Below are 57,671 nucleotides of genomic sequence, written 5' to 3' on the forward strand. Positions count from 1 at the left end.
ACATTGCAACCATTAGTATTTCTCATGTAAACACCGGTTGCATAGTCCTCAAAGCTTAGGCCATCTACATTCCAGTGATCATAGCCCCTTAGATTAATGGCGATACCACCGGTTGAAGAATAATCGTTCCCATCCAGCTTCGGCATCCCATTATAGGCTTTAATAGTGATGGGACTTGTTACCGTACCGCTACGTGCAGGAACAATGTGTTCATTGTACCATGTACCATCCATCAGGTATATCGTATCTCCTGGTAAAACCTGCTTTGCAGCATAGGAAGGAGTTGCCCAGGAATTAGAAACAGATAATCCATTATTGGCATTATTCCCGTTTGGAGATACGTAATAATCTGTAGCTGACGCAATACTCACCGAAAATATAATTAGAATCGTAGTCAGAACTATTTTTGAAACTATTCTCTGAGTATCTGATCTCAAATTGATCGATGTTCTTTTACCATTAAATGTTCCCAATTTTTTTGCACACATCGTTTGACCCTTTGAGCTTTTTTACTACTCGTATACAGGCAGAAGAAAACCACCTGAATATTTTCATGTAATAAACCGAGTCTTTGGACATGTATATCAACAGTGTGTACTCAAAATCAAAAATATGCATACATATTATATATTTGCAAATATAAATTAGAAAATGTCCGTGTTTACATGATAATAACTAATATTTCCAATATAAAAAATGGAGAATAACCACATCAGCCCAATTAACAAAGCTTCAATAACACTCAAAAACTGAATAGATCGTAAGAACAAAACGTACACATCTATAACAAGAATCGAAAATTAGAATCAAGCCAAACCACAAAAAACAAAATTATATCAAAAATAAAAATGATATCTAAAGATATCAAAAGATATCTTCAGAAAGTGCATTATCGTTCATAAATTTATGAATTATTAATCCTGATTAGAGATCACCAATACCAGATCAAGGATATTGATAACACCATCCATATTAATATCGGAATCCGAAGATGGTCCAGCATTTATATCAAAATATCTTTGAACTACATTGTAGTCAGCAAAGTTAATTACTCCATCAGAGTTGACATCACAACGTTGATATATAATTTCTTCGAGCGTAGTATCCTCAGGTCCTGATGGAATGGGGTCTTCATCTGGATTAGGAGATGTAACGATAAACTCTCGTTGAGCAAGGACTATGTTCACACCTGAAACATCCGACTCAGCAACGTTTACAGTTCTCGAATTGGAATAATATTCATCTTTCTGTGCAGTCACCTTTACAACAGTATTTGCAGGAACCGTTAAAACATAGGATCCACTGGAACCTGTAATAGCTGTATCACCGCTTGCATCACTTGACACCAACACACCGGATAAAGGTGAACTTTCAGTAGATGTTATGTAGCCATAAATTTCGAAGTTTGAAACTGGTTCAGATGGTGACTCCTGTCCCCCGGGAACAAAAGTGAACTTGTGGTCGTTCTGCCACCCTCCGGTATACTGCCAGCGCAGAATGCCATCTGACCCTGATGTTTTTTGTGCATAAAGCTCACCATCAAGGTATACATCATAGACAGTGTTTGTTTCACTTACATCAATATTTATCCAGGCCGGATTTGTTGTGATGGATGAACCTATTGAAAAATCATAAACATCATTTGAAGCATCATATTCATTGATCTTAACGTTTTCCAGATAACCTGATGAAGGGGTCAAGGTCATGTCATATAATTGTATCGTTTTCCTACCTGACGAATATGTAGACACACTTTTGTCAGGGTAGTATCTTACTGCAGCATCCTCAGCAGTAAAAACTCTACCATCAGTATATTCAATATCAAGTTTGCCATCAGTTTTTGCACGGAAGGTTGTTTTACCGTTCATCATGGCATCCTGTAAGACATTGTTGTCGTTCAGGAACCTGTATTCAGTATCAGAGCCAGTTGCTGTAACAACATTATTGCTTATCAAGGAATCTTTTATATTTGCCTGCAACATGTAATCATATGCATCCCCCTGCAACTGATTATTGGAGATAACAACATTTGAAGTTGAATCAGAAACTTTTATATGACGATTTGAAGCACCCGGGTTATAGATATCATAGATAAGGTTGCCGTCGATGACGGAGTTATCGACCGGATCATCAAAGTTTATGCCAAAGGCGACATTGTAAAACGTATTGTCACGGGCATAAACATATCCGGAATCATGGAAGCCATCCACAGCAGTCTGGTGGGAGTATATGGCAGACCAGACAGAATCGTGATAAACATTATTCTCAATATATATGTACTTGAAATCACCCATCAGATCGGTCATCCCATGGTCCAGTCCATGGCTAATCTCATTATTTGTGATATGGATGTTCTCTGTTGTCTCAGCACCGGTACCCTGTACCTGTATGGAATTCCATCGGATATAGGAGATGTCATTGTTGTCCATTCCGGAATTCTGTGTATCGACAAATGCGACTGAGGATGTGTATAGGCGATAGAATTTGGAATTGTCAACATTGCAGCCATTAGTATTTCTCATGTAAACACCGGTTGCATAGTCCTCAAAGCTTAGGCCATCTACATTCCAGTAATCATAGCCCCTCAGATTGATGGCGATACCACCGGTTGAAGAATAATCGTTCCCATCCAGCTTCGGCATCCCATTATAGGCTTTAATAGTGATGGGACTGGCTGCTGTTCCGCTACGTGCAGGAACAATGTGTTCATTGTACCATGTACCATCCATCAGGTATATCGTATCTCCTGGTAAAATCTGCTTTGCAGCATAGGAAGGGGTTGCCCAGGCATTAGAAACAGATAATCCATTATTGGCATTATTGCCATTTGGAGATACGTAATAATCTGTAGCTGATGCAAGACCTATACCTGCTGTGAAAAGCAAAAGTAAAAGGGAACAAGATATAACTTTGTTGCAACTAATAGCAACACGTTTGTGAAAGAATGTAGAAAGATTCATATCAATACCTTTTAAAATAGGGAGAAGTTATCGTAATCTACGCATATATTTTACGCAAATTGAAAAATCAAATATATCTTTTGAGCAATCTTTACACCCTACAAGTGGGATAACAGTATCCGATTTCTTATATTGAGAATCATAAAACATGTGCTACACCTTTATGCAAACTATTTATCGAATGTAATTATATAATATTTTTATATAAATCAACATGACCAAAAGTGGCACGACCATATATAAGTGTTTCTTTTCGATTTTGCTGATATTTTTCACATTGCCCAAGAATTAGAAACAGATAATCCATCATTGGCATCATTCCCATTTGGAGACACGTAATAATCTGTTGCTGATGCAACTGCAGGTAGTATACACAAAATTAAAATAAAACAGAGAAGACTTGACAATAAATTCTTTTTTCTCGTTTTGTCATAGGTATTCAGACAGAATGCGCAGAATATAATACTTATGATTGAAAAAAATAAAATATATAATCTATACTGCTAAATGAATCGAACTATTTGTATAATATAGCCAATATTACAACCCTTTCACCTTGAATTTATCAAACAAACTATTTAAGCATCACTCAAGGTTCCATATCCTCCACATGCCACTATCAAATACACAGATGTTAGAATCATAGACATCGTGGACAAAGTCTGAACGATCAGTACCCTTACTATGATGGGAATTCCACTGTCCATCAAGTGGAACATATTCAACCAGATAACTGATATTAAAAGTATCAATATATCGATAACCTGCACTAGTATAATATTGTTCAAGTATTGCTTGCCAGTACCCATCTGAAACCGAACCTTCGACCCTCACATAAGGAGAGTCCAGCCAATATTTCTCGGAAGTGATAGGTCTTTTATCAAGTGTAAAATCTCGAGAATCTACTAAGCCATAGGCCTGATCCGATGAACTGCTACCTGTCAAAAATATAGTACCTGATGTAGCTGCAATTTTCCATGTTTCCCAACGTGCATTGCCAATACTTATCCCATCTACATAATCCCCAGTCCACTTTCCAGTAACATGAGTATTATCGTTAATAGTCCTATACTCATATTCTTCTATATTCAAAAAATTGATATATCCGACAAGTGCAACTGAGGTAACAAGGAAAAATACAATTGCTACGACACCAATTTTTTTGCCATTATACATCAGACTTCTTAGGTTCATAAATCCAATACCAGCAAGAAGAGATGCAAAAATAATGACAAACCATTTTGCATACATAGTCTGGAAAATGAATATGCTCATGCAGAACATTATTGTCAATAAGATCCATTCTTCATAGCCCTTAACCTTCTTGAAGACAAGGTAAAAATATCCCCCAATAGAAAGGAAAATAGGAAATCCAATATATCGAGGATACTCATTGAAAACATTTGCAAGATTTACCCATCTGGAACCAGCGGTCATGAACATATGTGTAAGGAATGGGAATGCTACCATCATAGAAAATGCAAAAAGAATCAATAATGGGAACAATATGTCCGAGCGAGTAAAAAGACTTAATACCTTGCTTTTTTTACTAAATCGATCAAATAGATAATAGCGATTGTTCAGCCAAAAAACTGATGTTATAAACAGGAAAGAAAAAACAATTGGTATAAGGTAATACCACAAATGATGACTTGTGATCAGGAATACTGCTATTATTAGTGACATAAAGATATATTTCCAGTTAAAGTTCCTGGACTGCAACAGAAGATACAAAAATATCGGGAATAAAAGTAAGAAAATACTCCTGCCCTGAGCTGTCCATTTACTGTACTCTATAACTCCCAAAGAAATAGAAAACACGAAAGCTGTTGCAAATTTAAAGTAGTCATCATCATAAAACTTTCCTGCTACAATGAAACTTGCAAAAATACTCAGTATACCAACGATCAAACTGTATATAAAAATAGACAGCTCAATGTCAACCCCTGCAGATTGAGAGAGACCAGATGTAAAAAAGGATATAGAACTTGCATAGGAATTAGGATACATCCCAAGTATGGACAAGGGATGTACCCACCATCTTGCCTCACCGAACTCGGATAATGAATTTGCCAGAAGATGCATCTCAAAAGAATCAAGACCACTTTCATGATTGATCAACTGATAACGAAGTATGAGATTGAGTATTATAAGAAGTGAAAATAACTTTAGTTTTGTCCTATTTGAAAAGTACATATATGTCATACCCCACAACTTCAATATTTGTTGCCCCATTGAAGCATATGCAACAGCAAGTGGCAATCTATGAGGATATAAATGTTCCTTAACGTTGAAAATGTTAGCTGGACATAAATAAGTTCCCTTTGGAGAATAGCATCGTAAAAATAGGAACTTATCCAACCATAACTTAATAAAGAACTCCGGGGAATAATAATATGGGGATCTGTGTGGAACATATGTTCACAATATAATGATATCAAGCTTCATATTGAAACTAATTTAAAAGACTTCAGATACTGTTGAGATCCACAACTTTTGTTTGAAGCATAGAATTACGGGATAACTTGAAAGATAATTAATACATCGAATATATAAATAAATTATACCAAAAATAGAGGGATCAAAATAAAGAGGGAATACATCCTTATAACACCCTGTAAGAACGAAGGAGAACGTCTTCCAGCCCTTATAGAATCTATTATAGGCCAGAACATACAACCTGTTGTATGGGTCATAATCGATGATTCAAGTACTGATTATACACCAAAAATAATCGACCTGTATTCTGAAAAAAATAAATGGATACAAAATCTCAGGTTGAATGAAACAACTGACAGAGATATAGGATTACATCTTTCCAGAGTCATCAACTATGGATTTAATTTTGCAATTAAATATTGTGAAGAGAATGCAATAGAGTATGAGTATCTAGGAAATGTTGACGGGGATCTCGTTCTTGAGAAAACTTTTTTTGAAAATTTAATATTGCAATTTGAGATGGATGAAGATCTTGGAATCGCAAGCGGTGGAACTGAGTACCACATTGGGGACAAGAGACTTCACATAAAGACCCACGCTGACGAACCTTCTGGCGGACACATGCTAATACGGAAGGAATGCTTTGAGGCTTGTAACGGTATTCCAGTAACCTATGCTGCAGATGCTGTCTTAAAAGCTAAAGCGAGATTGCGTGGGTGGAGAACAAGACGCTTTGAAGAGAACCTTGCAGTTGAGATGAGGGATGTAAGTAGTGCTGATGGATACTGGAAAGGCTATATTACCAAGGGTATAACTTCTTATTACATCAATCAAAACCCCATGCATGTAATGGGAAATGCAGCTAAATATCTGATCCGGCGCCCACATTATATTTTCATACCATACCTTATTGGATACATTAATTGCGTTTTACATAATGCCGAACGTGTCGACGACCCAGAGGTGAAGAACTATTTCCATAACAAATGGAAAGAATGCATTCGAAGAAGGCTCTAAAACGATAATAGCTCATTGTTGCTTATCAAATAACAGGTAATACTTTCAACAAATAATCAGCGATAAGATAATGGGATGGGGGAACATGTACATCAAGCTAGATAAAAGCAAGATTAGCATACTAATTTTTATTTCGATCATTTTGACCTTGGGATGTCTTGATGATAAAACAGAAATTGATGATGAAAACTTAGACCTATCCTTAGATTCATCTGACAATAGTAACGTCACACATCAGCCCACAGCCACCGATATCTCTATAGAAACCTGCTTGAATAGCAGGGTATCCTATCATGAAGGATGGAGTGGAGATGCTCCGGAAAGTTGGATCAAAGATGTATTGTGGGCAACCGGTCAGGCGCCCGTTACAGGAACATATCGTGATATCTATGTAACCTTGCCGGAAGGAAAATACCTCTATGACCCGGAAACACAAGCACTTATTCCAGACACAAATAAAAATAGTGAGCCTGCTGCATTTGTACTTACCTTTGATCGTGAAAGTGACTTTGATGCTGGTGTCGCATATATGTTCGCAACACTTACATCAATTTCATTGTGGGATAGCACCGGGTCCCAACTTGCAAGCTGTCCCATACAGGAGAGCCTCTATTTCGGCATACGTGACGTTAGGGGGTTGACAACTGAATTGGTCGCCATTTCATCGGACGGTTCACTTCCAGACCCGACAACATCTGGAGAACGTCCTCTTTCTGATATCATGACAGACCTCCAATATACAGATGATTTTTCCCAAAAGAAGATTTCACAAACCGATCTTTCCCAGATACTTTGGGCCGGATATGGTTGTACACCACACACAACATACAACAGACGCGCAGGATTGACGACACCATCCTGGAAAGCAGAGTATTTCCTGACAGAAAATATCTATGTTGTTAATCAGGATGGAGTTTACAGGTATCACAACCGGGACACATCCGGTGACATGAGTACAAGAGACCATCGCCTTGAGCAGATACAGACCAGTGATATAAGAGATGAACTAAAATCTACAATTGCCTTGCCTGATGCACCTTGTTACATCGTACTGTGTCTGGATGAAGATGATGTCGACAAATGGTATGCACGCCTTGAGACTGGTTTTGTCGCAGGCAACATACTGCTGCAGGGATCCGCTATTGACATGGGTTGCTGGTATACTACCGACATATCCAATCCGGGAAAAACCGATATCAAAACTGTAACGGGGATCACAGATGAAGATTACCCACATGCAATAGTGTCTATCGGATATTTACAGGACGAGTGAAAGAAATCATTAATTGATCAGTATGAATAAAGAATACCTTTATGAAATGAATTATTTGAGAGGGCTTGCCATCATTGGAATTATTGCAATACACAGCCTGAATGAGAGAGATAGCAATAATGAACTGATAGCTTTATTGAATATAAATCTTGAACAGGTATCGACATATTCCATACCGGTTTTTTTATTTATTTCAGGATTGGTCCTGACATATAATTACAGCAATAAAGAGCTTCATTATATCGAGTTTATAAAAAAAAGATTGAACGTGATCTTTATTCCTTATGTTCTTTGGTCGTGCATCTACATGGCATATAGAATTATCCTGGATCAGGATAGTATCAGTTTGCTTATGGCTGTAAAAAAGATCATCGTTGGTAGTGCATTTTTCCACCTTTATTACATTATACTGATCATGCAATTCTATCTGCTATTTCCATTGATATTGGACCTTGTTCAAAAGACAAGAAAACACCATCATGAACTGTTAATAATAACTTTTCTTTTCAATCTGGTTGTTATTTCATTATATTATTATCAACTGGATTTCATAGATGAAAGAATAATAAGAAAAGTGTTTATTGTCTGGATTTTTTACTTTATAATGGGGTCGGTGATAGGATCAAAACTTGACCAACATAGGCATTTACTTTCGAACATATCCATGAAGCATCTGGGCGCACTATTATTTGTTGCTCTATCATACCTGCTTTATTCATATTATGCCGATGGTCTGTTCATGGAACAGACAAATATATTCTGGTTACGCCCACAGGTATTGCTCTACGCAAGCCTGTGTATCGTTGCATTATTCAAAATTGTGAACGAGATCGATAAAAAATATTTAAGCGGTTGGCCTGCCAGATTATTGAATGAAATGGGTAGAGATTCTTTTGGTATATACCTTAGCCATATGCTCATTATAGAATTATTGTTAAGAGCCCTTCCAGGATCGACACTCACAAGTTCATATTTTTTATATGAGTACATCATATTCTTTATGGGAGTGGCATTGTCCATACTTTTTATAAAGCTCATCAATAAATTGCCAATGGGACATATCTTAATTGGTTCCCCGAGATGAATGCAAATAAAAGGAGGAAGTATGAAGAACTTAAAGTATATGCTGATCAATCTGCCAAATCCACCCGGCAAAAATGTATATAGAGAATACGCTGGTGGATACGGAACTGTCGGAACATTAACAAGCGAGACAATACTTCCTACCTATTTGATGTATGGTGCTTCGGCTGCGAAAAGGGCAGGGTGTCTTTTTGAGATACTTGATGCACAAGGAATGAAGTATGAAAGCCATCAGGTAGTGGATTCTGTTGAAAGATACAAACCTGATATCCTGATCACATGGATATCATTACCAACTTTATATGATGATCTGGCCATAGTACAAAGTATAAAGAAGGCAGTTCCGGATATTTTGGTCATATCGCTTGGAGCAATGTCCAACATGCTTCCCGAGGAAGTTCTGGGAGACAGTGTGGACTTGGCTGTCAAAGGTAGATACCTACATTATAATCTTATTCTTAATATCATTCATAAATTTGAAGAAAGCAAAAACATCATTGAGACCTTTGAACATATCGGTGGTGCAGTATACCTGGAAGATGGGAAAGTCACTCACAGTTCAATTGATCCACCTGATGAAGAACTGGATGACCTATCTTTTGATATCTACAATATGCTTCCAGTACACGCTTATATTGGTGATTTCTTCGACATTGAAGGAAATAATATAAGGTGTATCCCATTGGTTACAGGAACAGGCTGCCCATTTGGATGTATGTATTGCCCATATCCCTTCACATACGGAAAGAAGGTGAACCATAAATCGATCGATAAGATCCTTGCTGAGATGGAATTCCTTAAAGCAAACTTTGACATTAATGGATTCGATCTCAGAGACCAGGTTTTCACACTTAATAAAGAACGAGTGATCAAACTTTGTGATGAGATCATAAAGAGGAAGCTCGATGTAAAATGGCTCATTGAAACCAGAGTTGACCAGGTCGATCATGAATTGCTATCTAAAATGAAAGATGCAGGCTGTTTCCGTATACATTATGGTGTTGAGACCGGTACGCCAGAAATGCTTATAGAAGTCGGGAAACCGGGTGTTGATATCAAGAAGATAAAAGATGCTTTCAAGATGACAAAAGATCTTGGAATTTATACCATGGCACATGTTATTCTTGGACTTCCGGGAGAAAATAAAGAAACATTGGATAACACAATAGCTTTACTTTATGATCTTGAGCCTAATCTGGTTAACCTGAATATAGCTACCCCTTATCCGGGAACAAAATTATTTAAGCTGGCTTCAGAGAAGAACTGGATCAAAACATACAATTGGCCAGAATATACAAGTTACAATGCAATAATGCGCACAGAGGATCTGGATGTTGATGATCTTATAAAAGCAAGAAAGAAAATAAGGAGCAAGTTCCGCACACATCAACTTCTGAATGATAGTTCTTTTCGGAAGCACTACCTTAAGAGACTTCCACAAAAATTATACTATCGATTTATTAAGAGATAAAAAAATATCATTTTTTAGATCACCTGTGAATAATGCCTAAATTATTAGTAATGGAAGAAACGAACGTGAGTAAAACACCAGATTCCACAATATGTGATCAAAATAAGATCATGCATTCCAATGAGAAAATATCTGTAGTTATAATTGGCCGAAACGAAGAAAGAAGCGTTGCGGGCTGCATTGAGTCAACATTAGATGCTATTAAAGGATATAATTATGAGATAATATTTGTGGATTCTGCATCAACTGACAATACCATCGAAATTGCAAAAAAATATCCGATAAACATACTACAACTAAAGCCAACCTGGTTTCTTTCAGCAGCAGCAGGTCGTTACATTGGTGCTTTATATGCGAAAGGAAAATACATACAATTTCTGGATTGTGACACAAAAACATATAAAGAGTGGTTCGATCACTCTATACCATACCTGGAAGAACATCCGGAAATTGCAGGTGTTACAGGCATTATTACACAAGAAGAATATGATAATGTCATTGCAAAAAGGTGGGCATTGGCTGCTAAAAATGTAAAATTTGGAGAAATAGACGCTTTTGAAGGACATATTTTATTAAGAAATGATGTTCTAAAAGAGGTCGGTTCATTTAATCCATACCTCAAAGCGATAGAAGAAGGAGAGCTTGGTTATCGAATACTGGCAAGTGGTTATAAAATGGTCCGTATCCCCTATGAAATGTCCCATCATATGGGTTTTCTTAGCGAAACTTTCTTTAAAATGATTCGAAGAAAGCAACATTTTGCAGTTCCCTGTGGCCAGATATTCAGGATATCATTATCAAAGCGAAAGGTTCTGGTAATGCATTGGAATGACAATAAATACATTGCGTTATTTTCAACTCTGATGATATATGGTGTTGCAAGCCTGTTAGTCCTTCTGGAGGGAATAAACATTATTTTCTATTCATGGTTAGCAGGTATGATGGTATTATTCCTATACATTGTATACGAAAAGAGTCCTGCTTATGCAGTAAACCATTTTCTAGGCATGCTAATACGCTGGCCATATTTTGCGAAAGGATTCTTAATGAAGACAAAAAATGTGAGTGATTATCCTACAGATGTGAATATAATCAAGTAAATGAGAAATAGGCACATCGGGCAGATTTAATTTATAAATATCACAAACATTGATAAATCGGCACAATATCAAAACTCTGAAGAAATATTAGCATAAGTACTACAACTTTACTTCAGAGGTTTGCAACAGGGGACCTTTCCCATATTGAAAAGTGCATCGATAGCAGACATATTAGGGATGAAATCCGAAAAACGCTGCTCATATACAGGGTGCTTGTAATATTGAAATCTAAGTTCAATATCTTTGAAAAGTGATTCGTCAAGATAATTATGGCCACCTATACCAGACAGGTAGGTATCTCCCCCAACTGCATGTACCGCATCCAATATCTTTTCCGTTGAACTGGATTGCAGCTGGAGTTCACTGGTGAACCTTACTTCGACTTCAATCTCAAATGCATCTATCAGAAATTCAATAATTCGCATATTCAGATCAACTAATCGATCATATTTTTTTTGATAAATTGCCTTCAGTTCATCCGCATATACATCATAATATGGAGTCTTCTTATAATTATTATGAATCTCCCGGAAATGCATTTCGTTCCAGCAATATCTTGCTTTGGTGCTAGCCTCATTGTTTATTCGAACCGAGTTTATGGGACACCTTTCTTTAAATGTAGGAACTGTAAGCCATTTCCATCCTGTGGGGATCCTGATCCTGTTACGATGGAAATACTCAGTATCAGTGAACTGTGCATCATCAAAAATAATGAAAACATCCGATTTAATCATTTTGTCAAAAAAACCCAGATATGGCAAAAAATTTGGTTGATGAGCAGAAACGATCATATATAAACTCCCAAATAAATAGTCCACTGAATGTTTATCTTTTTATATTGTAATTACGAAGACCTATATTTAGCTTTTTGGTAGGAAGCATAACCCTTTAAACATACATAATTAATGAATATTATGAATGTGATATAATTATATTTTTCAGAACCAGGCTTAAAAATGAGTCGGAAACAAAATAGTATCCCTAATATATGTCATAAAAGTCCTTTCTTGATGCTAATATCAAAATGGGATAGTTAATACAAATCGAGAGATAAACGAAACTTATAATATAAGTAATATCCATATGTAAACATATAGTAGCATTCTTTCGGTATATAAATCGAAAATAAATTGACAACGGACTTAAAATAGATAGTGGGGGTACATTAAATCTATTTAATTCCAGCACTACCCATATAGTAGACTTTAATCCCCAATACGGATCACAAACATGATCGTAACAATACATCAACCGAACTATCTACCCTATCTGGGATTCTTTGATAAAATGAAAAAAGCAGATGTATTTGTAATATACGATGATGCACAGTTCAATAAAGCCGATTTTCAGCATAGAAACAGGATAAGAATATACTCTGGTTGGAAATGGTTAACAGTCCCAATCGTAAAAAAGCGCATACCAATAAATGAAATACTCATCAAAAATAATCCTGACACAAAAGGAGTATATTGGTATGATGAACATTTTGCAATTATTGAAAAAATTTATGATCATAGCCCATATTTTATACAATATGAAGATAAGTTAAAAGATATCTATTCGAACCATTATGAAAAATTAGTGGATCTTAATGTAGCATTCATTGATCTCATCAAAGAAGGATTCGACTTAAAAACTGATATTGTTCTGTCAAGTGAAATGGGATTTGATTCAAGTTCAACACAAAAGATAATCGACATAGTTGAAACGTTGGGAGGAGACACATACATATCCGGATCTATGGGAAGATCCTACCTCGATACGACATTATTCGATAAACATGGGATAGATCTCCAATTCCAGGATTTCGAACACCCCGTTTATAATCAGAATTATGAAGATTTTGTACCAAATCTTTCTGCGATTGATGCTTTATTTAATGTTGGGAATGTGTTTGATCAAAAGTGATGGATGTGAAAGAATGAAACATGCCAGAAATATTCTTGCAGTTGGTGCTCATGCAGACGATGTGGAGATCAATTGTGGCGGTACGGTTGCAAAGCATGTCGAAGAGGGAGATAACGTTATCCTCCTTGTAATGGCAGAGTCATCCTATAGTTCTTACGATGGAAGTATATTAAGGTCCAGAGATGAAGCAATCTCTGAAGGAAAACGCGGTGCAGATATCCTGGGAGCAAAACTGATCAATCTTGGTTTCAAGAACAAGGATGTACCATATTCATCTGAATCCGTAGAAGCAATAAACAGGATCATAGACGATTATGACATAGACACAATATATACACACTGGTCCTATGATTCACATCAGGATCACATGCGTACAACCCAATCCGTTATATCTGCAGCAAGATATGTAAGCAATATACTGATGTACGAACCAGAATATCCTGCAGGACGCTCATATGTAGGATTCCGAAATCAGTATTATGTGAACATAACCTCTACTTTTGATAAGAAGATCAAGGCGATCAGACAACATGAAAGCCAGGTGAAGAAATATGGTGAAGATATATTCATAAATGCCCTGAAAGCAAAAGCGATACATAGAGGCTATGAAGTTCAGTGCAGCTATGCCGAATGTTTTGAAGTATTAAGATTGATGGGAGATTTTGAATGATAAGGCACGTAACAAAATTGGATTGTAGCCGAATCTCAAAAGATAGTTCAATAACTGAGCTTTGGGGGGTGAAATAATGAGGCATACAAGAAATGTCCTTGCAATAGGTGCTCATGCAGATGATGTGGAGATCGATTGTGGAGGTACAGTGGCAAAGCATGTGGAATCAGGCGATAATGTTATCCTCCTTGTAATGGCTGAATCGTCCTATACATCCTACAATGGAGAAGTATTGAGAACTAAGGAAGAGGCAGCCTTGGAAGAAGCACTAGGTGCAAAGATCCTGGGAGTGGAACTGATCAACCTTGGATTCAAAACAAAGGAAGTGCCATATTCATCTGAATCAGTAGAAGCAATAAACAGAGTAATAGATGAGTATGATATAGACACAATATACACTCACTGGTCATATGATACACACCAGGACCATAGACGTACAACGCAAGCAGTTATATCTGCAGCAAGGTATGTAAACAATATATTTATGTATGAACCGGAATACCCTGCCGGGCGTTCATATATGGGATTTCGGAATCAGTACTATGTGGACATAAGTTCTACATTCGACAAGAAAATGGAAGCACTCAAGCAACATAAGAGCCAGGTAGACAAATATGGAGAAGACTTCTTTTTGCGGGCAGTCGAAGCTAAAGCAAGGCATAGGGGATATGAGATCCGTTCTGATTATGCGGAATGTTTTGAGATATTAAGGATGTTTGAGGATAGGGAGTGAGAGTTTATATTAGCCCCATTCTGAAAATATATGAAAAAACAAATGAAACTACTCTGACGATCATTAATTGACATGAATAAGAATTGGTGAGATCTTGAGCACTATTCATAAGGTTGCTAGAAATGCAGCTTCTATAATGGTGGGAAATCTACTTTTCCGTTTGATCTCACTTGTAGTCGTAATATACCTAGCCAGGTATCTGGGTGTTGAAGAGTTTGGTAAATACAACTTTGTCTTTGCATACCTGGCCTTTTTTGGGATCATAACTGATCTTGGACTCGCTGATATCCTGGTTCGTGAGATGTCACGAGATGTAAAAAGCATACCAAAGATGATCGGAAATGCACATGTCATTAAATTAATATTATCAGTTGTTGCGGTTCTTCTTTCAATACTTGTTATAAACATAATGGATTATCCTGCAGACACGACCAAATACATATATGTAGCATCAATAATGCTTTTATTCCAATCTTTTAGCGACAACTACAGATCATTTTTTCAAACTACGTTAAAGATGGAATACGAAGTCACCGCAAAACTTATCGTAAAAGTCTTGTCTGCTGCAATTGTATTGTACCTAATCGTAACACAAGGCACTTTGTTCCAGATAATCGTCTTACTAACTATTGCAGAACTACTTCGGGCAATACTGAATTATATTTATGCCAGAAAATTTGTCCGGGCCAGATTTGAGATTAGCTTTAAACTTTGGAAACAGTTATTCAAAGAGTCGCTTCCTATTGCATTATCCAGCGTGTTCCTCATTATATACCACAGAATCGATGTTCTGATGCTTTCGATGATGATCAAAGGTGGTGCCGGGGACATTGCAATTGGATTATATTCTGCTGCATACAAGTTATCAGAACCGCTTGGAATGGTACCCTATGCAATTATAATCTCCCTGTTTCCCATAATGTCAAAATTGTTTAAAGACTCAAAAGAGGAACTGATCAGGAGCTATGAGATCGGTCTTAAATTCATAATTGTTATGATGCTGCCAATAGCTGTTGGAACCACACTCATCGCGGATAAGATAATTCAATTGATCTATGATCCATCATACATAGGATCGATACCCGCACTTCAAATTTTGATATGGGCCCTTCTTATTGGATCGGTCAATTATCTCCTTGTAGTACTATTGACATCAATAGACAAACAAAGATTATCTACTATTAGCATGGGATTTTGCGTTATAGCAAACATCCTGATGAATTACATATTAATTCCATTGTACAGTTACAAAGGAGCAAGTCTGGCAACAGTAGTTACAGAATGTATCTTATTTGTAATGACATTTTATTTTGTCTCTAACAGTCTGAGATCCGTCCCAATCCACCGAATATTTATAAAATGTCTTCCGGCATGCATAATAATGGGAATGCCAGTTTATTATCTGAACAATTTTACTGAATATAATATTTTTGTAATAATTATCACTGCAGCCCTTATCTACATAGTGGCATTATTTGGATTTAAGACCTTTTCCAATGAAGAAAAAGCAATTATGAGAAAGGTTTTTAAGATTTAAACTATATAAATAAATATAGCATTTAATTATATCTGTGGGAGGGCTTAACATGTATTTCCTCATGACAAATGATGTAGAACATCATTCGATCCCCTTGAACCGGGAAGATCAAAGTATTCCGGATCAGATATTCAACGAAGGGTTGCCACGTCTTTTAGATGTGCTATCAAAATACGATATTTCTTCTACATTCTATTTTACAGGAATGTTCGCAGAACAAAATCCGGAATCCATGGAACTTGTCAAAGATCACGGTCATGAGATCGGTTGCCATGGATATGACCATTCGCCTACCCGTGCTTTTGACATATTAAGCCTTGATGAACAGATCCTGGAACTTGAGAAAGCCAAATCAGCCATAGAACCAGTTGCAGGAAAGATCACATCATTCAGAGCACCTGCACTACGAATCAACAATGACACAGTACTTGCACTTGAAAAAACAGGTTTTACAACAGACAGTTCCGTTGCATCCCAACGATTTGATGGACCGATGACATTTGGTTCAAAAAAGAAGCTTAAATGGTTAACTGCACCAAGAAAGCCCTACTATATGTCATATGAATCACCCATGCATCCCGGTGATTCCAGATTGCTGGAAATCCCAATATCAGCAGCAATACTTCCTTTGATAGGCACTACAATGCGAATTAGTCCAACGATCACAAAGATTTTGCGCAAATTCCTGTTCTATGAATCCTCGAAAACAGATAAACCGGTTGTATTTCTATTTCATCCAAATGAATGCCTGGATGTTAATGGTGAAATCGAGGTCACAAGGCGAGCTTCCGGAACACTGGAATATATTTTTGCTGATGTATTGCGACATAAATTGAAACTCAGGAACCTTGGAGATCCATCTATTAAATTGCTGGATGAGGTACTCCGGAGTGCTAAAGAATACGGATTTGAATTTATAAATGCAAAAGAATACGAGAAGAACATCGATAAGATGCAGCAAATGACACACTGTCAATGAGAAATAAAATTATTGCTCCTATCAAAAGCATGAGAGAGTATGCAATTTAAATAATTAACAGGAGGTGACAAATATATTTCAAATTTATTTCAGACAACACTTTCATGACAGACTTGATTTTACGTATACTAAATATGAAGAACTTTGCAAAGCACTGGCATTGTCAGATCGGACCTCATTGACAGTAAGAGATTATGTCTCAACAGAAAAGAAACCTGATAACTTTGTGATCATACGCCATGATATTGATGATGAAAGTGACCTTTATTATGCAAGTAAAATGGCTATGACAGAGAATGAAATGGGAATTAAAGCCACTTATTACTTCAGAATATGTAAAAACGTATTTGATGTAAACCTAATAAAAAAGATATCAGAGCTGGGGCATGAGATCGGATACCACTATGAAGTATTGGGAGAAGCAGAAGGCGATTATGAAAGAGCGATACAATTATTCGAAAATCACCTCAAAAAGTTTAGAGCCATCTGCGAGGTAAATACGATCGCACAACATGGAGGACCTCTGCGGAACTGTTTGAATGTTGTCAAAATCTCAAATATGATCAAAGTCTTTGGAAGTACACTAAGAGGTGAACATGTTTTTGACAGGTGGGAAAGCAAAGACATCTGGAAAAGATATGATTACAAGAAATACGGAATTATCGGGGAGCCATACCTATCTATTGATTTCAATGAAGTAACATATTTGTCCGATACGAATAGAAGCTGGGTGGATACAAAATATCGAATAAAGGACAAAGTTGACTCGAAATTGAGAACAAACAATATTGAAACAACAGATGACATTATTGATAGTATCAAGAACGAAAAAAATCAAAAAGTACATTTTCTGATCCATCCCTCTAATTGGAAAATGAGCATACGAGAATGGGTCCTCTGGCTCCTTCTTCAGCAAATAAGGAACATAGGAAAGAGAACATTAGTCATCTTAAAGACAAAGAGATGATCATATGGACAAGAACGAGAATCATACAATTCCAGGCATTGTCCTGATAGGTGATCATGTACAGGCCCTCGGTGTTGCAAGAAGCATAGGCCAGCTTAACGTGCCTGTGTATTTGCTTAATGATAAGAGGCTGTCTGTTGTTAGGTTCTCAAAATATATCTCCAAATTCATCAGAGCTCCCAGTTTGAAAGATAAATCTGAATTTGTATCATTCCTATTGGAAATTGCAGAACTTCACGGGCTAAAAGATCATTTGCTAATACCTGCAAACGATGATGCGGTCAAAATTCTCTCAAAGAATAAAACCAAACTTGAAGAATGGTATATTGTACCTACCCCTGAATGGGAGATCACAAAATTTGCACTTGATAAGAAATTGACACATATTCTTGCCAGCAATAATGGGGTACCTGTTCCAGCTACAGTATCACCTTCCAGCATCTCCGAAAAGGAATCATTAAGCCAGCTGAATATACAGTACCCTGTTCTGGTAAAAGGTGTTGAAGGACTGGGATTCTATCAAAAGACCGGGGCTAAAGCATTCCATGCTTCTTCTGAGAAGGAACTTAAAAGTATATTGAAAAAGATATCCCATATTGAACCCTCTGAAATATTGATACAGGAAATGATACCGGGTGGGACTGATTCGGTGTACTCGTTCTGCTCTTTTTTCAAGAACGGAAAAGCGATAGGAATATGGACCGGCCACAAGATCCGGGAGCATCCGATGGGTTCTGGGACAGCTACACTTGCAGAAAGTAAAAATGTACCTGAGATTGTTGACCTAGGATCAAAGATCCTCAAAGCGATGAATTATTATGGCGTCTCTGAAATAGAATTTAAGAAGGATTCCAGAGACGGAAAGTTCAAGCTAATTGAAATAAATGCACGAAGCTGGCTTTGGGTGAGCCTGGCAAGGCGTTCAGGAATGGACTTCATAGCAATGCTATACAATGACATGAATGGCAAGGAACCTGAGATCACAATCTCCTTCGAAGAACACATCAAATGGATCAACATATATACGGATACATGGTCATCTTTCAAAGAGATTTTGAAAGGTAACTTATCAACAAGAAACTATCTATCCTCACTGGCAGGTAAAAAAGAATATGCAGTTCTTTCCAGAGATGATCCATTGCCTTTCCTTGTGGAAACTTTGATCCTTCCATATCTTCTAATGACCAGATGACAGGGGGCAATCATATTGAAAACAATTGAAAATGTACCTGAGTATTCAAAAGCTGGAAATTTTTATAGAGCGTTCTTAATGAGGATAGCAAAATCAATATTCTCATATAAGCTCAGAGTAAAAATATACAGGCATCTGGGAATGGAGATCGGTAAAGATACATATATAGGATCAGGGCTGGAAGTCATTGATAATACACTTGCCGGCCTGATTAAATTAGGTAACAGAGTGACAATTGCAACGGGATCTACAATTGTCGTATCATCCGGACCAAACAATTCCAATTTGAAAGAGATATACCCCCGAAGAATTGGGGAGGTCATTATTGAAGATGATGTATGGATCGGGACGGGAACCATTATCCTCCCGGGAATTACCATTGGAACAATGTCTATTATTGCTGCTGGAGCAATGGTAACGGAAGATGTACCACCATATACGATCGTTGGTGGAGTTCCTGCAAGGTTTATAAAAAATGTGGAGGTTAAAAATATATGAGAGTTCTTTTTGAGACGACCCATCCGGCACATGTACATTGCTTTAAGAATACAATGTGGAACTTACAGAAAGAAGGTCACGAGGTATTCGTAGCAGCAAAGGATAAGGAAGTAACACTGGACCTTCTTGATAAGTATGGATTCAATTATGAGGTCATAGGTCCAAATCACAAAAACCTTCTCAAAAAAGCGATCGGACTCTTAAAAGCTGATTATCGTTTGTTGCAGATTGCCAGGAAATTCCAGCCTGATATTCTGGTAGGCAGAGGTTCTCCATCTATGGCACACTTAAGTCTGCTGACACGCAAACCATATATTGCGCTTATCGACACAGAAAATGCCCATCTTGTAGGCTGGCTGAGCTCACCTTTTGCAACTGCTATCTGTGCTTCCACAAGTTATCAGGGAAAGATCGATCCAAAGAAAGAAGTGCGGTTTGATGGCTATAAAGAATTGGCATACCTGCATCCAAATTATTTCAAGCCTGACCCGGAAGTACTTGATCATCTTGGACTCGCAGAAGGGGAACGGTTTACAATCGTAAGATTTGTTGGATGGGGAGCAACACATGATATCAAAGATTATGGATTTTCCAATAAATCCGAAGTTGTGAAGGAACTTTCAAAATATTCCAGAGTTTTTATTTCATCAGAAATTGAATTGCCGGGCGAACTTGAAGAATATAGAGTCAATATTCCTCCTGAAAAGATGCATCACTTACTGTACTATGCAGACCTTTTCATCGGGGAAAGTGCTACCATGGCCACAGAAAGTGCTATACTTGGGACACCAGCGATATTTGTTTCAACTTCCAGAAGGGGCTATACTGATGAACTTGAGGAAAAATACGACCTCATGTATACATATTCAGATCCTGAAGATGCCCAGGCAAAAGCTGTTGAGAAGGCAATTGAACTGTTGATCAATAAAAATACAAACGAAGAATGGCAAAAGAAGAGAAAAGCATTACTTGAAGATAAAATCGATGTCACCAGGTTTCTGACAGATTTTATTGAAGCCAGGATATGAGATCTAGTTCCTTAAAGGCTGACTTTGTATTGATCAAAATAAAAATTTTCTTCCATTGGAGAACTATAATATCAGTCAGATAGACATATTTCTCCGATATATTTTGAATAATTACCATAATATTAGATAACATCGAAATGATAGGACGGAAAGAATATATCCTTGCCTGTAGTAAACTATTTGGGTACTTTTAATATATGGTCATAATATGCCTGCAGGATAACAAGGCAAATTGCCTGATAATGACTTAAAAGGTTTATTAGATGAACATAGAACCCTATATTGGATCATGAGAAGGATCAAACAATGATATGCAAGGACAGAGATCTCGTGATAATTCTTATGATACTTGCCCTATTCATCGGAGCAACCATAGAACTTAGCGAGGGAAGCACATTTGCAGGAATCGTTCTATTCGCCATTGCTGCGATCCTGATCACACAAATAAAGCTGCCTGTGACAAATTCTTTTGAAAGCTCAGCCAGATATTTAATACTAGGAATTTTCATCATAATTGCTGACATTGCCTACAATCTCAAGAAAGGAAGCACACTGGGAACATTGGATACTATGACGTTCTTCTTTGGCCTTTCTCTCATGGCATATGGAACAAATAGACCTCAGTTAAAGCACATCGGGATATTCGGCTCATATATATCAGGTATCTTTCTGCCCCTCTATTTTGTATTTTATATCCTGTTCGAAAAATACAGTATTGAATTCATACACCTGTTTGACCACTACCTCATCCTCCTTCCAACAGTTACAATAGTTAACTTGTTTGGAATACCACTTGAGATCATTGCAACCGAAACGGTTCGATTGAGCGGAGTAGAACCAATGACAATTGTAATAGGCGGACCCTGTTCCGGCCTCTATTCGATGTTTCTACTGATAGGGATCGTTGTTGGTTATAGCCGAATTGAAAAAATGGACTTAAACAAAACACTGTACCTCACGATTTTTGTTATATTGATCGCATATATCTCAAATCTGGTACGCGTAATAGTACTCTATACAACTGCATATTTATATGGAATAGACACCATGCTAATGGTTCACACCCACATAGGATGGATAATCTTTGCAGTTGTTGCAGGAGGAATTATGTATCTAATGGACATAAAAAGATAATTATAATGTATTTATACATCGAGTTTTCTGATCTTAATTCGTTGTACCACGAATTCGATCAGCAGGAATACAATTACAAGACCCATATACCCCCCAGATATCATGGCTACCTCTTTGAAGATGAAATCCCCCCTCCAGAGAACATCAAGAAAGATTATTACACAAAGAACAAGTGAGTATGACATTAAACTGAATATCACTGAAACCCTCAGGTTTTTCATTTGATCCATAACAGATAACCTCCATTAATCATATTCCATCCCTTCTAACAAACGATTCGTTCTGCTTTCTAAATGTGGATGAGAATCAAACAGAGAAAAATGTGTATCATACAGATCTCTAATACGTAGCGTATTTAGGGGAAACATGTGCACATGACCCGGATTGATCTGCCTTGGATGTAAATTCATATAATTATCAATACGTTCCAGCAGCTCAGGAAGCATACGTGACCGACCAGTTAATTTTTCTACCATACCATCAGCCGCGTACTCGCGGGAAGGCGAGATCAGAAGCTTTACCAGCAATGCTGCAGGAGGCGCTACAATACCCATTACAATTAAACGAATCACTCTGGGCAGAGGGTCATTTTCCTTACCGGAACCTATCAATAATGAGATCCAGAAAGCAACATTTGACAATGCTATCATCGAACCAGCAATGAGTGCTACAGTAGTATTGAGATATACATCCCCATTTTTGATATGGCCAACTTCACGGGCTAGAAGAGTCTCAAGTTCAGATACATTGAACATCTCCATTGCTCCAGTGGAAACAAGAATCTCATATTCCCCACTAGCACCCACTGAAAATATAAGAGGAGTTGCGGAATTAAATGTATATATGTAAGGTTGGGAAATACCTACTTTTTTATAGATATCTTTTAACGAACCAACCTTCCTTGCATTATACCATTTCAGGAGAATTCGACCACTAGATCGGTATAAGCCATAGCTTATATATAAGCATACCAAAAGAGCGATCTCAGCAGCAAAAATACCAGAGATGAAAAATACTACTACCGAAATCGGAATTGAGAACAAAGCGAAAAGGAAGATGACCTTTATTGTGTTATTAATAAATATCCCTCACTACTGGCTTTTAAGACCCTATATTACAATTGTGTATCATGATTTAAAAGCTTTCTAATGAAATATTAATATAAATATGAATAGCAGATACAATTTATCATTGTGCCTTAAAGATCATACAAATGACTTGTTAGTATCAACTATCACAATATGTTACGATCGAATAAAAATATGACAGGAATTATAACAGCAAGATCAAGACATTAATATGCTTTTGGAAAACAAATAAAGAAAACAGTTAAATCATTTAAAAGAATACTTAATATAGATGTTCAAATCTGAGAAGTGTGTTTATAAGCAGGATCTACTGGCAGCTATTGTCCTTGCGATACTTGCAACAATATTCATTATTGCCCCAATATTAAATGAAACTCCGCTTCGATTATTATTTGCTTTACCATTGATATTTATAATTCCCGGTTACACATTCATCTCAATAATGTTCCCTAAAAAGGAAGAGATAAGCAACATAGAACGTGCTACATTAAGTGTAGGATTCAGTATTGCTATAGCTGTCTTCGATGGATACATATTAAGTGTGACAAAATGGTTGTTCAGACCGGATTCCATAGCGATATCACTACTTTTGGTAACGATAGTTCTTGTAGCACTTGCATATATATCCAGACGCCGATATCCTGAAAACGAACAATTTACTTTTTCGTTGAAGGAATTCATTGAATCCGTTAAATATGAAGATGATGACGATCTTGAAAAAGATACAATTTCACCAACGATCAAAAACGCATTAACAATAGCACTTGTAGCTTCCATCGTACTTGCGTCCGGAATGCTGATTTACGCTAAGATCACACAGGAAGAAGAAGTTTTCTCAACACTTTATATCCTTGGACCAGATGGAAAAGCCGAGAACTATCCTATAAATGCATCTATTGAAGAACCCATAACGGTCATAGTTGGAATAGAGAACTATGAGAAAAAAGAGATGGACTATATCCTTCAGATGAGACTGGATGGAGAGGTCCTGGAAACGGTGAATGTAAAGTTATCATATGGACAAAAATGGGAAGGGGAATTAACATATCACCCTGAGCAAATACGCACAGGCAGGTCAAAGCTGGAATACGCTCTTTTCAAAGAAACTGTAACGACCAACCCATATCGTTCAGTACACCTGTGGATCACACACGGAATATCCAAATGAATACCTGCAACTGCTTGCAGAAGAAGAGGAAAAAGAATCCCTAGATCAACTTCCGACTCTTGAGAACTTTGACATGGAACAGGATACAGGATGAACCTTCGAATCCACAAATACAAATGTCAACGGAACTTACATTCAGGAAAAAGGTATCTTTGACTCAAGAACTGTGGTCTTTAAACTGCCATATGAAGGAATTTGCCTGCATATAATGATCAGCATTCCGACATGTTCCAGACCATCAATTCAAACAAAAAAACTGCAATAATATCCATATTTGTGAAAGATACATACAAGACGCGCACAGCATATTCAATCAGAACAATATTAAACAGAAATGAATAAATCTCCACTGAACTAACTTGAACATAATAGATATTTACAAACCTGATTATTGCCTGCTATGATCTTTGCTATTATCATAAACTGAAAGGTTATTCCATGGGTATTAAAACATTAGAATCGTTAACCCCTCCATCTTCTTTATCAATCTATAAATTATGGAATAAGAACGATGCTCTTATTTTTTTGATTGATCTGGAAATGGATGAACAATTCGAGTTATCAAATCTAAGCAGCGATGAAAAAGAATATCTAAACACACTAAAAACAAATTATTTTAGAAAAAGGTTCATTGTATCTCGATCGTTTCTGAAATTTATTCTTTAGCAGATTCTTAAAAAAAAATCATCGTTAGACATATCCCTCTATCGAAATAATACCGGGCGCGTCTGCGTACATAAACATAGGGAGATATATATCTGCATCTCATACACCGACAATCTTGCTGCTATCTCAATATCAAAACTGAAAACAGGAATTGATGTTGAATACATCAGACCAATACTTTTCGAGAATATTTCTAAATGTTTGTGGAATACAAAATTTAAAAGAAATATGCTTCAAAAAGATAGTGTTGATACACTAAAAAATTGGACATTGAGAGAAGCATATTGTAAACTGACAGATCAGAGTATGCTAGCATGTTTGAATAAAGAAATTGGTCTCAATGACATCGATCATCAAGAACTCGTTATAAATGACAGATATGTACTATCTGTTGCTTTTGCCTCAAAAAATAACAAGATCAATATATGCTATCTCCAAAAGGGTATTCCCATTTAAATGGCGAAATACTCCTAAAGTACATATAAGTTTTAGATACCAAAATATATAGATTTGGATAAATAAGTACCTAATTGAAATATTACAGACCAATCATTGGCAGATAGAAGAAATTGTTTGCCATAACAACATCTTATATACTATTGAAGTTATTTTGTTTATGGGGAATTAGGTCAAACAGCTGTGAAGCATAAAGTATTCCTTATACTGATGCAACATAGCTTTTTTGAATCAATGCTACATAATTATGCTATTTAAATAATAAATAATTTAAGTGGGTTGATAAGCATGGATGAAATTAAAGAAGATATAATGGCATATTTGCAAAATAAATCGTTTATGGACAGTGGTACACAATTAAATGATGATGATTCTTTAACAATGAAAGGGATTATCGATTCAATTGGATTGATCGAATTTATAGATTTTATTTCTGAAAAGTATTCCATAGAGATTCCTGAAGACCTATTAACTCCTGAAAATTTTGATTCAATCAGCGGAATTGTAAATACTATCCAAAAATTGACAAAGTGAGACCATGAGAATCGACGAATATATTGCAAAACATGCCAAAGAAACTCCTCAAAAAACTGCACTGGAAGAGAAAGATAAATCTATTTCTTATAGTCTTCTTGATGAAGCTATAAACGCTATAACAGCAGAAATAGATGATTTCGATCATTGCAAATTTGCAATCCTTGCCGAATCAGGTATAGAATATATTCAAGCTTTAATGGCAGTCTACCGATCGGATAGCATTGCTGTACCCCTTCCGGTTGAATTGACAGAATCCAATATTAGACAGATACTAGATAGCAACCAGATAAATAATATTATTGTCACAAATCAGCAATATTCAAGATTTGGAAATGCTTTCTTTGAAGGATTCACTACTGTGATTTCTATTTCAAAGGATTCCTCTGTGAAGACTTTACGTAAAAAGATCATTCATGAAAACAATAATGATCTATTAAGGCTCGTAATGTACACATCCGGGACTACAGGAGCTCCAAAAGGTGTCATGCTAGGTGATGAAAATCTAATATCAAATGCAAATTCCATAATAGAAGTACTCAGCATAACACCAAAAGACAAAGCTGCACAAATAATATCTCCACACCATGCTTTTGGAAATTCAATAATAAATTCCCAGTTGGTTGCAGGCGGTTCTATTAAAATCGGTGGTCTTACTTTCCTCGAATCAACCTTTAAACTTGTAGAATCTGGAGTAACTATATTTTATGGAGTTCCAAGCACTTATCGCATACTTCTCAAATACCCATCCAGCTTCCAGAGATCATTCCAGAACGTCAGACTTGCTGCATCTGCAGGCGGTGCTATGGAAGTAGACATTATCGAAAAGATCAAGCAATTGAATGACAGGATAGAGATAATCCCGATGTATGGACAAACAGAAGCAACAGCAAGACTTTCCTATCTTCCATCAGCAGACCTGGAAAAATACCCTGATGCAATAGGTAGACCAATCCCAGGAGTTGAACTTGATGTAGTTGATGATAGTAAGAAGCCAGTTGCACCCGGTATTACAGGAGAATTAATTGCCAGAGGAAAAAACATACTAATAGGTTATCTTAACGATGAGGAAGCTACCCGTAAGAAAATAGTAGATGGTTGGATGTATACCGGCGACCTGGCACAAAGGCTGCCAAATGGTTACTTTAAATTATTAGGTCGCAAGGATGATCTGATCAAAGTCGCTGATCATCGTGTAAATCCAAGAGAAGTAGAAAAATATATTGGCAAAAATAATGAAGTCTCGGATGTATTCGTCGTCCCAGTTGATCATGAGTACCTGGGAAATGCTGTCAGTCTTATGGTAATTCCAACTCCAGATACAGAAATTGAAACACTATATGCATTTTGTAGGAAGAATTTGCCTGGCTTCCTGTGTCCACTGGAAATAATTCTTATCGAGAACTTGCCACTAAGTAAAAGTGGAAAAATATCTAACAGGTCTATAATAGAGGAGTATCAAAATGTCAAAGCTAATATGTAAGAAATGTATTTTAGATTCAGACATTCCTGGTATAACAATAAACGAGGAAAGTGGCCTTTGCCAGTTCTGTGAGAGCTATACACCCATGTCTTCGGAAGAAAAGAAGAAATATTTGGGAATTATAGAAGACCTGCTTAAAGAACGCAGCGGAAAAGGAGAATATGATGTTATTTTTGCACTTTCCGGCGGAAAAGACTCTTCATATGGACTCTATAAACTTAAAAAAGAGTACCCATTCCTGAATATCCTTGCAGTTCAATTTGATAATGCCTTCATTTCAGACACTGCTGTTGCTAACGCAAAAAAGATGTGTGAGATCGTGGGCTGCGATTATTTTAAGCTGACCATGGAAGAAAAGCTACTTTGTGATACATTTCGAAAAGCAGCTGAATCTACCAACGCATACTCAAAATTTGCCAGATATCGAGCCAGTGACATCTGCAACACATGCATTAGCATCATCAAGCAGAAATTGATAGAACAAGCAATTATTCATAAAGCACCATTCATTGTTTTTGCATTCACCTCCGGACAAGCCCCTAATCCTATAATTGACCTCCAAGTCAATTTCATAAAATGGTCCCGAGATATTTTCGAGAAGCAGCTTCAAAATATCGGTGTAGAGGACAAGGATGAGAGTTTTCTTTTAAAAAATGAGATCATAAAAAGCATCAGTAAAGACACCACTCCAATTATGTTACACCCAATGTGCCTTTGGGATTACAATGAAGATAAGATAATTAAGACTCTGGTGAAGATAGGATGGGAACCTCCGAAGATCAGCGACAGCAATTCAACAAACTGTCTTTTGAATTCATTCGCCTGTTATAATCATATCAAAAAATACGAGATCCATCCCTATGCTTTTGACATAGCAGGACTTGTGAGAAGCGGGGATATGACTCAAGAGGAAGGATTGGAGAAATTACATAAAGAGCTATCAAAACCATTGATGGAAATGGCTGCAAAGAAACTTAATTTGGAGCTAGAATAAACTACCATACCAAATGAGATGTAACAATATTCTAGACTAAGCAACAGCACAAAGTACAAATTATTCCAGTGGGGAATATTATGACAATAATTGATGAACTTAACAAAGATACAGAAAAGAACGCATCTCAGATAAGGACATTCATCGAAGGAAAAGTTAAGGATTTTAAGAAAAGAGGAGTTGTTGTCGGAGTTTCAGGAGGAATCGATTCTGCAGTAATACTTACATTAGCTGTTCAGGCTTTGGGCAATGAGAATGTTTATGGATTACTACTTCCTGAAACTGAATCAGCTACTTCTAGCAAAGAACTTGGAGTAAGACTTTGTGAATCATTGAATGTTTCCTATGAAGAGGTTCCAATTACCCCAATATTGCAGTCACTTGACATATACGGTGAAAAGGATCGGATCATAAAGAAAACCTGTCCGGAATATGATCCAGATATCCATAAGACCTCACTGGTCATGCCTGGCCTCTTAAACAATGATATGTTAAACATCCCAATCATAAGACTGGTAAAAGATGACGAGATAATTGCAGAGAACAGGTTGAAAGCAAAGGACTATCTCGAACTTATTGGTATCCAGAATGTGAAACAGAGATCTAGAATGTTGATCCAATACTTATACGCGGAAAAAAACAATTATCTTGTATGTGGTACCACTAATAAAACCGAATATATCTTGGGACAATTCGTTAAATATGGAGATGGCGGAGTGGATATCGAACCTCTGGCAGACTGTTACAAAACTCAAGTCTACGCATTAGCAGACCTACTTGGCGTGGATAAAGAGATAAGAGAAAGGCCCCCTAGCCCGGATACATGGAGCCATTTCACCTCCGATGAAGATTTTTACTGGCGTATGCCAATCCATATTATGGACCAACTATTATATTCACAGGAACATGACTTGCCGATGGACCTTATTGAAGAGAATACAGAACTATCAGAGGAAAAAATAAACAAAGCAAAAAGACACATTGATAGGGTAAGAAGTGCAACTACATATATTGCATCACCACCGGCTATATGCCATCTTGACAAATGATCCTGGATCAGAGCTAACGACATCAGATCTTTATGGTTCAAACTTGAACTATTTAAAAACAGGAAGACACACATGCTCAAAGATAAAGTAATACTGATCACAGGAGCGAGCCGCGGGATTGGAAGAGCTACGGCTTTATTGGCAGCAGAGAACCATGCACATGTGATTATTAACTACAAAGAAAGTGAAGATAAGGCAGCTGAACTTGTAGACAACATTACTGAGAAAGGACTTCAAGCCACTATGATAAAAGCAGATATTTCTGTTGAAAATGAAGTCAAAGACATGTTTGAGCTTATTAAAAAACGAGACTCCAAACTTGATATACTTGTTAATAATGCTGGAATAATGAAAAATAATTTGTTGATGATGACAAGTACGGAGTTGTTTGATCATACTATTGATGTCAATTTAAAAGGAACTTTTTTATGTAGTCGATACGCCTCAAACATGATGAGAAAGCAAGGATCTGGAAAAATAATTAACCTCTCATCTGTAATAGGTTTAAATGGAAATGCTGGGCAAACAGCATATTCAGCGAGCAAAGCAGGGGTTATCGGATTTACAAAGTCTGCAGCAAAAGAACTTGGCAGATATGGAATTACTGTAAATGCTATTGCACCAGGCTTCATTGAAACCGATCTGACCAGAGATATTAAAGAAGAAGTTCGCGAAAAAATTATATCAAACATAGCTCTTGGTCGAAGTGGTAACCCGGAAGATGTTGCAAAAGTGGTTTTATTTTTAAGTTCAGAGCTTGGGAATTACATAAGTGGTCAGGTAATATCTGTTGATGGATGTCAAACAATATGAACAAGTAATAAATTCAAATTGAAATAATAGACAAGCCAAAGTTATTGACCCTCACTTAATCGAACTCCAAATACTACAAATCCAAGTATATAGTTAGAAGTAAGACTATACTAATAAATCCACCAGCTATCATTGCAACTTCTTTGAATATGAAGTCCGGTCACCAGAAGATATCAGTAAAGATGACCAGTAGAAATAGAAGAGAATAGGATTATAAACTGTAAACTATAGTTAGATTCCATTTCATTCTATCACTAACAATTCTTCATAAGATTATCAACCCTTTTACTTATAATGGATGCATAGTAAACATTGACAGGTGCATATCATAAGCATCCTCAACATGCAGAAAACATCAGTCACACAGCAATCATGATTAGCCCGAACGTATAATCAACTTAAACCCTTTTAGTTGAAGATGAACATCATCTGTATTAAAATGTCGAAACTATAGTCAAGAACCGTTTGTTTGGAACTTACGGATTCGATGTTGTCAGCTATTGAACATGCTTTTAGAATTAATAAGTTACAAACCATTGGTGCTTAACTATAAACCGTTATTTCTTAGATGAAACTGATATCGTTAGAAAGGGATCATCAGAAGAAGTAATTGATCAAATGTTCTTACACATTACAGTTGCAACTTTGCGATCCCTTCGCGCACAGACTTAGCAGATCTTGAAAATGCCTGTTGCTGGCTTTCTGTCAATTCAAGCTCGAGGACCTTTTCCACGCCGTTCTTACCTAACATCACAGGCACCCCCAAATATAAACCGTTCTCGTCGTATTCCCCCTGCAAATAAGCAGCTGCAGGAAGAACTCGTTTTTGATCTTTCAGTACAGCTTCTACCATAATGGCAATGGATGCTGCCGGGGCATAGAAAGAACTGCCTGTCTTAAGATATTCAACAATTTCAGTTCCAGCGTTTATGGTGCGCTGTACTAACCTATCAATCGTTTCTTCCGGAAGCAGTTCAGATAGCGGAACCCCGGCTACTGTAGTGTATTGTGGCAATGCCACCATGGAATCGCCATGCCCTCCAAGTACCAGTGCAGAAACATCCTGTACCGAAATACCAAGTTCCATTGCAATGAATGCTGCAAACCGACTTGAATCAAGCACTCCACTCATTCCAAATACCCGGTTTGGTCCCAGTCCTGTATATTTCTGTGTTGCATAGGTCATTAAATCCAGTGGATTGGATACCGTGATAACTATAGCTTCAGGTGCATATCGCGAGATATTTTCAGAGACATCTTTTATGATATTTGCATTAATCTTCATAAGGTCATCCCGTATCATTCCCTTTTTCCGGGCAATCCCCGCGGTAATGATCACAATATCAGAATCCGCAATGTCAGCGTAATCGGTCGTGCCTAATACATCCACATCGTATCCAAGAACAGGTGCAGCCTCTATAATATCAAGTGCCTTCCCTTCAGGAAGACCATCAACAACATCGGTCATGACAATTTTCCCGAGTCCAAGTTCTGCAAGACGTTGAACCGTGGCGGAGCCAACATTGCCTGATCCTATAACTGCAATTTTTTTCATTTTTGTAACTACCTCCGAGTGACTAGTAGATTTAATGATTAGTATCCTCTAATCTATAGTTTGACACTCAAAATTAATATATGTTTTCTTAGTTTTGTTTGAATCTGCCAAATGTAAACCAAAATAAGAAAACTCTAAAATCAAAACCACCTTACTCAAACATTTATATCCTCAAAGACCAATCTACCACCGATCAGCTATGGAACTAGAGAAGCTACTTGAAAAGTTATCCAATGCACACGGCATATCCGGATATGAGAACAACATTAAACAGATAATGGAAGAAGAAATAAAACCATTTGTTGATGAAACAAAGACCGATAAGATGGGAAACCTCATCGCCACAAAGAAAGGGGAAGGTCCCACCATCATGTTAGCAGCCCATATGGATGAGATCGGGCTGATGGTACAGTACATCGACGACAACGGATTCCTGCGCTTTGTAAAAATAGGAGGATGGTTCGACCAGACACTTCACAGCCAGAGAGTGATCGTTCACGGAAGTAACGGACCCCTTCCGGGAGTCATCGGATCAAAACCACCGCATGTCATGAAAGAGGAAGACAGGAAACGACCTGTAAAAGCAGAGGATATGTTCATCGATATCGGTGCAAAGGACAAAGAGGATGCCATCAATATGGGAGTAGACGTCGGAACTGCCATATCCCTTGATAGGGATTATACACGTCTTGCCAACGGAATTGTCACATGTAAAGCCTTTGACAACCGCGCAGGCGTTACAATGCTTATCGATGCAATGAGACAGCTATCAGAAAGTGATGTTAAGGCAACTGTTCATGCTGTGGGCACCGTGCAGGAAGAGGTCGGGCTTAAAGGCGCACGCACATCTGCTTTCGGGCTGAACCCTGATGTTGCAATAGCAGTGGATGTTACATTCCCCGGAGACCACCCGGGGATCGAAAAGAAGGATTCAGCACTCGAGATGGGAAAAGGTGCTGTCATCACCGTTGTTGATGCATCCGGAAGAGGACTCATTGCAGACAAAACTGTCGTGAAATGGCTGAAAGAGACCGCCGAGGAAAATAACATACCATACCAGCTAAACGTAGGCGGTGGCGGTACAACAGATGCTACTGCAATACACCTGACGCGTGAAGGCATTCCTTCAAGCACTATCAGTGTACCTACAAGATACATTCATTCCCCTGTTGAAGTATTATCCCTTGAGGACCTTAAGGCCTGCGCAGACCTTATCGTAAAGGCAGTACTCAATATTGACAAGTATTTCTGATGCCTTTTTGGCATCTCTTTTTTATTTTTGATTGAATCTATCAGGTTTGAAAGTGATAGATACAAAGCATAAATGGATTTGATCAACAGATCCGATCAGGCAAGCTCCACACCAAAAGTACTAAAACCAATAGGAGTATTATTTTGGCTGTTATAGTCAGCGACATGTATCTATAAATAACATCTTTATTATTAGTGATAAATCTACAGATCACCGATAGAAAAGAAAAGATAGAATTCGCTGAAATAATAAAAATATAACTGAGGGATTACATTATTCGACAATATCCGGTTTTTGGACACAACTTTACGAGACGGTGAACAGACACCTGGTGTCGCACTGAAAACACAAGAGAAAGTCAGGATCGCACGCAAGATTGACGATCTGGGAGTAGACATTATCGAAGCAGGTTCAGCCATCACTTCCGAAGGCGAGCGCGAAGCCATTCGTGCTGTGGCAGCTGAAGGACTGGACGCAGAGATATGCAGCTACTGCCGTATCATGCAGCAGGATATAGACTATGCCTTAGAATGCGATGTGGATTCAATTCACCTCGTAGCACCTGTATCAGACCTTCACATTAGTGTAAAGCTCAAGAAGGACAGGGAAGCATTAAAGGAAATGGCATTAAGTGCCACTGAGTATGCAAAGGACCATGGTCTTATAGTAGAGCTTAGCGGAGAGGATGCATCCAGGGCAGATCTGGAATTCTTAAAGGACCTGTACAGGGCAGGCGTGGAAGTCGGTGCTGACAGGGTATGCTTCTGTGACACTGTAGGAATGCTTGTGCCAGAAAGAACGGCCGAGATATTCAAAGAACTTTCATCATCCATCGATGTCCCGGTAGCTATTCACTGTCATAATGACTTCGGCCTCGCCGTCTCGAACACCATTGCAGCATTGAATGCCGGTGCAAGAGAAGCACATATGACGATCAATGGTATCGGTGAAAGGGCAGGAAATACAGCGTTTGAAGAAGTCGTAATGGTCCTTGAATGGCTCTACAAATACGACACCGGCATCAAGACCAATGAGCTTTACAAGGTTTCAAGGCTTGTCAGCCGCCTGACCGGACTCGCTGTAGCACCTAACAAATCCCTTGTTGGTGGAAATGCATTCACACATGAAGCAGGTATTCATGTACATGGATTGCTGGCAGATACTTCCACATATGAGCCAATAACTCCTGAGAGCATTGGACGTGAAAGACAGATCGTGCTTGGAAAGCATGCAGGAAAGAGTTCCGTAACACTTGCATTAAAAGAGCTGGGACTTGATGTTGATGACTCACAATTGAACGAGATCGTGGGCCGTGTCAAGCAATTGGGTGACCATGGAAAGCGTGTCACAGATGCAGACCTCCAGACGATCGCTGAGACTGTGCTTGATATCTATCGTGAAGCAAAGGTCAAGCTCGAGGAATTCACTGTTGTTTCAGGTAATAAGGCAATACCAACAGCCTCCGTGCGACTGACAGTTGAGGGAAAAGAGGTAGTTGAAGCGAGTACCGGGGACGGACCCGTGGATGCAACCTTTAAAGGAATACGTAAGGCCATCTCAGGTGTTGCAGACATCCATCTTGAAGAATATCATGTGGATGCGATCACCGGTGGAACTGATGCACTTGTAGAAGTACTGGTCAAACTTTCCAAGGATGGAAAAATGGTCACTTCAAGAGGTGCACGTACTGACATAATCATGGCCTCTGTGGAAGCCGTCATTAACGGAATCAACCAGCTTATACAGGACTGAACATTCACATACAGGACTGAACAGCTATAATAACAAACTGAAAAACAAACATTTGAACATATATTGATAATATCTTACCGATCAACCAAAGGAAAAGATAGCATGACCGGAAAACCAGAAAGAATGACAGGCGCAAGAGCATTCGTCGAGTGCCTGTACAGGGAAAATGTCGAAGTCATATTTGGATATCCAGGTGGCGTGCTGCTCCCTATCTATGATGAACTCTATGATGCACACCTGCACCATCTACTCGTCAGGCACGAGCAGGCAGCAGTCCATGCAGCCGAAGGATATGCAAGAGCTACAGGTAAAGTAGGTGTCTGCCTGGCAACATCAGGCCCGGGAGCAACAAACCTTGTCACAGGTATAGCAAACGCATACATGGATTCAATTCCAATGGTAGCTTTCACCGGACAGGTACCAAGCTCAATGATAGGCAACGATGCATTCCAGGAAGCTAACATCACAGGCATTACGATGCCTATCACAAAACACAATTATCTTGTACAGGATGCAAATGACCTGCCAAGGATCATCAAAGAGGCATTCCATATCGCTTCCACAGGCAGGCCGGGCCCTGTACTTATTGATATGCCAACGGATATCACGACCGCAGAGATCGATTTCGTATATCCAGATAAAGTAGAGCTTCGCGGCTACAAGCCTACCTACAAAGGCAACGCCCAGCAGATTAAAAGGGCTGCATCAGCCATAGCAAAATCAAAAAGCCCCGTCATCTATGCAGGTGGCGGTGTTATCGGAGCAGATGCAAGCAAGGAACTGTTAGCCTTTGCCGAGAAGATCAAGGCGCCTGTCACAAGTACATTGACTGGTATAGGTGGATTCCCAAATGATAATGATCTTTACCTGGGGATGCTGGGAATGCATGGTACCAAATACGCCAATTATGCGATACAGGAATCAGACCTTTTGATCGCTGTCGGAGCACGTTTTGATGACAGGGTCACTGGAAAGCTCAAGTCATTTGCACCAAATGCGAAGATCATCCACATAGATATCGATCCGGCAGAGATCTCAAAGAACGTCACTGTAGACATACCTATCGTTGGAGATGCAAAATATATCCTCAAGTCACTTTTGACATATGTCACCGAGTGTGATACAAAAGAATGGCTTGACAAGATCGCCATATGGAAACGAGACTTCCCTCTTTTCTATGTCAACAGGGATGATGCCATCAAACCACAGTACATTATCGAGCAGATCAATGAAGCATGTCCTGATGCTATCATCGTAACAGAGGTCGGACAGCACCAGATGTGGGCTGCCCAGTACTTCAAATACAAAGAGCCACGTACATTCATAACCTCAGGCGGACTGGGGACCATGGGATACGGATTCCCGGCAGCCATCGGTGCAAAGCTCGGAAGGCCTGACAAGGTCGTATTCGATGTTTCCGGTGATGGATCGTTCCAGATGAACTCTCAGGAAATGGCAACTATCGTACAGAACGATATTCCGATCATCATCGCACTGTTCAATAACGGATATCTTGGAATGGTCAGGCAGTGGCAGGCGTTGTTCTTTGAGCACCGGTATTCACACACAACTATAGAGGACAGCGTGGACTTTGTCAAACTGGCAGAAGCCTACGGTGCACTTGGAATTCGTGTGAATAAGCCTTCAGAGGTCAGACCTGCAATTGAAAAGGCAATTGAAGCAAACCGACCTGTGATCATCGACTTCATAGTCGAACGAGAGGAGAATGTATCACCAATGGTACCAGCAGGTGCAGCAATCAACGAAATACTTGATTTGGAGAGGACACAATGAAACATACACTTGCTGTTCTGGTAGATAATAAATATGGGGTACTGGCAAGGGTTGCAGGACTCTTTTCACGACGCGGTTTCAATATTGACAGCCTTGCAGTAGGAATCACTGAAGACCCCACGATCTCAAGAATGACAATTGTCGTCCGTGGTGATGACCACGTGCTTGAGCAGGTCACAAAACAGCTTAACAAGCTTATCGATGTCATTCGTGTTACAGATCTTGGCTCTGATGAATCCGTTGAAAGAGAACTGGCACTCATAAAGGTGAATGCCGATGCCAATAACCGTGCTGAGATCATCCAGATCGTGGACATCTTCAGAGCAAGGATCATTGACGTTGCTTCAAAATCAGTTACCGTTGAGGTTACAGGAGATTCCAACAAGATCAAAGCGATCCAATCATTGCTGAAACCTTTCGGGATCAAGGAAATGGCAAGAACCGGCAAGGTAGCACTTACAAGGGGTTCTAAAAGTTCATAATCGAATTATTTTGATCTATTAAATACGGAGAAATAAATATGGTAGAAATGTTCTATGACAAAGACGCCGATCTTGGCGCACTAAAAGGCAAGAAAGTAGCTGTAATGGGTTACGGAAGCCAGGGACACGCACAGGCTCAGAACCTTCACGACTCAGGCCTTGATGTTGTCATCGGCCTCAGGGAAGGTAGCCGCCGCTGGGAGCAGGCAGAGAACGATGGTCTTAAGGTCATGACCGTTGCAGACGCTGCAAAAGCTGCAGATGTAATCCAGATCCTCCTCCCTGACGAGATCCAGTCACAGGTATACTACTCTGAGATCGAGCCAGGACTTGAAGCAGGCAATGCGCTTGTATTCTCCCACGGGTTCAACATCCACTACAACCAGATCGTACCATCAAAAGATCTGGACGTCTACATGGTCGCACCAAAAAGCCCGGGGCACCTTGTAAGAAGGACATACAATGAAGGTGCTGGCGTACCAGGACTTATTGCTATCTATCAGGATGCAACTGGCAATGCACATGAAATGGCACTCGCACACGCAAAGGGTGTCGGCTGTACAAGAGCCGGTGTCATCGAGACAACCTTCCGCGAGGAGACCGAGACCGATCTGTTCGGTGAGCAGGTCGACCTCTGTGGTGGTGTTGCAAGCCTCATCAAGACATCATTTGAAGTACTTGTGGAAGCAGGTTACCAGCCAGAGATGGCATACTTCGAAACACTCCACGAGCTCAAGCTCATCGTTGACCTCATCCACGAGGGCGGTCTTGAGAAGATGTGGTATTCAGTCTCCAACACCGCAGAATATGGCGGTCTTACAGTAGGCCCACAGGTCATCAACGAAGAATCACGTGAAGCAATGTACATTGCACTCGAAAGGATCCAGAACGGAGAGTTTGCACGCGAGTTCGTCCTTGAAGGACAGACAAACCATGCTGTACTTACCTCCATGGAACGCCTGGAGAACGAGCACCCTGTAGAGGTCGTTGGTAAGAAGCTCAGGGCAATGATGCCATGGCTCAACAGCGAGCTCAACGAAGAGTAAATTAAATTATACATTTTTCAGGACAATCGTCCTGAAAACCATTCTTTTTTGTGATAAACATGTCAACTACTATAGAGACCATACTTGCACGCAGAAGCATCAGGGAATATGCGGAAGCTCCTGTAAGCAAAGATGATATCAACACCATTCTGGAATGTGGAAGATGGGCACCTTCAGGGCTTAACAACCAGCCCTGGAAATTCATTGTCATACAGAACGAAGACGCCATCAGGAAGATAGCGGAATGTACACATTACTCAAAGATAGTGCTTCAGGCAAAGCTATTGATAGCAGTATATCTCGACCGGGAGAACATGTACCATCACGATAAGGACGTACTTGCCATCGGAGCTTCCATACAGAACATGCTTCTCGCATGCACTGATCTGAAACTTGGTGCGGTCTGGCTTGGAGAGATCCTAAAGAAGAGCGAGCAGGTAGATGTTATTCTGGAAGTACCGGAAAGTTTCGAGCTCATGGCAGTCCTTGCTATTGGCCACCCGGTAGAAAAGGAGCACTCATCAACAAGGAAATATCTCGAAGAGATCACATTCCTCGAAAAGTATGGTGAAAAGTGGACAGGCGAGAATTAAAGCCTTCCATACACCTATTGCATTTCTACATATTTTACCACTTTTTTCACTTCGCCTTCTTCATCGCATTCCTGCGAGCTGCAGCTGCTGCTTCACACTTGCGGTTAGCACAGTATTCTTTGGCATCTTTCCCCTGCTCTTTCACACGTATGAAATGCCAGCCACATCCCTCACACACCTTATCCATTACGGTCAGCCTTCCTGCCTTTGGAATCGATTGCGTATGACCACAACGTTTGGTACATCCCAGAAAACGGGAATCCTTGGTAGTGATCAGGAACATCTGACCATCGCAGGACGGACACGGACCTACCACTTCAGGAGGGAAGCATTCTTTTTCCAGGTCACATGAGAAGCATGGACCAATACCAACAGACCAGTAGTATTTGTTCCCCACCTTTATTACCGCAGCACCGCCTTTTTTGCACTTACGGGAGCGTTGCACCGCCAGTGCACCAGCTTTAGGAAGTGGGAATGTGTTCTTACACTGCGGATAGCCTGTACATCCCACAAAACGACCTTTGTCCGTAGTAACTATGCGAAGCATACGATCGCATTCGGGACATGTGCCAATATGGCTCTTCTTGTCCGCTGCAACAGCTTCATCAGTAATTGTACCTGCTATCTGGGATACCATAAGTTCACGGTTCTTCAGCAGATGGGAATACATCTCCTTGATAAGGGCAGTGCCTTCCTCAAGGGCCTGTGGGAACTTCTTAGTTCCATCCTCCACATCCTGAATGAGAGATTCTATCCGGGCACGGATATCCGGTTTGACAAGTATGGGCACAGAGCTGTTCAGTGCATCCATCAAGGTGAAACCTGTATCCATTATTGCAATGGTCTTGCCCTTTATTTCAAAATAGCCGCGTTTCTTGTTCGTTTCGATATGAGAAGGTGCGGTTGCCTTGGTACCTATACCATGTTTATCCATAAGGGTCAGCAACTCCGCTTCCGTAAGCCTCTTTGGAGGCATTGTCTGTGACCTGATGTTGTTGATCTTCTTCACATCTACAACATCATCCTTTTCGAGATCAGGCAAGAGCTTATCCTTTGGTTTCTCAAAAGGATAGACTGCAAGCCAGCCGGCACTCTTCTGAATAGAACCTGTGGAATCGAACAGTTCGTCCTCTACTGTGAGCTCAAAGCGTGTCTTTTCAAATATAGCTTCAGGCAACAGGTTTGCAATAAAGTGCCTTACGATAAGGTCATAGATGTCCCATGCATGGGACATCTTGACAGCTTTTTCCACCTCTGCACGGGAACCAGCCTTGATCGGATGGATAGGAGGGTGGTCATGACCATCTTTCTTCCCGTTACGGGGAGTTATTGTGTTCTGAGAGAGAAGCAACAAGGCAAAGTCCTGGTAATCGCCTCTGATAAATCCTTTGAGGATCTTCTTGAAATCCATATCATCAGCATACTTGTTGGTCTCTGTCCTGGGGTAACTTGTAAAACCGGAAAGGTAAAGCTGCTCTGCGATCTCCAGAGCCTGTCCAGGACTTACACCAAGGTATTTGGATGAACGTTTCAGGAACTCATTGGTGTTAAGAGGGAACGGAGCATTGGTTTTCATCTCCTTTACGGTCTTCTTTGACACCACCGCGGTCTTACAGCCTTTCAGCTTGCTGAATATAGCATCCGCATTTTCCTTTTCATAGATATGACCTCCGCGGTGGGCCCCTGCAAAATCGGTTCCTTTTCCGTTGAAAAGCCCTTCTATCTTCCAGAACTCCTTTGAATTGAAATTGCGTATGGCAAGTTCACGCTCATAGACAAAACCACATGTAGGTGTCTGGCATGGGCCAACAGACAGCACGCCTTTGGTCCTTGCACGCTCCCTCACGGAAAGAGTTACAAAGCGAGTAAATGCTGCACCCATCTTAAGGTCAAGTATCTGTCTTGCCTCCGCGGACATTGCCATGTTCTCATCCGGTTCCACAAGATTGGTAAAAGCCTTCTCGATCTCACTTTTTGAAAGAGAAGAGAATCTGGCACGCTTGACTGTTGATCTGGATACCTTTTCAGCGATGGATTTCGCCTCAAAACCGATATTTTCCCCTTCCCTGTCAAAATCGCAGGCAAGTACGAGAAGGTCAGCATCCTGTGAAAGCTTCAGTATCGCATTGCCAAACGGGGCTTTTGTGATCTGTTTTATCGGTTCGGTGTCCAGAAGCATAGCAGGATCAACATCCCTCCAGTTATTGAACTCCTCCGGGTAATCATAGCCCATGATATGTCCTGCAAGTCCCATTACTCTCCATAGGACACCGTTCCTCTGGAACTCATAAACAGGAATCCCGGCTACAATTGTTCTTCTGGCCGAGCCGCCGGCTAATATGTTCGATATCTGAGCTGCAGCTTTGTTCTTCTCTGTGAATACGACTGTGGTCATGGAAATTCAGGTAAATAACGTTTTCAAATCGCGGTACTGTTCCTAAAAAAGGAGTGACATGAAATGGTGCTAACAGTACATTAATTATCGTATCGATCAGACTTATAAGGTCGAAAATGAGAATTTTTCAGCGATAGTTAAGAGATCAAGGCAAACTGATGAATACTCCGGCAGGTATTAACTATTCTACAATTTTTAAAACATCCCGGGAGTTTAAAGGTTAGGATAGGAAAAGTCAGGAAATCTAAGAGATCAAAAAATAGTGAGCAGGAAAGCTCACCTTGAAACCATAACATCTACCTTGGAGTGACGCAAAACTTCCTCCGCAACACTTCCAAGAAGTAATCTTGTAAGTCCTGTCTTTCCAAGACTGCCCATTACAATAAGATCCATTTTGCCATCTTCTGCATACTTGACGATCTCTTCTGCCGGATGACCCTCAAGAACCACAGTTTCAACCTCAACACCACTTGATGAGCAGGCATCTGCGACCATTTCAACAGCCTTTTTAGCCTCCCCCATCATGACCTTGAATGGTACTTCCCATTGCATCATCCTGGAGCCTATAGGCATTGAAGAAGATGGATGTGTAGGTACTACACAAATCGCATATACCTTTGCATCAAGTTTTTTTGCAATATCGATCCCGGATAAGATCGCCCTATCCGCATTCTCTGATCCGTCAGTAGCTATCAGGATCTTCTTATATTCATTAGCAGTCACACAATTACCCCCTTGTTGATCTGTAAGCAGTGCTTGTTGCACTTTGCCAAATAAATATAAACTTCAATAATATATCAACTTTCCCAAAACATAATAAGAGACTGACATTCCTGAGAGTATGAAAGATATATATGTATCATTGCTGTATTGAATCCTAAGAACCGGCTATAATCATGCTGAAAATCATTTTTTCGGAGTTACAATGACGTTAATGGAAGATGCAAATAAGGGCCTTATCACTCCAGAGATAAAACGTGTGGCAGAGGTAGAAGGTATCGATGCGGATACAGTTAGATCCTGCGTTGCAAAAGGACTTGTAACGATCCCAAATAACATCAAGGGAAAATCCCGGGCATTCGGTATCGGAAAATATATGAGCGTAAAGATCAACGCTAATATCGGGACCTCCAGGGATTTTGTAGACATTGAAGATGAAGTTGAGAAAGCTAAGGTCGCCGTTGCCTATGGCGCTGACACGATCATGGACCTTTCCACAGGCGGAGACCTTGACCTGATACGTCAGAGGATCATGGATGCGGTGGATGTGCCAATAGGTACCGTGCCAATATACCAGGCTGCAGCTTCCCACAAGACCGTTGTTGATATGACATCCGATGACATGTTCAATGCCGTGCGTAAGCATGCTGAGGACGGAGTGGACTTCGTCACCGTCCATGCAGGTGTCAACTACAATGCAATAGAGAGACTCAAGAACAGCGACAGGATCACAAATATGGTCAGCCGTGGCGGTTCATTTACCTTTGCGTGGATGATACACAACGAGCAGGAAAATCCTTTCTACGCAGAATATGACTATCTTGTTGAGATAGCAAAGGAATATGACCTTACCTTAAGCCTTGGGGATGGCATGAGACCGGGATGCATACATGATGCATCTGACGGACCGAAGTTCATGGAATTTATCACACTCGGCGAACTTGTGAGCAAAGCAAGACAGTCTAACGTACAGACCTTTGTTGAAGGCCCCGGACATGTACCGTTGAACGAAGTTGAGCTCAGCGTAAGAGCAATGAAGGAATTATGCCATCAGGCACCACTTTACCTGCTGGGCCCACTTGTTACTGACATTGCACCTGGCTTCGATCACATCACAGGTGCGATCGGAGGTACACTTGCCGGCATGTGTGGCGCGGACTTCCTCTGCATGACCACACCTGCAGAGCACCTTGCACTTCCAACTGTAGAGGATATCCGTGAGGGTGCCACTGTCACTAAAATAGCAGCCCATGCTGCCGACCTGACACGCGATGGTCAGAAAGAGCGTGCACGCGCACTGGATGACAGAATGGCAACAGCCCGCGCAGAGCTTGACTGGGATACCCAGTACGAGATCGCTATTGATACCGAAAGGGCTCGCACTATCAGGGAGAAAAGGCACACTGGAAGCGATGCATGTTCCATGTGCGGTGAGCTTTGTGCAATGAAGATCGTCAAGAGTGCACTTGAAGAAAGCAGGCAGAAGAATAATTCTTCTTCCTGATCTTCTTTTTTCTATCATACCAACATTTCTTCATTTTTATCGTTTCTTCCACCGAAAATTTCCGTCTTTGCTTTTTTAACTTCGATTTAGCTACGTTTTTCGCCTTTTCGCCTTTAGCGTCATTCTTGACCAAACCGTTACTACTTAATTCGTCGCTGCCGTCAATCCTGTCGAAATATCGAAACGTTTAAATCCCTTGGACTTCATAAGGGAACTTGACGAAAAATAGACAGGTTTGTAGATATTCGGAGATGATGCAATGAGTATTCTGGCTGATCAGGACAAAAATGGACAAGAGACGGTTATCGAAACTATTGGTTTGAAAAAGAGCTACTATCTGACAGATGTGGAAGTCCCCATACTTCACGATATCAATATCGACGTGAAAAAAGGGGATTTCGTAGCGATAATGGGTCCATCAGGTTCCGGTAAAAGCACTCTTATGAACATGCTTGGATGTCTTGACAGGCCCACTGCCGGCAATGTGATGGTCATGGGGATGGACATCAACAGGATCTCCGATATCGAACTGGCAAAGCTCAGAGGAATGGAGATTGGGTTCGTATTCCAGAACTTCAACCTGGTCTCCAGGCTTTCAGCCCTTCAGAACGTACTTTTGCCTACCTATGCAAACCACAGACCAAATATAGATGTGAGCGAACGTGCCCGGCAACTCCTTGATCTTGTGGGACTCTCAGACCGTATGGACCACAAGCCAACCGAGCTATCAGGAGGGCAAGCCCAGAGAGTTGCTATTGCCCGGGCACTGATCAACGATCCTGCCATAATCCTTGCAGATGAGCCTACAGGAAATCTTGACTCAAAGACAAGCGTCGAGATCATGGAACTTTTTTCAGACCTCCACAAAAAAGGAAGTACAATAATCATGATCACACACGACCCTGAAACCTCATCATATGCTGACAGGACTATCCATGTGAAGGACGGCTATATCGAAAATAACTAAGGTGATGATCATGCAAAGAAGCAACTTCAAAATATCAAATGAATTACCCACATTCGCAATCCTTCTGGTGCTATTGACAGTAATGTTGATCCCTGCATCAGCACAGGAGAGCAGCGCAACAAGCCTTGACGTGGATGTCCAGAAGTATGAACCATATCCTGCAGAGATAGGACAATACGTTGACGTCTGGATTAAAGTGGAAAACTTCCGTTCGGGACAATCCGATGACGTGTCCATCAAACTAATACCCGAATATCCACTCTCCCTCGATTCAGAAAAAAATGCCATCAAAGAGATCGGCATACTCTCACCTGACAGTGCATCCGTACAGGAGTACCGCCTGTATGTGGACGAAAATGCAAAACCAGGAACAGCTTCTTTTGATGTATATTACAGAGGCGATAGTGATAGCCCCTGGATAAAAGATACTTTTGAAATGAAGGTTGGTTCTACGACCTTTGAAAGCAAGGGAACACTTGAACTGGAAGATATTACAGCCAACCCCGGAGTATTCAGCCCCGGAAATACAGGGACCATTAGTTTTACGCTTACCAATACTGCCACAGAGAACACAATAACATTCGAAGGCAAGGACTACGACACTAATGCACGTATCCAGTCTGCAGCCCTTTCCGGCTCCGACATTATCCAGGTGACAAGCGGAGAACAGGATGCAGGGATGATCGGACCGGGTAATTCGGTCACACTTACATTTAATGTGGAAGTTCCTGAGGATACGCCGGATGGAACATACTACCTTGACCTTTCAATTATCGGGAATTCACACGCCTACAATAACAACTGGAGAGTTCCACTTACAGTTGACAGCTCATCCCTCAAAATGATTCCCTCAAAGCCCATGACACTTGTCAACGGAGAAGGAAAGATCCAGTTCGATGTGGCAAACCTCCATCCAAATACACTTTCATCCGTAAGTGTCAGACCGAAAGCTGAAGGTGTAAGGTTCTCACCGGCAGAGTATTTTATCGGGACCATGAAGCCTGATGAGCTTTTTACTATAGAGTTCACTGCAGTGGTAGAAGATGAAGAAGTACTAACCCCACTTACGCTGAACGCAGAATACAGGAACGGTTTCAACGAGCACGCAGCCTCCGAAGAAGTCGGTAGCTTTGACCTTACACAGGAAGACAACGGCAATGGTGTCACAAGCGCTGCAGCCGCCTTTGGACTGGTGGTAGTTGCCGGATCGACACTCTTTGTCTATAGGAAGAAGAAACAGGATTAATTGCAGGAGTGATGGACATGGTCAACCTCAGGCAGTCACTTGAGATCGCAACGGGAAGCATCTTCAACTCAAAGCTTCGTTCCACTCTTACAACCCTTGGCATAGTTATCGGTGTAGCTGCAGTTATAGCAAATGTGGCCATTGGTGCAAGCTTTAACCAGTACTTTGACGAGGAAATCGGGACCATTGGATCTAACTTCATATATGTAGGAGCAGGAGCAAATGAGGCAAACGTCCTGTTCGATAATGAACTGGAGGTCGTCAGGAACACCCCCGGCGTGGTAAGGGCTTCCCCGCTCAATGAACAGGTTGCAGAGGTGATGTACATGTCGGACTCGAGAAGGGTGACGATCATTGGAGTTACAGGCGACTATGACGAGGTCGCTAACATCCAACTCAGTGAAGGAAGCTTCATCAAGGACAATGACCAGTACGTTGCCGTTATTGGAAATGAGATCTCAGAGGATACTTTTGACCGAAGGCTGGCAAACAAGAATTCCATAGATATAACTTTCCGAACACGCGATGGTGAGGAAATCACGCAGACCTTCCAGGTAAAAGGAATTGTAGAAAAATCCGAAGCAAGTTTTATTTCAACAGGACTGGACTCGGATACAAGCATATTCGTCCCAATTTCCACAATGAACGAGATCCTCTCAGTAAACGATTATTCCGGAATATTTGCAGAAGGCGAATCCATAGATACTGTCAGTGAGACCTCGGATGAGATAGATAAGAGGCTCGGACGCTATATGGGCATCTCTTCAAGGGACATGGAGAAGGACGATGTCAAACCGTACTTTATCCTGGACCAGCAGGAGTTGCTTGAAGAGGCCGGAAGCCTCTCAGATGCCCTTACTGCACTTCTTACAGCAGTTGCACTGATCTCACTTGTTGTGGGCTCCATTGGTATCATGAACATAATGTTAGTAACGGTAACAGAACGCACATCCGAGATAGGATTGATGAAGGCTATCGGGTACTCCAATTATGATGTCCTGACAATGTTCATTGTGGAATCCGCTGTTGTCGGAACCATAGGAGGGGTCCTTGGTGTGATCCTCGGATGCCTTGGGGCCTATGGTGCTGCAACCTTCATGAGCCTGCCTGTGGTCTTGCCTGCAACAAAGATATTCGCAGGGTTTGTGATTTCGATACTGGTCGGTCTGATTGCAGGCGCTTATCCAGCTAACAAAGCTGCGAAGATGAAGCCAGTGGATGCATTGAGACATGACTGAGGAAAGATGAAGAAGTCTAAAATGAAGATGAGATCAAACAACTGATATTGATGCCATAAAGGATAAACAAAAGAGAGAACAAGGTGAATTAAGATGCTTGATAGCTGGATATTTTTCCCGATAAACGCAATAGTGTTCCTGATGTTTGCAGGGCTTGCAATAGCAAGTACACTATTCTGGCTCTGGACGCTTATCGACTGTGCAATGAACGAACCTTCGCAAGGAAATGATAAGCTTATATGGGTAATTATAATAGTATTTACTCAGTTATTGGGTGCATTGGTATATTTCTTCTTCAGAAGACCAAAAAGGATCGCACAGGAAATATCAATGAGTTCAGAAAATTAAAAAGTACATAGGAGGGAGAACATATGGTAGAAAGAGGCATGAAAAGTATGATACGGGATTTTTTTGGCGTGGTCACACGTAAACAGACCTATCTGAACCTCACATACCTGTTGTTCTCTTTCCCGCTTGGAACAGCATATTTCATATTCCTTGTGACCGGGCTTTCAATGGGCCTGAGCCTTTCGATCACCCTTATCGGCATTCCCATACTCCTGTTGATGCTTGTAGCCTGGTGGGAGCTGGCATCCTTTGAGAGGCAACTTGCTATCTGGCTTCTGGGAATTGATATCCCGCCAATGGAATCCCGAAAGGTCACAAACCAGAAGATGACAGAGAAACTGAAAGGATATATCATGAACCCGGTCACATGGAAAGGACTGGTTTTCCTGTTCATCAAGTTCCCATTGGGAATATTCACGCTAATAGTTTCATTCATGCTAATAGCACTCACAATAACCCTAATTGCGGTACCCTTTATCTATAAGACCGCTTACATGGATCTCGGATCATACCAGGTGGATTCACCTGCAGTTGCTATTGCGATAATGCTTGGAGGCCTGCTTTTAGGAATTATTTCACTGCATATTATGAATGCTCTTGCAAAGCTTTCCGGAATACTGGCCTACCACCTGCTTGGAAGTACAGGGTCTGCAGGTATCGATGAGAATGATTATACATACATCGAAGATGTCGAGATCGAAGACGATACAGAAGAGGAAAGCTCAGACACAACAATGGAAACAACATTGAAAGCACCAGCAGAAAACGAAGATGTTGTGGATAGAGCTGAAGATGATCCACAGAATTGAGATGTTGTTAGAGATATTGTTTGAAACGTTTTTAGAGAACAATTTGTGTTCCGGATAATGAAGATAATACCAGGTCAGTAACGATCGACCTAAGATCAAACTTTCATTTTGGCCAGATCACCGTAGAAGTCAAGTATCAATAATGTTAGCTTATTATCAAGGTTCAGGCTAAAGGTGCGGATCTGTTTGCCAAGGCGTTTCTCGGTAACGATGTTCGCTTCAAGCAAAGGTTCGATGACCCTTGCGACACTTGAATGGGAAAGACCAGTCTCCTCCGCAATGCCGGATAAATAGGTTGACTCACCTTTGTGGTGGATAAGGTTCTTCAGAACAGTTATCTGTGCCGTCTTTCCGAATATTTTTTCAAGAGCATCCATTAATATCATCATTAAATATACAATAATAACTTATAAGACTTTCTAATAATTGGCTGGTAGATTCAAAATATGAAGAGACCTCATTATATTTAGAAAGGCTTTAATAATATCATTCATTTATGTTTAGATATATTTCAAAGTTGTGGTATATATGGAAAAGGAAACGCTTGACAAAGACATCCTGAGACTTCTCGGGGAACAGCCGGATATCAGCACCAAAGAAATTGCAGATAAGCTATCTGTTTCTGAAGACTTGGTGGCAAAAAGGGTCGAGGCCCTTTCAGATACCAGAGAGAAGATCCTTATCGTGGATGATGAACCTGATGCTGTTATCGCCACCAAAAGAGCACTTGAAGCAGATGGATACAATGTCATTGATGCAGGAAATGGTGCTATGGCATTCGACCTCCTGAAATCCGACATCCCTGACGTGATCCTTCTCGATGTAATGATGCCGGATATGGACGGCTTCGAGGTATGTAAGAGACTGAAAGACGATCCTGCGTACAGGAACATACCTGTCATAATGCTTACTGCAAAAGGAGAGATCGAGGATAAGGTAGGTGGTCTTGATATCGGAGCAGATGACTACGTAACAAAACCTTTCAACCTGAAGGAACTGAAAGCGAGGATCAAAACGGTGCTAAGAAGAGCACAGGACTGATACTTATAACGCACTTTTTGTGCTGACCCCTCATGTTTGCCAGAAAAAGCAGATGGAATGCGATCATCGTTCTTTTCATAACGATGCTCTTTATCAGCTCGATCCTTTTTCTAGGGATCAGGGCCAACACTGAGGTTGAAGAGCAGTTCATTGACCAGTTCACACAGGGACAGACATCACAGGCACAGCAGATCTCCACCGGCATAACCACTTTCCTTAATGAGAAGGTTACCATGCTGGAGGTTCTTTCCATACAACCCCACCAGATACCAGATGATAATTTTGAAAGCACCTTTACCAGCATATATGAAAAATCAAAGGGATTTTATGTTATTGAATATGCGGACGAGAACGGAACTATAATATCAGGGTATCCCGAAGAGAACACACCGCTAGGATACAACCTGTACGAGAATGAAAATAACATCCCTTTTGACATAATACAGCAAACCGGTGAAACTTATATTACCGATCCACTAACCACATTTGAGAAAGAACTGGCAATATATGTTTGGGTGCCTGTATACGTCGGTGAAGATGATTTTAAAGGCGCCTTTGTTGCAGTTATCGAGATCGATGAGATCGCTGAAGAGACGATAAAAACGGAAAATCCTGCAGGATATATCTACCTGATCAACGACCATGCAAGACTTCTCTACGATAGTGCTGAGACAGAACTTATTGGAAAGAACTACTTTGACATTGTGAACGAACCTGATGTCAGCCGCCTTGAAATAATCGGAATGCAGACAGAAGGGCTTTCCGGCAGTGGAAGTTTCTCGGAAAGGAACGAGAACGGTTTCCTGGAGCAGAAGATCATATCCTACGAACCTGTGATATGGAAGAACCAGCAATGGTCCGTAGGTGTTGTTACACCGCTGTGGTATGTGGAATCACTTGTCCAGTCAATATACATTAAGCAGGGACTCTTTGCAATGATCTCTGTTGCATTCATCCTCTTCATCGGTTCATTTATAGCACTGATCCTGTTCTCCTGGAACAAGACGCTTGAGGATGAAGTAAAGAGTAAGACATCGGAGCTGGAAAGGTCGAACGACTACCTGCAAAATGCCAACCGGAAACTGAAAGAGCTTGACAGGCTCAAGAACGATTTCGTGTCAATGGTATCACATGAGCTGAAAACGCCATTGACAGCAATGAAAACCTCCAGTGAGTTCATGAAGGAAACCGAATGCAACCCTGAGGTCAAGGAAGAGATGCTTGATCTTATTATACGGAACATTGATCGTCAGGCAAGAATGGTGGATGACCTTCTGGACATCTCACGCATTGAATCCGGCAGGATGAAGTTCAATCCGGAAGACGTGAATGTAAGGGATATCGTTGAGACTTCCCTGCAGACAGTTGAAAAGCAAGCGAAGGATAAAGGAATTGATATCAAGGTTGGATATCTGGAAGAGAGCCTTACCATCAAGACAGATAAGGACAAGCTTATCCGGGTATTTGTGAACCTCCTGACGAACGCCATCAAGTTCACACCACATAATGGAGAGGTGGAGATCAGCGTAACGGATTTCGGAGATCACATCCAGGCAAGTATCAGGGACAATGGTATCGGCATATCCGCTGAGAAGCGAGAAAAAATATTCGATAAGTTCTATCAGGTTGACAGTACCGCTACAAGAAAAGCAGGCGGCACAGGTCTTGGGCTGGCAATCATCAAAGGAATTATAGATAGACAGGGCGGCAGCATATTCGTGGAAAGCGAGACCGACAAGGGCAGTACTTTCACATTCATATTACCAAAAGAGCTAAAGGAAGAAGACTTCACAGAGATAGAGCAGCATTAAGGGAGAAACATGAAATTAAAGATCAAAGCATTATTGGTTCTCATCATTGTAGCAGCGATCTTCCAGAGCGGATGCACTTCCATAGATGAAGAAAGCTTCAATGCAGATATTGAAGGATATGCAGACCCTATTGCAGAAAATGCACTCCAGGCCATCAATGAGCAGAATTATACCAGGTTTTCCAGTGATCTGGACCCGACGATGAAAAAGGCATTCACAGAAGAGATCTTTCTGAAGTCTGCATACATAATTCAGGATGAATTGGGCAACTATACTTCTAAGGAACTACTGGAAATCAATACTGCTGAAAAGCATACTGTTGTTATATATCGGGCCAACTTCGAGAAAGAGACTGATGATGTGATATTACGGCTGATATTCGTAAATTCTGACGGGCAGGTGCAACTCCGAGGATTTTGGCTTGAATCTTCACAATTAAGAAAACGTATGGCTCTGGAACGATAAGATAAGATCTCCGGACCTTCCTACTTTTGCTCTTCTTTTTTCCTGATAAAATATCAGATCAAGCTATAAAGCCCCAGACAGGCATACAAGTATCTCATTCTAAAAATGAACAAAAAAGATGGCATCAGAAGAGAACTTCGAGTTGGAAAGGAGTGTGTGGTGTTTGTCTGTGTGTTAGGGTAGTGACTCATCAGTTGTCAAGTAACTACTCAAAGTTCTCTGCCAATGTACAATACAATGGATGCACGAATTATACTTAAGCTTTTCTATAAATAGACGAGTTTTTTGAAATATGCTTTGTTTTATAATTGCACCCATAATAAATTGCCGTTAAGCTTATAGCCAATCAAGTCTATGTGATGGTTCAGTGGCACCTGAAAATTGAAGAAATTAAGATATCAGGTACCTAATATCAAACAAAAATGGGCTCGTGGTCTAGCTGGTTATGACGTTGCCTTCACACGGCAGAGGTCGGGTGTTCGAATCTCCCCGGGCCCATCATTATCTTCCACGTCTTGTGGTAGCGTTTTTTCTAGTTGAGAGAGTCTCTGCTCCAGCGAAGCTAGGCGGGTTTCGAGGTCTGAATGGGTAGTTGGTTGTACAACCTTCAAGTCACCATCGAACTCTTCGTCTAAAAAATATATAAGCAAATGAACCCTTTAGTTATATTTTAAAATTAACTCAACTCCGGCGACAAAGGAACACTAAACCCAAATACACTACCACTACCGGGTTCACTTTCAACCCAGATCTCACCGCCGTGTAATTTTATCAATTTTTTAGCAAGGGAAAGGCCAAGGCCTGTGCCTCCAAACTGACGATTCGAAGATGATTCCACCTGTGTAAAAGGCTTGAAGAGATCGCAGTGGGAAGATTCCGGTATTCCGATCCCCGTGTCTTCAACTTTGATTACCAGACTGTCAGCATTATTTTCTGTCCGGATCATTACTGAACCGCCTTCGGGGGTGAACTTTATAGCATTGGATACCAGATTGAAAAGGACCTGGGTTAATTTTGGCCTGTCAGCATTGATGCAGATATCGTCGGCTCCAATGCTTGTGCTCAGGCAGAGATTCTTATTTTCTGCAAGAGGGGAGACAACTGCTTCTACGTCATTTAACACGTCCCTGAACAGGAATTTTTCATGCTGAAGTTCCATTTTACCAGCTTCTATCTTTGAAAGATCCAGAATATTATTGATAATGGTCAGCAAATGTTTACCACTTTTGGAGATGTTACTTACATATTTCATTTGTCTATCAGAGAGAGATCCTGCTTCACTATCAAGAAGAATATCTGAAAAACCAATAATAGAATTCAGGGGAGTTCGAAGTTCGTGGCTCATGTTAGCCAGGAATTCGCTTTTTAATGTATTAGCCGCCTCTGCTTCGTTTTTTGCATCCAAAAGGACTTTTTCTATATTCTTATGTTCACTAATATCCCTGGAAATGCTCAGAATAGCAGGCTTACCATCATATTCCATCAACTGGGCACTCATTTCCCATGGCATTTCAAAACCATCTTTTCGCAGGATTACCATTTCAAAGATGCAATTACCCATCCGGCAAACTTCTTCCACCCTTTTGCTAAAATTCGCTGCACATTCCGGAGAATACGTCTCTTTTATGTTCTTCTGCAACAACACTTCCCTGCCATAATCCAGATATTCACATGCTCTGGAATTCGCTTCAAAAATATTTCCATCCAGATCATAAAGGAAAACCGGATCATTGGAATTATCAAAAAGGGCCTTGAACTTATGCTCGGATCTTTTCAAGGCATCCTCTGCAAGTTTCCTTTCAGTAATATCGACAATAATGCCCTGGAAACGAATTGGCTTTCCGGACCTGTTCATCTCTATCAATGACGTCTCACTTACCCAGTGAGTATTAGCTTCACGATCCAGTATCCGGTATTCCTTTGTGAATTCGGTAGACCCATTTTTTATACATTCAGAAAGGCCCATAAAATAATCATCAATGTCCCAGGGATGAATTAGATCCTCATAGAGAACCTTATGGGACATGAGATCATCTGCCGAGTATCCAAACTGGGATATATTCTCTGAAACGAACTCAACGGGGAAACCGTTTCCGGAATTCCTGAGGAAGGCAACCACAGGACTATTCCGGTAGATAGACTTCAGCTCTTTTTCCTTTTTCATCAACTCCGGAGAAAATCGCAGGTGCTTTCTGTACTTGCTGCTGAGCAGGTCCATCAGACTGGTCCACATACCATTCTTTTTCATGATGGTGTTTTCCCGGTCATCCATCAGTTCAAAGATGTCTGAAGAGGAAAAGGACTCCAGAGGGCATGTGAATAAGGTCGTAAGCTCAATGTCCGAAGTTGCAGAAATGATCGATTTTCTGCATTGCCTGAGAAAAGGCAGCATTTGACCTTCGTCCGAGATCAGGTCAATATTGACCCTCAGTCCATTAAATCCACATTTAGTAGCAGATTTGTGTTTCTTTTCTATGAATTCGAGTATAGCCTTGCAAAATGCTTCAGCATCAGAAAGCAATTCCAGGTCCACAAGAACAAGATCAAAATTCGAGGAAAAGGATTTCTCGTTAATGAAGATGGTCTTTTCCTTGAAGAAAGCATCCGAATCTTCATTCTTTTTTACTCCGGGTGTTATCCAAACGCATAGATCATTGTGCTTAAATCCGGACCTTAAAAAAGACGAGACAAAATCAATTACTTTATCACCGTTTCTATATACAAGAGTAATATTTTCACCATGCGGAACGTCTGATATAGGAAGGTTCATTTTTTGTGAATATTCTTGCATGTTATTAACACCTGGATTCTGGATCATATGTATTCATAGATAGCAAAATTATGGGATCGGAAGTAAGTATTGAATTAAAACAAATTAACTTTACATACATCAAGTTCGTCTGTATTCCAGCATTTTATATAAATGTTACCCATCAAAATAAGGTATCTCAACCTTTATGCATAACGAGACGAAGATAACATTTCTGGAAGTAACTCAAATATAGCATCCCGAAATCATAATAACCCATCCAGACTATCAAACAGCTATGACCCTCTTATCAAAAAATGAACTGAGAGAGCTTGTACTTGCAACTCCACCCCTTGTAGAGAACATGATAGATATGGACACCCAGCTCCAGCCTAACGGAGTGGAGATGACACTTCAGGAAGTCAGGACCATTGAAGGATCAGGAGCTGTGGATTTTGACAATTCCGGAAGAAGGATATCAGAAGGCAGTAAGATCGAATTCGATGAGAATGACTGGATACACCTTGAACCTGGCATATACAAGGTCCTTTTGAACGAGATCGTCAACATACCAAATACACTGGCAGCCATCGCCAAACCACGCTCCAGCCTTATCCGGTGTGGAGCTACCCTTGAAACTGCTGTATGGGATGCAGGATATTGTGGAAGGAGTGAATGCATGCTAGTGGTGTACAATACCGCCGGGTTCGACCTCCAGAAAGATGCCCGCATAATGCAACTGCTTTTCTATCATCTTCACACAGAAGTGGATGAAGGCTATTGCGGAAGATATCAGCATGAGAATATCTAACATGGCAGGCAGTAGCATTCACGTAAAGAATATGTAATATAATAAGCATCTCCCCTAGCATGAGTGAAATCGGCAAATCTGTCAGGATGGAGCGTATATTCGACAGAAATACGGGAAACGCAATAATAATACCAATGGACCATGGGGTCGGTGCAGGACCAATCAAAGGTCTGATCGACATGCCATCAACTGTTAACAAGGTTGCAGAAGGCGGTGCAAATGCTGTCCTTGGTCACATGGGACTCGCAAAACACGGACACCGTGGCTATGGCAGGGATATAGGACTTATCATACACCTCTCCGGTTCCACAGCACTCGGACCTGACCCAAACCATAAGGTCCTTGTCACGACCGTTGAGGAAGCTATAAAAGTAGGCGCTGATGCGGTCTCTGTTCACATCAACGTTGGTGCGGATGATGAAGCAGCAATGCTCCAGGACCTTGGATATATCGCAAAGAAATGTGACGAATGGGGAATGCCTCTTCTCGCAATGACATATCCCAGAGGTGCAAAGGTTGAATCCGAACTTGATGTAGAATACGTGAAACACGCAGCAAGGGTTGGTGCCGAACTTGGTGCTGACATCGTCAAGACAAGCTACACAGGTGACCCTGTATCTTTCAAAGAGGTCATTGATGGCTGTCCGGTTCCTGTAGTTATTGCAGGCGGTCCTCAGATGGACACCGAAAAGGAGTTACTCGAAATGATCTATGATGCACTTCAGGTCGGCTGCAAGGGTGTCGCAATGGGCAGGAACGTATTCCAGTCCGACAATCCAACCAGGCTTGTCACTCGTATCTCAAAGGTCGTCCATGGTGGAATGACTGCAGACGAAGCCATGGAAGACTGAAATAGGAGAATTCACATGCCGGAACTTCCGGCACTTATTATTTCTTTTTTAAAGATTTTCTTAATATCAACGATTTTGCAAGATAGCGGAAGCTTTCGCATGTTCCAGTGATAGTAAAAATATCATTTAAGGGAATAGATGAGATTCAAATGATAAGTAAAGAATTGCATTTGAGAAATCATATTTGATGAAAAGGTAAGAATTATAGCAAGATCGGTGATGGAATAACCAACAAAATCAGTTAGTAGTGGTGGTACAATATGATTTTCGATCTTGCTTAACAAATACAATATATTAATAACTATATATAATTTTCGAAATTGTTCTTTGTTTTGCATGTGACAAAAATAAATGCAAAATATTAGACTGATCAATGCAATATGTGATTACTTGAATAAATCGTAAAAATAAGCAGTTTGAAAATAAAAACTTAAAGCTAGAAGCTTTAGTAATAAGTAAAAATGAAAAGTAATAGCAAGACCGTGATGGAATGACCAATAAAAAATCAGTTTGTGGTGGTGGTGGTACGATATGATTTTTTTCGGTCTTGCCTAAATATTACTATGAGTTAGTAACTATATAAAGATGTTGCTAGTCATCATAATAATAATGAGATTTTATTATTGAACATACATTATTCCAAACTCAGAACGTTCCCTTTATAGACACAAATTTATATGTGGAAAGTGCGTTAATCAAAAATAGAAACCAGCCAACATATTGAAAAATATATAAATGAACTCGGGTTTCAGATATTCCCATTGCATAAAAACAGGAAATATCGATAATATAGCATATTATCATCCCCAACAATATGATCGCGAACTTATGAGGATCTATCATGGACAGGTATGAACAGGTAATTGAACTGGCAAAAAGACGAGGTTTTTTGTGGAACTCCTTTGAGCTGTACGGAGGGGCTGCAGGTTTTTACGATTACGGACCTCTTGGAAGTACTTTAAAACGCAGGATCGAGCAGATCTGGCGTGAACTCTATGTGATCCATGAAGGGTTCATGGAGATCGAAACGCCTACAATTGGCATAGAAGATGTTTTTGTTGCATCCGGTCATGTCGGAGGTTTTTCCGACCCACTTTGCGAATGTAAAGAATGTGGTGAAGCATTCAGGGCAGATCACCTTGTTGACAAGATAGTAGAAATTGCAGATGCTTTGAGCAACGAGGAACTTGACAGGCTGATCAAAGAGAACAATATTGGGTGCCCCGAATGTGGCGGTGAACTTGGTGAGGCTTATGAGTTCAACCTGATGTTCAAGACAAGTATTGGCCCGGGCACAGGAAGACAGGGCTACATGCGTCCTGAAACTGCACAGGGAATGTTCGTGAATTTCCAGAGATTGTCACGATACTATCGTGAAAAGCTGCCCTTCGGTGCAACCCAGATCGGAAAATCCTACCGTAACGAGATCTCACCAAGACAGGGAGTGATAAGACTTCGTGAATTTACACAGGCAGAAGCAGAGATATTCACCCATCCGAAAGAAAAGACCCATCCAAACATTGGAAGGTTCGAAGATGTTACATTAAATCTCTACTCAGATGAAGCACAGCAGAAGGGCGTTATCGAACAGATGGCCGTCAGGGAAGCCATCGACAGGAAGATCATCGCACATGAGTTCCTGGCATACCACATTGCACTTACAAACAACTTCCTGCAGCGTGTAGGTATTGCTGCTGACAAGCTCAGGTTCAGGCAGCACCAGAAAGATGAGATGGCACACTATGCTATTGATTGCTGGGATGCTGAGATATTGACAGACAGGTTCGGCTGGATAGAGGTCGTTGGTATTGCAGACAGGACAGACTATGATCTGATGGCACATGCAAAAACAAGCGGCACAGAACTTGTGGTCCATATCGAATACGATGAGCCGAAGATGATAGAGCAGTTCGTGGTCAAGCCCAACATGGCCAAAATGGGACCTCTGTTCAAAGGAAAGGCAAAAGCTGTTGCCGATGCACTTAAAGAATTAAGCTCCGAC

Annotated in this window: 50 protein-coding genes and 1 tRNA gene (1 of these 51 running past the window's edge); 40 read left to right on the forward strand and 11 right to left on the reverse strand. The window is 40.3% G+C overall.

Annotation, left to right across the window (positions count from 1 at the left end):
* The 3 genes from E7X56_RS10110 to E7X56_RS10120 all read right to left on the reverse strand — a co-directional run.
* The coding region (locus E7X56_RS10110; protein WP_210409269.1) for a chondroitinase-B domain-containing protein at nt 1–371 on the reverse strand (371 nt) is incomplete at its 3' end.
* A 543-nt stretch (nt 372–914) separates the two neighbouring features.
* Nucleotides 915–2,885, reverse strand: a complete 1,971-nt coding sequence (locus tag E7X56_RS10115) for a right-handed parallel beta-helix repeat-containing protein (RefSeq protein WP_167879515.1) — start codon at nt 2,883–2,885, stop codon at nt 915–917.
* Nucleotides 2,886–3,545: 660 nt separating this feature from the next.
* The gene (locus tag E7X56_RS10120) at nt 3,546–5,222 is read right to left on the reverse strand and encodes a hypothetical protein (RefSeq protein ID WP_167879516.1); all 1,677 of its coding nucleotides are present in this window, start codon (nt 5,220–5,222) and stop codon (nt 3,546–3,548) included.
* Nucleotides 5,223–5,567: 345 nt separating this feature from the next.
* On the opposite strand from E7X56_RS10120, the gene E7X56_RS10125 reads away from it, so the two are divergent.
* The 5 genes from E7X56_RS10125 (at nt 5,568) to E7X56_RS10145 (ending at nt 11,343) form a co-directional block, all read left to right on the forward strand.
* Nucleotides 5,568–6,416, forward strand: coding sequence for a glycosyltransferase family 2 protein (locus E7X56_RS10125; protein ID WP_256360062.1), 849 nt, complete (start codon nt 5,568–5,570; stop codon nt 6,414–6,416).
* Nucleotides 6,417–6,687: 271 nt separating this feature from the next.
* Nucleotides 6,688–7,689 carry a nitroreductase family protein gene (locus tag E7X56_RS10130; RefSeq protein WP_167879517.1) on the forward strand — a complete coding sequence of 334 codons (1,002 nt, stop codon included), beginning with the start codon at nt 6,688–6,690 and terminating at the stop codon, nt 7,687–7,689.
* A gap of 22 nt (nt 7,690–7,711) precedes the next feature.
* Nucleotides 7,712–8,773: an acyltransferase gene (locus tag E7X56_RS10135; protein ID WP_135606644.1), complete on the forward strand. Its 1,062-nt coding sequence runs from the start codon at nt 7,712–7,714 to the stop codon at nt 8,771–8,773.
* A 21-nt stretch (nt 8,774–8,794) separates the two neighbouring features.
* Nucleotides 8,795–10,243: a radical SAM protein gene (locus tag E7X56_RS10140; RefSeq protein WP_167879518.1), complete on the forward strand. Its 1,449-nt coding sequence runs from the start codon at nt 8,795–8,797 to the stop codon at nt 10,241–10,243.
* Nucleotides 10,244–10,275: 32 nt separating this feature from the next.
* Nucleotides 10,276–11,343 (forward strand): glycosyltransferase, encoded by a 1,068-nt coding sequence (locus E7X56_RS10145; protein ID WP_135606646.1) that lies wholly within the window; start codon nt 10,276–10,278, stop codon nt 11,341–11,343.
* Between the two features lie 107 nt (nt 11,344–11,450).
* Here E7X56_RS10145 and E7X56_RS10150 read toward each other — a convergent pair whose 3' ends face one another.
* The gene (locus E7X56_RS10150) at nt 11,451–12,134 is read right to left on the reverse strand and encodes a WbqC family protein (protein WP_135606647.1); all 684 of its coding nucleotides are present in this window, start codon (nt 12,132–12,134) and stop codon (nt 11,451–11,453) included.
* 439 nt (nt 12,135–12,573) lie between these two features.
* On the opposite strand from E7X56_RS10150, the gene E7X56_RS10155 reads away from it, so the two are divergent.
* The 10 genes from E7X56_RS10155 (at nt 12,574) to artC (ending at nt 21,989) form a co-directional block, all read left to right on the forward strand.
* Complete coding sequence (locus tag E7X56_RS10155; RefSeq protein ID WP_135606648.1) at nt 12,574–13,251, forward strand: WbqC family protein; 678 nt, start codon at nt 12,574–12,576, stop codon at nt 13,249–13,251.
* A 13-nt stretch (nt 13,252–13,264) separates the two neighbouring features.
* Entirely contained in the window at nt 13,265–13,921 is a 657-nt protein-coding gene (locus tag E7X56_RS10160) for a PIG-L deacetylase family protein (protein WP_167879520.1), read from the forward strand.
* A gap of 76 nt (nt 13,922–13,997) precedes the next feature.
* Entirely contained in the window at nt 13,998–14,654 is a 657-nt protein-coding gene (locus E7X56_RS10165; RefSeq protein ID WP_135606650.1) for a PIG-L deacetylase family protein, read from the forward strand.
* 94 nt (nt 14,655–14,748) lie between these two features.
* Nucleotides 14,749–16,191, forward strand: a complete 1,443-nt coding sequence (locus E7X56_RS10170) for a flippase (protein WP_135606651.1) — start codon at nt 14,749–14,751, stop codon at nt 16,189–16,191.
* 49 nt (nt 16,192–16,240) lie between these two features.
* The gene (locus tag E7X56_RS10175) at nt 16,241–17,170 is read left to right on the forward strand and encodes a polysaccharide deacetylase family protein (protein ID WP_135606652.1); all 930 of its coding nucleotides are present in this window, start codon (nt 16,241–16,243) and stop codon (nt 17,168–17,170) included.
* 178 nt (nt 17,171–17,348) lie between these two features.
* On the forward strand, nt 17,349–18,137 hold the full coding sequence (locus tag E7X56_RS10180) for a hypothetical protein (RefSeq protein WP_135606653.1): 789 nt from the start codon (nt 17,349–17,351) through the stop codon (nt 18,135–18,137).
* A gap of 4 nt (nt 18,138–18,141) precedes the next feature.
* A complete protein-coding gene (locus E7X56_RS10185; protein WP_135606654.1) occupies nt 18,142–19,329 on the forward strand; it encodes a hypothetical protein in 1,188 nt (395 codons plus the stop codon).
* 15 nt (nt 19,330–19,344) lie between these two features.
* Nucleotides 19,345–19,827, forward strand: a complete 483-nt coding sequence (locus E7X56_RS10190; RefSeq protein ID WP_135606655.1) for a DapH/DapD/GlmU-related protein — start codon at nt 19,345–19,347, stop codon at nt 19,825–19,827.
* A complete protein-coding gene (locus E7X56_RS10195) occupies nt 19,824–20,855 on the forward strand; it encodes a DUF354 domain-containing protein (RefSeq protein WP_135606656.1) in 1,032 nt (343 codons plus the stop codon). Before E7X56_RS10190 ends, E7X56_RS10195 begins: the two co-directional genes overlap by 4 nt.
* Nucleotides 20,856–21,137: 282 nt before the next feature.
* The gene (artC, locus tag E7X56_RS10200; protein WP_244603494.1) at nt 21,138–21,989 is read left to right on the forward strand and encodes an archaeosortase C; all 852 of its coding nucleotides are present in this window, start codon (nt 21,138–21,140) and stop codon (nt 21,987–21,989) included.
* Nucleotides 21,990–22,000: 11 nt separating this feature from the next.
* On the opposite strand, the gene E7X56_RS10205 is transcribed toward artC, so the two are convergent.
* Entirely contained in the window at nt 22,001–22,219 is a 219-nt protein-coding gene (locus E7X56_RS10205) for a hypothetical protein (RefSeq protein ID WP_135606657.1), read from the reverse strand.
* Between the two features lie 15 nt (nt 22,220–22,234).
* Nucleotides 22,235–23,032, reverse strand: a complete 798-nt coding sequence (locus E7X56_RS10210; RefSeq protein ID WP_167879521.1) for a M48 family metalloprotease — start codon at nt 23,030–23,032, stop codon at nt 22,235–22,237.
* Nucleotides 23,033–23,348: 316 nt separating this feature from the next.
* Here E7X56_RS10210 and E7X56_RS10215 point away from each other — a divergent pair, with 316 nt between their 5' ends.
* The 6 genes from E7X56_RS10215 to E7X56_RS10240 all read left to right on the forward strand — a co-directional run bounded on the left by E7X56_RS10215 (nt 23,349) and on the right by E7X56_RS10240 (nt 30,240).
* Nucleotides 23,349–24,245, forward strand: a complete 897-nt coding sequence (locus E7X56_RS10215; protein WP_135606659.1) for a DUF1616 domain-containing protein — start codon at nt 23,349–23,351, stop codon at nt 24,243–24,245.
* A gap of 1,410 nt (nt 24,246–25,655) precedes the next feature.
* Entirely contained in the window at nt 25,656–25,901 is a 246-nt protein-coding gene (locus E7X56_RS10220) for an acyl carrier protein (RefSeq protein ID WP_135606660.1), read from the forward strand.
* 4 nt (nt 25,902–25,905) lie between these two features.
* A complete protein-coding gene (locus tag E7X56_RS10225; protein ID WP_135606661.1) occupies nt 25,906–27,384 on the forward strand; it encodes a class I adenylate-forming enzyme family protein in 1,479 nt (492 codons plus the stop codon).
* Nucleotides 27,385–27,469: 85 nt separating this feature from the next.
* A complete protein-coding gene (locus E7X56_RS10230) occupies nt 27,470–28,378 on the forward strand; it encodes a hypothetical protein (RefSeq protein ID WP_371413370.1) in 909 nt (302 codons plus the stop codon).
* 80 nt (nt 28,379–28,458) lie between these two features.
* Nucleotides 28,459–29,427 (forward strand): NAD(+) synthase, encoded by a 969-nt coding sequence (nadE, locus tag E7X56_RS10235; RefSeq protein ID WP_135606663.1) that lies wholly within the window; start codon nt 28,459–28,461, stop codon nt 29,425–29,427.
* Between the two features lie 72 nt (nt 29,428–29,499).
* The gene (locus tag E7X56_RS10240) at nt 29,500–30,240 is read left to right on the forward strand and encodes a 3-oxoacyl-ACP reductase family protein (RefSeq protein WP_135606664.1); all 741 of its coding nucleotides are present in this window, start codon (nt 29,500–29,502) and stop codon (nt 30,238–30,240) included.
* Between the two features lie 631 nt (nt 30,241–30,871).
* On the opposite strand, the gene mdh is transcribed toward E7X56_RS10240, so the two are convergent.
* Nucleotides 30,872–31,795 carry a malate dehydrogenase gene (gene mdh / locus E7X56_RS10245; RefSeq protein WP_135606665.1) on the reverse strand — a complete coding sequence of 308 codons (924 nt, stop codon included), beginning with the start codon at nt 31,793–31,795 and terminating at the stop codon, nt 30,872–30,874.
* A 199-nt stretch (nt 31,796–31,994) separates the two neighbouring features.
* Between mdh and E7X56_RS10250 the strand changes: the two genes are divergently transcribed.
* From E7X56_RS10250 to E7X56_RS10275, 6 genes are all read left to right on the forward strand, one after another.
* The gene (locus E7X56_RS10250) at nt 31,995–33,047 is read left to right on the forward strand and encodes a M42 family metallopeptidase (RefSeq protein ID WP_135606666.1); all 1,053 of its coding nucleotides are present in this window, start codon (nt 31,995–31,997) and stop codon (nt 33,045–33,047) included.
* A gap of 267 nt (nt 33,048–33,314) precedes the next feature.
* Complete coding sequence (locus tag E7X56_RS10255; protein ID WP_210409271.1) at nt 33,315–34,799, forward strand: (R)-citramalate synthase; 1,485 nt, start codon at nt 33,315–33,317, stop codon at nt 34,797–34,799.
* Nucleotides 34,800–34,901: 102 nt separating this feature from the next.
* Nucleotides 34,902–36,593 (forward strand): acetolactate synthase large subunit, encoded by a 1,692-nt coding sequence (locus E7X56_RS10260; RefSeq protein WP_135606668.1) that lies wholly within the window; start codon nt 34,902–34,904, stop codon nt 36,591–36,593.
* Complete coding sequence (gene ilvN / locus E7X56_RS10265; RefSeq protein ID WP_091690340.1) at nt 36,590–37,075, forward strand: acetolactate synthase small subunit; 486 nt, start codon at nt 36,590–36,592, stop codon at nt 37,073–37,075. The genes E7X56_RS10260 and ilvN overlap by 4 nt, the downstream gene beginning before the upstream one ends.
* A gap of 38 nt (nt 37,076–37,113) precedes the next feature.
* Nucleotides 37,114–38,121, forward strand: coding sequence for a ketol-acid reductoisomerase (gene ilvC / locus E7X56_RS10270; RefSeq protein ID WP_135606669.1), 1,008 nt, complete (start codon nt 37,114–37,116; stop codon nt 38,119–38,121).
* 59 nt (nt 38,122–38,180) lie between these two features.
* Entirely contained in the window at nt 38,181–38,714 is a 534-nt protein-coding gene (locus E7X56_RS10275) for a nitroreductase family protein (protein ID WP_135606670.1), read from the forward strand.
* A gap of 46 nt (nt 38,715–38,760) precedes the next feature.
* On the opposite strand, the gene E7X56_RS10280 is transcribed toward E7X56_RS10275, so the two are convergent.
* Both E7X56_RS10280 and E7X56_RS10285 read right to left on the reverse strand, forming a co-directional pair.
* Entirely contained in the window at nt 38,761–41,109 is a 2,349-nt protein-coding gene (locus E7X56_RS10280; RefSeq protein ID WP_135606671.1) for a DNA topoisomerase, read from the reverse strand.
* A gap of 276 nt (nt 41,110–41,385) precedes the next feature.
* A complete protein-coding gene (locus tag E7X56_RS10285) occupies nt 41,386–41,832 on the reverse strand; it encodes a universal stress protein (RefSeq protein WP_135606672.1) in 447 nt (148 codons plus the stop codon).
* A 202-nt stretch (nt 41,833–42,034) separates the two neighbouring features.
* On the opposite strand from E7X56_RS10285, the gene thiC reads away from it, so the two are divergent.
* The 6 genes from thiC (at nt 42,035) to E7X56_RS10315 (ending at nt 47,941) form a co-directional block, all read left to right on the forward strand.
* Complete coding sequence (thiC, locus tag E7X56_RS10290; RefSeq protein ID WP_135606673.1) at nt 42,035–43,333, forward strand: phosphomethylpyrimidine synthase ThiC; 1,299 nt, start codon at nt 42,035–42,037, stop codon at nt 43,331–43,333.
* A gap of 259 nt (nt 43,334–43,592) precedes the next feature.
* Entirely contained in the window at nt 43,593–44,300 is a 708-nt protein-coding gene (locus E7X56_RS10295; RefSeq protein WP_135606674.1) for an ABC transporter ATP-binding protein, read from the forward strand.
* 10 nt (nt 44,301–44,310) lie between these two features.
* A complete protein-coding gene (locus E7X56_RS10300) occupies nt 44,311–45,546 on the forward strand; it encodes a COG1361 S-layer family protein (protein ID WP_135606675.1) in 1,236 nt (411 codons plus the stop codon).
* 17 nt (nt 45,547–45,563) lie between these two features.
* Entirely contained in the window at nt 45,564–46,784 is a 1,221-nt protein-coding gene (locus tag E7X56_RS10305; RefSeq protein WP_135606704.1) for an ABC transporter permease, read from the forward strand.
* 93 nt (nt 46,785–46,877) lie between these two features.
* The gene (locus E7X56_RS10310) at nt 46,878–47,132 is read left to right on the forward strand and encodes a PLDc N-terminal domain-containing protein (protein WP_135606676.1); all 255 of its coding nucleotides are present in this window, start codon (nt 46,878–46,880) and stop codon (nt 47,130–47,132) included.
* A 23-nt stretch (nt 47,133–47,155) separates the two neighbouring features.
* On the forward strand, nt 47,156–47,941 hold the full coding sequence (locus E7X56_RS10315) for a sensor domain-containing protein (protein WP_135606677.1): 786 nt from the start codon (nt 47,156–47,158) through the stop codon (nt 47,939–47,941).
* A 95-nt stretch (nt 47,942–48,036) separates the two neighbouring features.
* On the opposite strand, the gene E7X56_RS10320 is transcribed toward E7X56_RS10315, so the two are convergent.
* Entirely contained in the window at nt 48,037–48,318 is a 282-nt protein-coding gene (locus E7X56_RS10320; RefSeq protein ID WP_048194805.1) for a MarR family transcriptional regulator, read from the reverse strand.
* A 151-nt stretch (nt 48,319–48,469) separates the two neighbouring features.
* On the opposite strand from E7X56_RS10320, the gene E7X56_RS10325 reads away from it, so the two are divergent.
* The 4 genes from E7X56_RS10325 to E7X56_RS10340 all read left to right on the forward strand — a co-directional run bounded on the left by E7X56_RS10325 (nt 48,470) and on the right by E7X56_RS10340 (nt 51,756).
* The gene (locus tag E7X56_RS10325) at nt 48,470–48,982 is read left to right on the forward strand and encodes a response regulator (RefSeq protein ID WP_135606678.1); all 513 of its coding nucleotides are present in this window, start codon (nt 48,470–48,472) and stop codon (nt 48,980–48,982) included.
* A 32-nt stretch (nt 48,983–49,014) separates the two neighbouring features.
* The gene (locus tag E7X56_RS10330; RefSeq protein WP_135606679.1) at nt 49,015–50,793 is read left to right on the forward strand and encodes a sensor histidine kinase; all 1,779 of its coding nucleotides are present in this window, start codon (nt 49,015–49,017) and stop codon (nt 50,791–50,793) included.
* Nucleotides 50,794–50,802: 9 nt separating this feature from the next.
* Nucleotides 50,803–51,258, forward strand: a complete 456-nt coding sequence (locus E7X56_RS10335) for a DUF3887 domain-containing protein (protein WP_135606680.1) — start codon at nt 50,803–50,805, stop codon at nt 51,256–51,258.
* Between the two features lie 424 nt (nt 51,259–51,682).
* Nucleotides 51,683–51,756: transfer RNA gene (locus tag E7X56_RS10340), tRNA-Val, on the forward strand.
* A 178-nt stretch (nt 51,757–51,934) separates the two neighbouring features.
* Here E7X56_RS10340 and E7X56_RS10345 read toward each other — a convergent pair.
* Nucleotides 51,935–54,049: an ATP-binding protein gene (locus E7X56_RS10345; RefSeq protein WP_167879522.1), complete on the reverse strand. Its 2,115-nt coding sequence runs from the start codon at nt 54,047–54,049 to the stop codon at nt 51,935–51,937.
* A 256-nt stretch (nt 54,050–54,305) separates the two neighbouring features.
* Between E7X56_RS10345 and E7X56_RS10350 the strand changes: the two genes are divergently transcribed.
* The 3 genes from E7X56_RS10350 to glyS form a co-directional block, all read left to right on the forward strand.
* Nucleotides 54,306–54,818 carry a deoxyuridine 5'-triphosphate nucleotidohydrolase gene (locus tag E7X56_RS10350; protein ID WP_135606682.1) on the forward strand — a complete coding sequence of 171 codons (513 nt, stop codon included), beginning with the start codon at nt 54,306–54,308 and terminating at the stop codon, nt 54,816–54,818.
* A gap of 59 nt (nt 54,819–54,877) precedes the next feature.
* Nucleotides 54,878–55,669 carry a 2-amino-3,7-dideoxy-D-threo-hept-6-ulosonate synthase gene (locus tag E7X56_RS10355; RefSeq protein ID WP_135606683.1) on the forward strand — a complete coding sequence of 264 codons (792 nt, stop codon included), beginning with the start codon at nt 54,878–54,880 and terminating at the stop codon, nt 55,667–55,669.
* An 841-nt stretch (nt 55,670–56,510) separates the two neighbouring features.
* Nucleotides 56,511–57,671, forward strand: partial view of a glycine--tRNA ligase gene (gene glyS / locus E7X56_RS10360; RefSeq protein ID WP_135606684.1) — the 5' portion only. Its footprint extends 585 nt past the window's final position; the window shows 1,161 of its 1,746 coding nt (coding positions 1–1,161); its start codon is at nt 56,511–56,513; its stop codon lies beyond the right edge, outside the window.

This window comes from Methanococcoides sp. NM1 (genome assembly GCF_900774285.1).
Classification (GTDB): Archaea; Halobacteriota; Methanosarcinia; order Methanosarcinales; family Methanosarcinaceae; genus Methanococcoides; species Methanococcoides vulcani.

Excerpts from the sequence above, each read along its gene's own strand:
- E7X56_RS10135 (WP_135606644.1), top strand. The coding sequence starts at position 7,712 with ATGAATAAAGAATACCTTTATGAAATGAATTATTTGAGAGGGCTTGCC.
- E7X56_RS10140 (WP_167879518.1), top strand. The coding sequence starts at position 8,795 with ATGAAGAACTTAAAGTATATGCTGATCAATCTGCCAAATCCACCCGGC.
- E7X56_RS10145 (WP_135606646.1), top strand. The coding sequence starts at position 10,276 with ATGCCTAAATTATTAGTAATGGAAGAAACGAACGTGAGTAAAACACCA.
- E7X56_RS10150 (WP_135606647.1), bottom strand. The coding sequence starts at position 12,134 with ATGATCGTTTCTGCTCATCAACCAAATTTTTTGCCATATCTGGGTTTT.
- E7X56_RS10155 (WP_135606648.1), top strand. The coding sequence starts at position 12,574 with ATGATCGTAACAATACATCAACCGAACTATCTACCCTATCTGGGATTC.
- E7X56_RS10160 (WP_167879520.1), top strand. The coding sequence starts at position 13,265 with ATGAAACATGCCAGAAATATTCTTGCAGTTGGTGCTCATGCAGACGAT.
- E7X56_RS10165 (WP_135606650.1), top strand. The coding sequence starts at position 13,998 with ATGAGGCATACAAGAAATGTCCTTGCAATAGGTGCTCATGCAGATGAT.
- E7X56_RS10175 (WP_135606652.1), top strand. The coding sequence starts at position 16,241 with ATGTATTTCCTCATGACAAATGATGTAGAACATCATTCGATCCCCTTG.
- E7X56_RS10185 (WP_135606654.1), top strand. The coding sequence starts at position 18,142 with ATGGACAAGAACGAGAATCATACAATTCCAGGCATTGTCCTGATAGGT.
- E7X56_RS10195 (WP_135606656.1), top strand. The coding sequence starts at position 19,824 with ATGAGAGTTCTTTTTGAGACGACCCATCCGGCACATGTACATTGCTTT.
- E7X56_RS10205 (WP_135606657.1), bottom strand. The coding sequence starts at position 22,219 with ATGGATCAAATGAAAAACCTGAGGGTTTCAGTGATATTCAGTTTAATG.
- E7X56_RS10215 (WP_135606659.1), top strand. The coding sequence starts at position 23,349 with ATGTTCAAATCTGAGAAGTGTGTTTATAAGCAGGATCTACTGGCAGCT.
- E7X56_RS10220 (WP_135606660.1), top strand. The coding sequence starts at position 25,656 with ATGGATGAAATTAAAGAAGATATAATGGCATATTTGCAAAATAAATCG.
- E7X56_RS10225 (WP_135606661.1), top strand. The coding sequence starts at position 25,906 with ATGAGAATCGACGAATATATTGCAAAACATGCCAAAGAAACTCCTCAA.
- E7X56_RS10230 (WP_371413370.1), top strand. The coding sequence starts at position 27,470 with ATGTCTTCGGAAGAAAAGAAGAAATATTTGGGAATTATAGAAGACCTG.
- nadE (WP_135606663.1), top strand. The coding sequence starts at position 28,459 with ATGACAATAATTGATGAACTTAACAAAGATACAGAAAAGAACGCATCT.
- E7X56_RS10240 (WP_135606664.1), top strand. The coding sequence starts at position 29,500 with ATGCTCAAAGATAAAGTAATACTGATCACAGGAGCGAGCCGCGGGATT.
- mdh (WP_135606665.1), bottom strand. The coding sequence starts at position 31,795 with ATGAAAAAAATTGCAGTTATAGGATCAGGCAATGTTGGCTCCGCCACG.
- E7X56_RS10250 (WP_135606666.1), top strand. The coding sequence starts at position 31,995 with ATGGAACTAGAGAAGCTACTTGAAAAGTTATCCAATGCACACGGCATA.
- E7X56_RS10260 (WP_135606668.1), top strand. The coding sequence starts at position 34,902 with ATGACCGGAAAACCAGAAAGAATGACAGGCGCAAGAGCATTCGTCGAG.
- ilvN (WP_091690340.1), top strand. The coding sequence starts at position 36,590 with ATGAAACATACACTTGCTGTTCTGGTAGATAATAAATATGGGGTACTG.
- ilvC (WP_135606669.1), top strand. The coding sequence starts at position 37,114 with ATGGTAGAAATGTTCTATGACAAAGACGCCGATCTTGGCGCACTAAAA.
- E7X56_RS10275 (WP_135606670.1), top strand. The coding sequence starts at position 38,181 with ATGTCAACTACTATAGAGACCATACTTGCACGCAGAAGCATCAGGGAA.
- E7X56_RS10280 (WP_135606671.1), bottom strand. The coding sequence starts at position 41,109 with ATGACCACAGTCGTATTCACAGAGAAGAACAAAGCTGCAGCTCAGATA.
- thiC (WP_135606673.1), top strand. The coding sequence starts at position 42,035 with ATGACGTTAATGGAAGATGCAAATAAGGGCCTTATCACTCCAGAGATA.
- E7X56_RS10295 (WP_135606674.1), top strand. The coding sequence starts at position 43,593 with ATGAGTATTCTGGCTGATCAGGACAAAAATGGACAAGAGACGGTTATC.
- E7X56_RS10300 (WP_135606675.1), top strand. The coding sequence starts at position 44,311 with ATGCAAAGAAGCAACTTCAAAATATCAAATGAATTACCCACATTCGCA.
- E7X56_RS10305 (WP_135606704.1), top strand. The coding sequence starts at position 45,564 with ATGGTCAACCTCAGGCAGTCACTTGAGATCGCAACGGGAAGCATCTTC.
- E7X56_RS10310 (WP_135606676.1), top strand. The coding sequence starts at position 46,878 with ATGCTTGATAGCTGGATATTTTTCCCGATAAACGCAATAGTGTTCCTG.
- E7X56_RS10315 (WP_135606677.1), top strand. The coding sequence starts at position 47,156 with ATGGTAGAAAGAGGCATGAAAAGTATGATACGGGATTTTTTTGGCGTG.
- E7X56_RS10320 (WP_048194805.1), bottom strand. The coding sequence starts at position 48,318 with ATGGATGCTCTTGAAAAAATATTCGGAAAGACGGCACAGATAACTGTT.
- E7X56_RS10325 (WP_135606678.1), top strand. The coding sequence starts at position 48,470 with ATGGAAAAGGAAACGCTTGACAAAGACATCCTGAGACTTCTCGGGGAA.
- E7X56_RS10330 (WP_135606679.1), top strand. The coding sequence starts at position 49,015 with ATGTTTGCCAGAAAAAGCAGATGGAATGCGATCATCGTTCTTTTCATA.
- E7X56_RS10335 (WP_135606680.1), top strand. The coding sequence starts at position 50,803 with ATGAAATTAAAGATCAAAGCATTATTGGTTCTCATCATTGTAGCAGCG.
- E7X56_RS10345 (WP_167879522.1), bottom strand. The coding sequence starts at position 54,049 with ATGCAAGAATATTCACAAAAAATGAACCTTCCTATATCAGACGTTCCG.
- E7X56_RS10350 (WP_135606682.1), top strand. The coding sequence starts at position 54,306 with ATGACCCTCTTATCAAAAAATGAACTGAGAGAGCTTGTACTTGCAACT.
- E7X56_RS10355 (WP_135606683.1), top strand. The coding sequence starts at position 54,878 with ATGAGTGAAATCGGCAAATCTGTCAGGATGGAGCGTATATTCGACAGA.